This is a genomic window from Curtobacterium luteum, assembly GCF_014646995.1.
Classification (GTDB): domain Bacteria; phylum Actinomycetota; class Actinomycetes; order Actinomycetales; family Microbacteriaceae; genus Curtobacterium; species Curtobacterium luteum.
In genome coordinates this window covers 19105-75418 of the sequence record NZ_BMOI01000015.1, presented here as the reverse complement: position 1 = coordinate 75418, position 56314 = coordinate 19105, and the positions used below count along the sequence as shown (strand labels likewise).

General features: G+C 71.1%; 54 protein-coding genes and 2 tRNA genes. 21 read left to right on the top strand and 35 right to left on the bottom strand.

Annotation, left to right across the window (positions count from 1 at the left end; translation table 11 throughout):
- Nucleotides 1-9 precede the first annotated feature (9 nt).
- Together valS and IEY20_RS14935 are read left to right on the top strand one after the other, a co-directional pair.
- Nucleotides 10-2634, top strand: coding sequence for a valine--tRNA ligase (gene valS, locus IEY20_RS14940; protein WP_188889277.1), 2625 nt, complete (start codon nt 10-12; stop codon nt 2632-2634).
- An 87-nt stretch (nt 2635-2721) separates the two neighbouring features.
- Nucleotides 2722-2949 carry a hypothetical protein gene (locus tag IEY20_RS14935; protein WP_229728086.1) on the top strand — a complete coding sequence of 76 codons (228 nt, stop codon included), beginning with the start codon at nt 2722-2724 and terminating at the stop codon, nt 2947-2949.
- A gap of 108 nt (nt 2950-3057) precedes the next feature.
- Here IEY20_RS14935 and IEY20_RS14930 read toward each other — a convergent pair whose 3' ends face one another.
- Nucleotides 3058-3894 carry an alpha/beta fold hydrolase gene (locus IEY20_RS14930; protein WP_175327858.1) on the bottom strand — a complete coding sequence of 279 codons (837 nt, stop codon included), beginning with the start codon at nt 3892-3894 and terminating at the stop codon, nt 3058-3060.
- A gap of 123 nt (nt 3895-4017) precedes the next feature.
- Between IEY20_RS14930 and IEY20_RS14925 the strand changes: the two genes are divergently transcribed.
- Together IEY20_RS14925 and IEY20_RS14920 are read left to right on the top strand one after the other, a co-directional pair.
- Nucleotides 4018-4602 (top strand): TetR/AcrR family transcriptional regulator, encoded by a 585-nt coding sequence (locus IEY20_RS14925; RefSeq protein ID WP_175327857.1) that lies wholly within the window; start codon nt 4018-4020, stop codon nt 4600-4602.
- A 71-nt stretch (nt 4603-4673) separates the two neighbouring features.
- A complete protein-coding gene (locus tag IEY20_RS14920) occupies nt 4674-6701 on the top strand; it encodes a M3 family metallopeptidase (RefSeq protein ID WP_188889275.1) in 2028 nt (675 codons plus the stop codon).
- A 242-nt stretch (nt 6702-6943) separates the two neighbouring features.
- Here the strand turns inward: IEY20_RS14920 and clpX are convergent, their stop codons facing one another.
- A complete protein-coding gene (gene clpX / locus IEY20_RS14915) occupies nt 6944-8224 on the bottom strand; it encodes an ATP-dependent Clp protease ATP-binding subunit ClpX (RefSeq protein ID WP_175327426.1) in 1281 nt (426 codons plus the stop codon).
- A gap of 218 nt (nt 8225-8442) precedes the next feature.
- On the opposite strand from clpX, the gene IEY20_RS14910 reads away from it, so the two are divergent.
- On the top strand, nt 8443-9162 hold the full coding sequence (locus IEY20_RS14910) for a YcnI family copper-binding membrane protein (RefSeq protein WP_175327427.1): 720 nt from the start codon (nt 8443-8445) through the stop codon (nt 9160-9162).
- Nucleotides 9159-9857, top strand: a complete 699-nt coding sequence (locus tag IEY20_RS14905) for a copper resistance CopC family protein (protein ID WP_175327428.1) — start codon at nt 9159-9161, stop codon at nt 9855-9857. The genes IEY20_RS14910 and IEY20_RS14905 overlap by 4 nt, the downstream gene beginning before the upstream one ends.
- 107 nt (nt 9858-9964) lie before the next feature.
- On the opposite strand, the gene IEY20_RS14900 is transcribed toward IEY20_RS14905, so the two are convergent.
- From IEY20_RS14900 to IEY20_RS14880, 5 genes are all read right to left on the bottom strand, one after another.
- Nucleotides 9965-10624: an ATP-dependent Clp protease proteolytic subunit gene (locus tag IEY20_RS14900; protein WP_175327429.1), complete on the bottom strand. Its 660-nt coding sequence runs from the start codon at nt 10622-10624 to the stop codon at nt 9965-9967.
- A 26-nt stretch (nt 10625-10650) separates the two neighbouring features.
- Nucleotides 10651-11277, bottom strand: a complete 627-nt coding sequence (locus IEY20_RS14895; protein ID WP_022902372.1) for an ATP-dependent Clp protease proteolytic subunit — start codon at nt 11275-11277, stop codon at nt 10651-10653.
- Between the two features lie 157 nt (nt 11278-11434).
- Nucleotides 11435-12742, bottom strand: a complete 1308-nt coding sequence (gene tig / locus IEY20_RS14890; RefSeq protein ID WP_175327430.1) for a trigger factor — start codon at nt 12740-12742, stop codon at nt 11435-11437.
- 36 nt (nt 12743-12778) lie between these two features.
- Nucleotides 12779-12855: transfer RNA gene (locus IEY20_RS14885), tRNA-Pro, on the bottom strand.
- 139 nt (nt 12856-12994) lie between these two features.
- Nucleotides 12995-13270, bottom strand: a complete 276-nt coding sequence (locus tag IEY20_RS14880; RefSeq protein WP_175327431.1) for a hypothetical protein — start codon at nt 13268-13270, stop codon at nt 12995-12997.
- A 54-nt stretch (nt 13271-13324) separates the two neighbouring features.
- On the opposite strand from IEY20_RS14880, the gene IEY20_RS14875 reads away from it, so the two are divergent.
- Nucleotides 13325-13398, top strand: a tRNA-Gly gene (locus IEY20_RS14875).
- Nucleotides 13399-13447: 49 nt separating this feature from the next.
- On the opposite strand, the gene IEY20_RS14870 is transcribed toward IEY20_RS14875, so the two are convergent.
- From IEY20_RS14870 to IEY20_RS14840, 7 genes are all read right to left on the bottom strand, one after another.
- On the bottom strand, nt 13448-13738 hold the full coding sequence (locus IEY20_RS14870) for a DUF1905 domain-containing protein (RefSeq protein ID WP_175327432.1): 291 nt from the start codon (nt 13736-13738) through the stop codon (nt 13448-13450).
- A 208-nt stretch (nt 13739-13946) separates the two neighbouring features.
- Nucleotides 13947-14906 carry an endo-beta-N-acetylglucosaminidase H gene (locus IEY20_RS14865; protein WP_175327433.1) on the bottom strand — a complete coding sequence of 320 codons (960 nt, stop codon included), beginning with the start codon at nt 14904-14906 and terminating at the stop codon, nt 13947-13949.
- A gap of 85 nt (nt 14907-14991) precedes the next feature.
- Nucleotides 14992-18021 carry an alpha-mannosidase gene (locus IEY20_RS14860; protein WP_175327434.1) on the bottom strand — a complete coding sequence of 1010 codons (3030 nt, stop codon included), beginning with the start codon at nt 18019-18021 and terminating at the stop codon, nt 14992-14994.
- A 91-nt stretch (nt 18022-18112) separates the two neighbouring features.
- Complete coding sequence (locus IEY20_RS14855) at nt 18113-19447, bottom strand: glycoside hydrolase 5 family protein (protein WP_175327435.1); 1335 nt, start codon at nt 19445-19447, stop codon at nt 18113-18115.
- On the bottom strand, nt 19447-20439 hold the full coding sequence (locus tag IEY20_RS14850; protein ID WP_204620488.1) for a carbohydrate ABC transporter permease: 993 nt from the start codon (nt 20437-20439) through the stop codon (nt 19447-19449). Before IEY20_RS14850 ends, IEY20_RS14855 begins: the two co-directional genes overlap by 1 nt.
- A complete protein-coding gene (locus tag IEY20_RS14845; RefSeq protein WP_175327436.1) occupies nt 20436-21308 on the bottom strand; it encodes a carbohydrate ABC transporter permease in 873 nt (290 codons plus the stop codon). Before IEY20_RS14845 ends, IEY20_RS14850 begins: the two co-directional genes overlap by 4 nt.
- Nucleotides 21308-22597 carry an ABC transporter substrate-binding protein gene (locus IEY20_RS14840; RefSeq protein WP_175327437.1) on the bottom strand — a complete coding sequence of 430 codons (1290 nt, stop codon included), beginning with the start codon at nt 22595-22597 and terminating at the stop codon, nt 21308-21310. Before IEY20_RS14840 ends, IEY20_RS14845 begins: the two co-directional genes overlap by 1 nt.
- A gap of 101 nt (nt 22598-22698) precedes the next feature.
- Here IEY20_RS14840 and IEY20_RS14835 point away from each other — a divergent pair, with 101 nt between their 5' ends.
- Both IEY20_RS14835 and IEY20_RS14830 read left to right on the top strand, forming a co-directional pair.
- Nucleotides 22699-23736: a LacI family DNA-binding transcriptional regulator gene (locus tag IEY20_RS14835; RefSeq protein ID WP_175327438.1), complete on the top strand. Its 1038-nt coding sequence runs from the start codon at nt 22699-22701 to the stop codon at nt 23734-23736.
- A 140-nt stretch (nt 23737-23876) separates the two neighbouring features.
- A complete protein-coding gene (locus IEY20_RS14830) occupies nt 23877-24029 on the top strand; it encodes a hypothetical protein (RefSeq protein ID WP_175327439.1) in 153 nt (50 codons plus the stop codon).
- Between the two features lie 75 nt (nt 24030-24104).
- On the opposite strand, the gene IEY20_RS14825 is transcribed toward IEY20_RS14830, so the two are convergent.
- The 3 genes from IEY20_RS14825 to IEY20_RS14815 are packed head-to-tail and all read right to left on the bottom strand — an operon-like array spanning nt 24105 to nt 27115.
- On the bottom strand, nt 24105-24950 hold the full coding sequence (locus IEY20_RS14825) for an EamA family transporter (RefSeq protein ID WP_175327440.1): 846 nt from the start codon (nt 24948-24950) through the stop codon (nt 24105-24107).
- An 11-nt stretch (nt 24951-24961) separates the two neighbouring features.
- The gene (locus tag IEY20_RS14820) at nt 24962-25624 is read right to left on the bottom strand and encodes a response regulator transcription factor (RefSeq protein WP_022902747.1); all 663 of its coding nucleotides are present in this window, start codon (nt 25622-25624) and stop codon (nt 24962-24964) included.
- Between the two features lie 18 nt (nt 25625-25642).
- Nucleotides 25643-27115 (bottom strand): sensor histidine kinase, encoded by a 1473-nt coding sequence (locus IEY20_RS14815; RefSeq protein ID WP_175327441.1) that lies wholly within the window; start codon nt 27113-27115, stop codon nt 25643-25645.
- A 95-nt stretch (nt 27116-27210) separates the two neighbouring features.
- Here IEY20_RS14815 and IEY20_RS14810 point away from each other — a divergent pair, with 95 nt between their 5' ends.
- Both IEY20_RS14810 and IEY20_RS14805 read left to right on the top strand, forming a co-directional pair.
- Entirely contained in the window at nt 27211-27786 is a 576-nt protein-coding gene (locus IEY20_RS14810) for a hypothetical protein (protein ID WP_031272739.1), read from the top strand.
- Between the two features lie 83 nt (nt 27787-27869).
- The gene (locus IEY20_RS14805; protein WP_175327442.1) at nt 27870-28688 is read left to right on the top strand and encodes an AraC family transcriptional regulator; all 819 of its coding nucleotides are present in this window, start codon (nt 27870-27872) and stop codon (nt 28686-28688) included.
- A gap of 117 nt (nt 28689-28805) precedes the next feature.
- On the opposite strand, the gene IEY20_RS14800 is transcribed toward IEY20_RS14805, so the two are convergent.
- From IEY20_RS14800 to IEY20_RS14770, 7 genes are all read right to left on the bottom strand, one after another.
- Complete coding sequence (locus IEY20_RS14800; protein ID WP_175327443.1) at nt 28806-30464, bottom strand: dipeptide ABC transporter ATP-binding protein; 1659 nt, start codon at nt 30462-30464, stop codon at nt 28806-28808.
- Nucleotides 30461-31030, bottom strand: a complete 570-nt coding sequence (locus IEY20_RS14795; RefSeq protein ID WP_175327444.1) for a GbsR/MarR family transcriptional regulator — start codon at nt 31028-31030, stop codon at nt 30461-30463. Before IEY20_RS14795 ends, IEY20_RS14800 begins: the two co-directional genes overlap by 4 nt.
- Nucleotides 31027-32436 (bottom strand): serine hydrolase domain-containing protein, encoded by a 1410-nt coding sequence (locus IEY20_RS17320; RefSeq protein WP_268239168.1) that lies wholly within the window; start codon nt 32434-32436, stop codon nt 31027-31029. Before IEY20_RS17320 ends, IEY20_RS14795 begins: the two co-directional genes overlap by 4 nt.
- A 73-nt stretch (nt 32437-32509) precedes the next feature.
- A complete protein-coding gene (locus IEY20_RS14785; protein ID WP_022903244.1) occupies nt 32510-33400 on the bottom strand; it encodes an ABC transporter permease in 891 nt (296 codons plus the stop codon).
- A complete protein-coding gene (locus tag IEY20_RS14780) occupies nt 33397-34338 on the bottom strand; it encodes an ABC transporter permease (protein WP_022903243.1) in 942 nt (313 codons plus the stop codon). Before IEY20_RS14780 ends, IEY20_RS14785 begins: the two co-directional genes overlap by 4 nt.
- Nucleotides 34338-35825 carry a M14 family zinc carboxypeptidase gene (locus IEY20_RS14775; protein WP_188889273.1) on the bottom strand — a complete coding sequence of 496 codons (1488 nt, stop codon included), beginning with the start codon at nt 35823-35825 and terminating at the stop codon, nt 34338-34340. Before IEY20_RS14775 ends, IEY20_RS14780 begins: the two co-directional genes overlap by 1 nt.
- 16 nt (nt 35826-35841) lie before the next feature.
- Nucleotides 35842-37434 carry a peptide ABC transporter substrate-binding protein gene (locus IEY20_RS14770; protein ID WP_217504134.1) on the bottom strand — a complete coding sequence of 531 codons (1593 nt, stop codon included), beginning with the start codon at nt 37432-37434 and terminating at the stop codon, nt 35842-35844.
- Nucleotides 37435-37616: 182 nt separating this feature from the next.
- Between IEY20_RS14770 and IEY20_RS14765 the strand changes: the two genes are divergently transcribed.
- Together IEY20_RS14765 and IEY20_RS14760 are read left to right on the top strand one after the other, a co-directional pair.
- Complete coding sequence (locus IEY20_RS14765; RefSeq protein WP_022903241.1) at nt 37617-38297, top strand: FMN-binding negative transcriptional regulator; 681 nt, start codon at nt 37617-37619, stop codon at nt 38295-38297.
- An 8-nt stretch (nt 38298-38305) separates the two neighbouring features.
- A complete protein-coding gene (locus tag IEY20_RS14760) occupies nt 38306-39781 on the top strand; it encodes an amidohydrolase (protein ID WP_031273212.1) in 1476 nt (491 codons plus the stop codon).
- A gap of 15 nt (nt 39782-39796) precedes the next feature.
- Here the strand turns inward: IEY20_RS14760 and IEY20_RS14755 are convergent, their stop codons facing one another.
- Genes IEY20_RS14755 through IEY20_RS14745 form a run of 3 tightly spaced genes read right to left on the bottom strand, consistent with a single transcriptional unit; the run spans nt 39797 to nt 41900 of the window.
- The gene (locus IEY20_RS14755) at nt 39797-40726 is read right to left on the bottom strand and encodes an Fpg/Nei family DNA glycosylase (protein WP_175327446.1); all 930 of its coding nucleotides are present in this window, start codon (nt 40724-40726) and stop codon (nt 39797-39799) included.
- 18 nt (nt 40727-40744) lie between these two features.
- On the bottom strand, nt 40745-41233 hold the full coding sequence (locus IEY20_RS14750; RefSeq protein ID WP_175327447.1) for a ribose-5-phosphate isomerase: 489 nt from the start codon (nt 41231-41233) through the stop codon (nt 40745-40747).
- Between the two features lie 22 nt (nt 41234-41255).
- Nucleotides 41256-41900 (bottom strand): helix-turn-helix domain-containing protein, encoded by a 645-nt coding sequence (locus tag IEY20_RS14745; RefSeq protein ID WP_022904896.1) that lies wholly within the window; start codon nt 41898-41900, stop codon nt 41256-41258.
- On the opposite strand from IEY20_RS14745, the gene IEY20_RS14740 reads away from it, so the two are divergent.
- Nucleotides 41899-42426: a GNAT family N-acetyltransferase gene (locus IEY20_RS14740; protein ID WP_031274329.1), complete on the top strand. Its 528-nt coding sequence runs from the start codon at nt 41899-41901 to the stop codon at nt 42424-42426. The two genes, IEY20_RS14745 and IEY20_RS14740, sit on opposite strands and share 2 nt — an antisense overlap.
- A 177-nt stretch (nt 42427-42603) precedes the next feature.
- Here IEY20_RS14740 and IEY20_RS14735 read toward each other — a convergent pair whose 3' ends face one another.
- Complete coding sequence (locus IEY20_RS14735; RefSeq protein WP_372378654.1) at nt 42604-43245, bottom strand: mycothiol-dependent nitroreductase Rv2466c family protein; 642 nt, start codon at nt 43243-43245, stop codon at nt 42604-42606.
- Between the two features lie 125 nt (nt 43246-43370).
- Between IEY20_RS14735 and pepN the strand changes: the two genes are divergently transcribed.
- From pepN to IEY20_RS14720, 3 genes are all read left to right on the top strand, one after another.
- On the top strand, nt 43371-45911 hold the full coding sequence (gene pepN, locus IEY20_RS14730; protein ID WP_175327448.1) for an aminopeptidase N: 2541 nt from the start codon (nt 43371-43373) through the stop codon (nt 45909-45911).
- A gap of 89 nt (nt 45912-46000) precedes the next feature.
- Nucleotides 46001-47047, top strand: coding sequence for a mechanosensitive ion channel family protein (locus IEY20_RS14725; RefSeq protein WP_188889271.1), 1047 nt, complete (start codon nt 46001-46003; stop codon nt 47045-47047).
- A gap of 10 nt (nt 47048-47057) precedes the next feature.
- On the top strand, nt 47058-47528 hold the full coding sequence (locus IEY20_RS14720; RefSeq protein ID WP_217504135.1) for a globin: 471 nt from the start codon (nt 47058-47060) through the stop codon (nt 47526-47528).
- Nucleotides 47529-47621: 93 nt separating this feature from the next.
- Here IEY20_RS14720 and IEY20_RS14715 read toward each other — a convergent pair whose 3' ends face one another.
- Both IEY20_RS14715 and IEY20_RS14710 read right to left on the bottom strand, forming a co-directional pair.
- On the bottom strand, nt 47622-48464 hold the full coding sequence (locus tag IEY20_RS14715; protein WP_022905003.1) for an NAD-dependent epimerase/dehydratase family protein: 843 nt from the start codon (nt 48462-48464) through the stop codon (nt 47622-47624).
- 67 nt (nt 48465-48531) lie between these two features.
- Complete coding sequence (locus IEY20_RS14710) at nt 48532-49233, bottom strand: DUF8185 domain-containing protein (RefSeq protein WP_175327450.1); 702 nt, start codon at nt 49231-49233, stop codon at nt 48532-48534.
- A gap of 51 nt (nt 49234-49284) precedes the next feature.
- Between IEY20_RS14710 and IEY20_RS14705 the strand changes: the two genes are divergently transcribed.
- Nucleotides 49285-50139 (top strand): acyl-CoA thioesterase, encoded by an 855-nt coding sequence (locus IEY20_RS14705; protein WP_175327451.1) that lies wholly within the window; start codon nt 49285-49287, stop codon nt 50137-50139.
- 40 nt (nt 50140-50179) lie between these two features.
- Here the strand turns inward: IEY20_RS14705 and IEY20_RS14700 are convergent, their stop codons facing one another.
- Nucleotides 50180-50635: an acyl-CoA thioesterase gene (locus IEY20_RS14700; protein WP_175327452.1), complete on the bottom strand. Its 456-nt coding sequence runs from the start codon at nt 50633-50635 to the stop codon at nt 50180-50182.
- A gap of 30 nt (nt 50636-50665) precedes the next feature.
- Nucleotides 50666-52351, bottom strand: a complete 1686-nt coding sequence (gene ettA, locus IEY20_RS14695) for an energy-dependent translational throttle protein EttA (protein ID WP_175327453.1) — start codon at nt 52349-52351, stop codon at nt 50666-50668.
- A gap of 183 nt (nt 52352-52534) precedes the next feature.
- On the opposite strand from ettA, the gene IEY20_RS14690 reads away from it, so the two are divergent.
- On the top strand, nt 52535-53257 hold the full coding sequence (locus tag IEY20_RS14690) for a hypothetical protein (protein ID WP_175327454.1): 723 nt from the start codon (nt 52535-52537) through the stop codon (nt 53255-53257).
- A 144-nt stretch (nt 53258-53401) separates the two neighbouring features.
- On the opposite strand, the gene IEY20_RS14685 is transcribed toward IEY20_RS14690, so the two are convergent.
- The 3 genes from IEY20_RS14685 to msrA all read right to left on the bottom strand — a co-directional run bounded on the left by IEY20_RS14685 (nt 53402) and on the right by msrA (nt 55045).
- Complete coding sequence (locus tag IEY20_RS14685; protein WP_175327455.1) at nt 53402-54109, bottom strand: single-stranded DNA-binding protein; 708 nt, start codon at nt 54107-54109, stop codon at nt 53402-53404.
- A gap of 114 nt (nt 54110-54223) precedes the next feature.
- Nucleotides 54224-54481, bottom strand: a complete 258-nt coding sequence (locus IEY20_RS14680; protein ID WP_229728085.1) for a methyltransferase — start codon at nt 54479-54481, stop codon at nt 54224-54226.
- A 36-nt stretch (nt 54482-54517) separates the two neighbouring features.
- Entirely contained in the window at nt 54518-55045 is a 528-nt protein-coding gene (gene msrA / locus IEY20_RS14675) for a peptide-methionine (S)-S-oxide reductase MsrA (RefSeq protein ID WP_022903713.1), read from the bottom strand.
- Nucleotides 55046-55256: 211 nt separating this feature from the next.
- Here msrA and IEY20_RS14670 point away from each other — a divergent pair, with 211 nt between their 5' ends.
- On the top strand, nt 55257-55526 hold the full coding sequence (locus tag IEY20_RS14670) for a hypothetical protein (protein WP_022903712.1): 270 nt from the start codon (nt 55257-55259) through the stop codon (nt 55524-55526).
- A 173-nt stretch (nt 55527-55699) separates the two neighbouring features.
- Nucleotides 55700-56314 (top strand): hypothetical protein (locus tag IEY20_RS16970; protein WP_194461801.1); only part of this gene is annotated, 615 nt, incomplete at its 3' end.

The window sequence follows — 56314 nt, the reverse complement described above, 5'->3', positions numbered from 1 at the left end:
AGGCCCGCCATGTCGAAGCCCCTGCCCGAGAAGCCCACGGTCGACGGACTCGAAGACGTCTGGGGCCCGGTCTGGGAGCAGGACGGCACCTACCGCTTCGACCGTTCCGCCGCCGGTGACCGCGCCGCCGTCTACTCAATCGACACCCCGCCGCCGACCGCCTCGGGCTCGCTGCACATCGGTCACGTGTTCTCGTACACCCACACCGACCTCAAGGCCCGGTACGAGCGGATGCGCGGCAAGCACGTCTTCTACCCGATGGGCTGGGACGACAACGGGCTGCCGACCGAGCGCCGCGTGCAGAACTACTACGGCGTCCGCTGCGACCCGCAGCTCCCCTACGACCCGGCCTTCGTCCCGCCGTTCGAGGGCGGTGACACCAAGTCGAGCAAGGCCGCCGACCAGCTCCCGATCTCGCGCCGCAACTTCATCGAGCTGTGCGAGCGGCTGACCGTGCAGGACGAGCAGCAGTTCGAACACCTCTTCCGCACGCTCGGCCTCTCCGTCGACTGGACGCAGTCGTACCGCACGATCGACGACACCTCGCGGGCCAGCGCCCAGCGTGCCTTCCTCCGCAACCTGGAGCGCGGCGAGGCCTACCAGGCCGACGCTCCGACGCTCTGGGACGTCACCTTCCGCACGGCCGTCGCCCAGGCGGAGCTCGAGGACAAGGAGATGCCCGGCGCGTACCACGGGCTGGCCTTCCACCGGACGGACGGCGGGGACGACGTCGTCATCCAGACCACCCGCCCGGAGCTCCTCCCCGCCTGCGTCGCCCTCGTCGCGCACCCCGACGACGAGCGCTTCCAGGACCTCTTCGGCACCACGGTCCGCTCGCCCCTGTTCGACGTCGAGGTCCCGGTGCTCGCACACCACCTCGCGCAGCAGGACAAGGGCGCCGGCATCGCGATGGTCTGCACCTTCGGCGACACCACCGACGTCGTGTGGTGGCGCGAGCTGCAGCTGCCGAACCGCGCGATCATCGGCTTCGACGGCCGTGTCCGCTCCGACGAGCCGACGTGGATCGCGAGCGAGCAGGGCAAGGCGCTCTACGCGGAGATGGCGGGCAAGACCGTGTTCTCGGCGAAGAAGGTCGTCGTGGACGCCCTCACCGAGTCCGGCGAGCTCATCGGCGACGTGAAGACCATCAACCACCCGGTGAAGTTCTTCGAGAAGGGCGACAAGCCGCTCGAGATCGTCTCGACGCGCCAGTGGTACATCGTGAACGGCGCGCGTGACGAGGAGCTCAAGACCACGCTCCGGAAGCGCGGCGAGGAGATCGCGTTCCACCCGGACTTCATGCGCGTCCGCTACGACAACTGGGTCGGCGGCCTCTCCGGCGACTGGCTCATCTCCCGCCAGCGCTTCTTCGGCGTGCCGCTGCCGGTCTGGTACCCGCTCGACGCCGACGGCAACCCGGTGTACGACCAGCCGATCGTGCCGACCGAGGACCAGCTCCCGGTCGACCCGGCGTCCGAGCCGGCCCCCGGCTACGAGGAGTCGCAGCGCGGTGTCGCGGGCGGCTTCCAGGGCGAGCTCGACGTCATGGACACCTGGGCGACCTCGTCGCTGACCCCGCAGCTCGCGGGCAAATGGGAGTCCGACCCGGCGCTGTACGACCTGGTGTTCCCGTACGACGTCCGGCCGCAGGCGCAGGACATCATCCGCACCTGGCTCTTCACGACGGTGCTCCGCAGCCAGCTCGAAGCGGACGTCGTGCCGTGGAAGCACGCGAGCATCTCCGGCTTCATCGTCGACCCCGACCGCAAGAAGATGTCGAAGTCGAAGGGCAACGTCGTCACGCCGCTGTCGATCCTCGAGCAGCACGGCGCGGACGCGGTCCGGTACTGGGCGGCCTCCTCGAAGCTCGGCACGGACGCGGCGTTCGACCCGCAGAACCCGAAGCAGATCAAGGTCGGCCGACGCCTGGCGATCAAGGTCCTCAACGCGGCGAAGTTCGTCTACGGCTTCCCGCTGCCCGAGGGCGCGCACGCCGTGACCGAGGCGCTCGACACCGACATGCTCGCCGAGCTCGGGTCGGTCATCGAGCAGGCGACGGCCGCGTTCGACGGCTTCGACCACGCCCGGGCCCTCGAGGTCACCGAGCGCTTCTTCTGGACGTTCTGCGACGACTACCTCGAGCTCGTGAAGGAGCGCGCCTACGGCACCGCGACCGACGCAACGCACGAGACGCAGGCGAGCGCGGTCCTCGCGCTGCGCGCCGCGATCGACGCGCTGCTCCGCCTGCTGGCACCGTTCCTCCCGTTCGCGACCGAGGAGGTCTGGGCCTGGACCCACGAGACCAGCGTGCACCGCGCACAGTGGCCTACTGCGAGCGGCCTGGCGGCCGCCGCGGGGCCGGGTGCAGCCGACCGGCTGGGTGCAGGGCCGTCGGGCCTGCTCGCGGCCGTCGGCCAGGCGCTCATCGGCATCCGCGGTGCGAAGACGGCGGCCAAGGCGTCCCAGAAGACGCCGGTGACGCGGGCGGTCGTCGCCGCGCCCGCCGAGACGCGTGCGCTCATCGAGCGTGCTGCCGTCGACCTCGCGGCCGTCGGCCGCATCGCGGACCTGTCGTTCACGGACGGCGCCGAGCTGGCCGTCGTCGACATCGAGCTGGCGGAACAGCCGGCGTAGCGTCGCACGGGTCGGCCGGCTCGCGTCCGCGACCGGTCGACCCGCACCGGACTGGAGGCACGGATGCAGTTGGGCACACGATGGAGCGTGGGTGGGCAGCCGCCTGCGCGACTCCCCGAAGCGATGGTCGTCGCCGTGCAGGGGGTCGAGGAGGAGCTCGCGGCCGAGTCCGTCGACACGTCGTCGTGGGGGTGGACGCTCACGTTCCTCGAGGGGAAGCCGATCGTCGAGCTCGACGACGGCACGTCGATCCACCTCGACCCCGCCGGCCACGCGCAGGTGACGAACCCGGACGACGCACCGGAAGAGGACTGAGCGCCGCGCCACGCGGTTCGCGTCCGCACAACCAAAGTCACCCCGAACCGCGGAAAACCGCGGCGCGGGGTGACTTCGGTTGTGCGCCGGCGACCAGCGCCGGAACGGCTACTTCGTGAGCCAGCCGAGCAGGACCTCGTTCACCTCGGCGGTGTGCGTCGTGAGGAGGCCGTGCGGGGCACCCTCGATCTCGACGTACTCCGCGTGCGGGAGAGCCTTGGTGAAGCGGCGGCCGGTGGCGTCGATCGGCAGGATGTTGTCCGACGTGCCGTGCACGATGAGCGCCGGGACGGTGACCTTCGGGATGTCCTCGCGGAAGTCGGTCGGCCAGGTGAGCGGCGCCGCGGCGGATGCGATCGAGCCCGAACCGGCTGCCACGTTCCACGCGTTCCGGACCTGCTCCTCCGAGATCCGCGAGCCGAGGTTCTCGTCGAGGTTGAAGAAGTCCTGGTAGAAGTTCGTGAAGTACGCGTAGCGGTCCTTCTTCATGTCGGCGGCGATGCCCTCGAAGAAGGACATCGGGCCGGCGCCGTCCGGGTTGTCGTCGGTGATCGCGAGGTACGGCTCGAGCGAGGCGAGGAACGCGACCTTGGCGATCCGCTCCTCTCCGTGGCGGGCGATGTAGCGGGCGATCTCACCGGTGCCCATCGAGAAGCCGACGAGGATGACGTCGCGCAGGTCGAGGGTCTCGAGGACGGTGTGCAGGTCGTCCGCGAAGGTGTCGTAGTCGTAGCCGGTCGACGGCTGCGAGGACTGGCCGAACCCCCGGCGGTCGTACGTGATCACGCGGTACCCGGCGTCGAGGAGCGGCGGGACCTGCCCCTCCCAGGAGTTGCCGTCGAGCGGGAAGCCGTGGATGAGGACGATCGGCTGGCCCGACCCCTTGTCCTCGTAGTGGAGCGCGATGTCGACGCTGTTCTCGGTTCCGACGGTGATGCTGCCCATGATGGTTCCCTTCCCCTGCACCTGACGGAGAACGGTCGCTCCCCGTTGATGTCCCCTACACTAGAGAACGATCGTTCCCCTTGCAACACGGGAACGGTGAACACGCAGGGAACGGGGTACGACATGGCTACGAGCACGGTCGAGGCGGACACCAGGGCGCACATCGTCGCGGTCGCCGACGAGCTCTTCTACGCGCGCGGCATCCAGTCGGTCGGGATGGACGAGATCCGCACCGGCGCCGGGGTGTCGCTCAAGAAGCTCTACGCGGCGTTCCCGGGCAAGGAGCAGCTCGTCGCAGCCGTGCTGACGGGACGGCACGAGTACTGGGAGCACGGCATCGAGCAAGCCGTCGCCGCCGCGGCCACGCCCCGCGACCGTCTGCTGGCGATGTACGACTTCCTCGAGCAGTGGTTCAGTGACGACACGTTCCGCGGCTGCGGGTTCATCAACGCGTTCGGCGAGCTCGGCTCGACCTCGCCGACGGTGGCCCGGATCGCCCGGGAGCACAAGGAGTCGTTCCAGGAGTACGTCGCCGGGCTCGCGGCCGAGGTCGTGCCGGACCGGGTCGCGGCCGAGGAACTCGCCGCCCAGCTGGCGCTCCTCGCCGAGGGCGCCCAGACCACCGCGGCGATCGCGGGCGACAGCGCGCCGGCGACGCACGCGCGCCGCGCCGCCGCGACCCTCATCGACGCGGCCACGCGCGCCTGACGCGCGACCACGGACCGGACGGGAGGCGCGGGGCGGGCCCGCACCGCGCCTCCAGTCCGTAGGGTGGCGGCATGGCAACCCCGTTCGACGAACCGAGCACCCTCCCCTACGCCCTCCCGCCGTTCACCGACGTCCGGCTCGAGCACTTCCGCCCCGCGTTCGACGCGGGCACGGCCGAGCAACAGGCGGAGGTCGAGGCGATCGCCACGAACCCGGACGCGCCGACCTTCGAGAACACGCTCGTGGCCCTGGAGCGCTCGGGGCAGCGACTGGCCCGCGTGAGCCACGTGTTCTTCACGCTGTCGTCGGCCGACTCGACGCCCGAGCTGCACGACCTCGAGGCCGAGATCTCGCCGCTCCTCGCCGCCCACACTGACGCGATCACCCTCGACGGCCGGCTCTACGCGCGGATCGACGCGGTCCGTGCGGGCCTCGACGACCGGACGGACCTCACCGACGAGGACCGCCGGCTCGTCGAGCGCACGCACACCGAGATGACGCTCGCCGGTGCCGGGCTGGACGACACGGGCAAGGAGCGCCTGACCGCGATCAACCAGGAACTCTCGACGCTGACCACGACGTTCGAGCGGAACCTGCTCGAGGACACGAACGACCTCGCCGTGCACGTCAGCTCCGAGGACGAACTCGCCGGACTCGACGACGGCGCGAAGTCCGCGGCAGCCGGCGCCGCAGCAGACCGCGGCCTCGACGGTTGGCTCATCACGCTGCCGCTCTACACCGGGCACCCGTGGCTCGGCTCGCTCACGGACCGGAGCCTGCGGCAGCGGATCATGGAGGCGTCACTCTCCCGCGGCCGCCGCGGCAACGAGCACGACAACCGCGAGGTCCTGCTCCGCATCGTCCGGCTCCGCGCCGAGCGCGCCGAGCTGCTCGGCTTCCCGAACCACGCAGCGGTCGTGACCGCCGACGAGACCGCGGGGACCCCCGAGGCCGTCGACGGGCTGCTCTCGTCGCTGGTCGGTGCCGCCGCCCGGAACGCCGACGACGAGCGCGAGGTCCGCGCCCGGGTCCTCGGGCACGAGGTCGAGGCGTGGGACTGGGCGTACGCGACCGAGCTCCTGCGCGGCGAGCAGTTCGCGGCGGACAGCTCGGCGCTCCGCCCGTACTTCGAGGCCGACCGGGTCCTGCACGACGGCGTCTTCCACGCGGCCGGCGAGCTGTACGGCCTCACCTTCACCGAACGTCCCGACCTGCACGGGTACAACGACGAGGTCCGGGTGTTCGAGGTGCGCGGGTCCGACGGCGAGGAGGTGGGCCTCTACCTGCTCGACCTGTACACGCGGGACGGCAAGCGCGGCGGGGCGTGGATGAACCCGGTCGTCGAGCAGTCCGCGCTGCTCGGCACGCTGCCCGTCGTCGTGAACAACCTCAACGTGGCGAAGCCCGCCGCTGGCTCCCCCACGCTCCTGATCCAGGACGAGGTCGAGACGCTCTTCCACGAGTTCGGACACGCCCTGCACGGTCTCATCGCGCGGACGACCTACCCCCGTTTCTCGGGCACGAACGTCGAGCGGGACTTCGTCGAGTTCCCGTCGCAGGTCAACGAGATGTGGGTGTCGTGGCCGTCCGTCCTGGCGAACTACGCCAAGCACCACGAGACCGGGGCGCCGCTGCCCCCGGAACTCGTCCTGGGGTTGAGCGAGTCCGAGGGGTTCAACGAGGGCTTCGCCACGACCGAGTACCTCGCGGCAGCGCTGCTCGACCAGGCGTGGCACCGACTCTCGGCTGACGCGGCCGCGGCGGTCACCGACGTCGAGGCGTTCGAGCGTCAGGCCCTGACGGACGCGGGCATCGCGGTCGAGGCAGTGCCACCGCGGTACTCGTCGACGTACTTCGCGCACACGTTCTCGGGCGGGTACGACGCCGGCTACTACGGGTACATCTGGTCCGAGGTGCTCGACGCCGGCACCGTGGAGTGGTTCCGCGACAACGGGGGCCTCTCGCGTGAGGCGGGCGCGCGGTTCGCGTCGCGGTTGCTCGGCGTCGGTGGGTCGAAGGATCCGCTCGAGGCGTACCGGGACTTCCGCGGGCGCGACGCCGAGGTCGGGCCGCTGCTGCGGCGCCGCGGGCTCGAGTAGCGCGGGGCGGGCGCGGGCCGCGGGCGCGGGCGGGCCGCGGCGCGAGTCGCCAGCGCACAACCAAAGTCACCTCGCACTACGGATCGCCGTGGTGCGAGGTGACTTTGGTTGTGCGGGCGCGCCCGCGCGGGCGCGCGTGCGCGCCGCTGCGCGGGCGCGCGGCGCGCACGCGCCGCAGCCCCGCACGCCGACGCCGGACCGGACCTCGCGGGCGGTCCGGCGTCGGCGTCGGCAGCGTCCGGCTACGCGGACTTCTCGATGCGCTTCGCGCGCGGCCGCGGCACGATCGTCGGCGCGGCGTTCTCGAGCACTGACTCGCGGGTGATCACCACGCGTGCCACGTCGTCGTCCGAGGGGACGTCGAACATCACCGGGCCGAGGACCTCTTCGAGGATGGCCCGCAGACCCCGAGCACCGGTCTGTCGGAGCACCGCGAGGTCCGCGATGGCCTCGAGCGCGCCCCGCTCGAACTCGAGCTCGACGCCGTCGATCTCGAACATCCGCTGGTACTGCTTCACGAGCGCGTTCTTCGGCTCCGTGAGGATCTGCATGAGCGCCGCCTGGTCGAGCTGCGACACCGTGGTCACGACGGACAGACGACCGATGAACTCCGGGATGAGCCCGAACTTGTGGAGGTCTTCCGGGAGCACGTCGGAGAACAGGTCCTGCTGGTCGAGCGGGCTGTGCAGCGGTGCACCGAACCCGATGCCGCGCTTGCCGACCCGCGAGGACACGATGTCCTCGAGCCCCGCGAACGCCCCCGCCACGATGAACAGCACGTTCGTCGTGTCGATCTGGATGAACTCCTGGTGCGGGTGCTTGCGACCACCCTGCGGTGGGACCGAGGCCGTCGTGCCCTCGAGGATCTTGAGCAGGGCCTGCTGCACGCCTTCACCCGAGACGTCGCGCGTGATCGACGGGTTCTCCGCCTTCCGCGCGATCTTGTCGACCTCGTCGATGTAGATGATGCCGGTCTCGGCGCGCTTGACGTCGTAGTCCGCGGCCTGGATGAGCTTGAGGAGGATGTTCTCGACGTCCTCGCCGACGTAGCCGGCCTCGGTCAGGGCGGTGGCGTCCGCGACGGCGAAGGGCACGTTGAGCCGCTTCGCGAGGGTCTGCGCGAGGTAGGTCTTGCCGCAGCCGGTCGGGCCGATCAGGAGGATGTTCGACTTCGCGATCTCGATGTCGTCGCGGTCCTCGGCAGCGGTGATCTGCCCCTGGGCGCGGATGCGCTTGTAGTGGTTGTAGACCGCCACCGCCAGCGCCCGCTTCGCCGGGTCCTGCCCGATCACGTACTCCTGCAGGAAGTCGAAGATCTCGCGGGGCTTCGGGAGCTCGAAGTCACCGCTCGCGGTGTCCTCGCCCGCCTCCGCCAGGCGCTCCTCGATGATCTCGTTGCAGAGCTCGACGCACTCGTCGCAGATGTAGACGCCGGGGCCCGCGATGAGCTGCTGGACCTGCTTCTGGCTCTTGCCGCAGAAGGAGCACTTGAGCAGGTCAGCGCTCTCTCCGATGCGTGCCATGTGCGTGCCCTCCCTCGGCCGTGCGACGACTCCGTCGGAACCGACGCCTGACGATCCACCCGGCGCTGATCCACCGGCTGTGTCCGAGCCTAACCGCAACCGGCGACAGCCACCGCGACGCCCGGCCGGTTTCGCCGTCCGCGTTCGCCCAGGGCGTTCGGTCCTGCTACCGTGTCCGAGTCTGCTCTACAACTTGTAGAAGTCCCGGAAGGATCCCCATGCCCAAGCGCGTCGCCGTCCTCGGTGCGGCCACCCTCGGCGTCACCGCCGCGATCGTCCTCGGCACGGCGGCCGCCGCCAGCGCCCACGTCGAGGCCACGGCGACCTCGACGGCCGCGAACTCGTACACGACCGCGACGTTCTCGGTGCCCCACGGCTGCGACGGCTCCCCCACGACGAAGCTCACCTTCCACGTCCCGGAGAGCATCATCGAGGTGACCCCGACCGTGAACCCGAACTGGACCATCACGAAGACCACCGAGCCCTACACGAGCGCCTCGGCCTCCGCCGACGACGAGTCCGCGGAGGACGCCGGCCAGCGTGTGTCGGCCATCACCTACACCGCGAAGACCCCGCTCCCCGCCGACGAGCGCGACACGTTCTCCCTGTCGTTCTCGCTGCCGGACGGCAAGGCGGGCGACCGCGTCGAGTTCCCCGTGACCCAGACCTGCGAGAAGGGCTCGGTCGAGTGGGACCAGCAGCAGCAGGACGGCAAGGCCGAGCCCGAGCACCCGGCACCGTCGGTCGTCCTGACCGCCGCGGTCGCCACGGAGCCGGACGGCGACCCGATCGAGACCACCCCGACGGCGTCGGCAGCGTCCGGCACGAGCAGTGACCCCGACCTCGTCGGGCGGTTCCTCGGGCTCGGCGGCCTCGTCCTCGGCGCCGCCGCCCTCGTCGTCGCGGTCGCCTCGACCCGTCGGCGGACGAGCAAGTGACCCCTCGGCTCCGGCACCCGGCCGCGCGTGCTCCGCGCGGCCGCTCGCGTGCTGCCGGGAGGCTCGTGGCCGCGGCCGCCACGGCCCTCACGATCGTGGGCGGTGCGGTCCTCGGCCTCGCCGCTCCGGCCAGCGCGCACAACTACATGATCGCCTCGACGCCGAAGGCGGACGGCACGCTCACGTCGCTGCCGAAGGCGTTCGAGATCACGACGAACGACAAGCTGCTCGACATCGGCGGGTCGAACGCGGGGTTCGCGTACCGGATCGTCGGCCCCGACGGCAAGTACTACGAGGACGGCTGCCTCGCGGTCGACGGCCCCTCGATGACCACGAAGGCCGCCCTCGGCGACTCCGGGAAGTACACCGTCGAGTGGCAGATCGTCTCCGCCGACGGCCACACGGTCTCGGACGAGTACACCTTCACCTGGAAGGCGCCCGCCGGGTTCACCGCAGCGACGGGGGCCGCGGAGCCCCCGACGTGTTCGACGGCCTCCGGCGGCTCCACCGAGGCGGCGACGAACGGCACGGCCTCGGGCGCGACCGACTCGGCCGGCACCGATGCCCTCTTCATCGCCGCGGGCGGCGTCGTCGTGGTCGGAGCCGTCGTCGCGGTGCTGCTCCTCCTCCGTCGGCGTCCGGCAGCGCCGTCGTCGTCGGACGAGGACGACCCCGACGCTCCCCGCGAGGACTGACACCCGCCTGCCGGAGCCGCACCGCGCCTCCAGTCCGCTCCTGCCCGAACCGCGCCGGACGCACGAAGGCCCCGCACCGGACGGTGCGGGGCCTTCGTGCTGCAGCGCTACTTGACGAGCGCCGGCAGGTTCTTGCGGCTCGTGAGGACCTGGTCGATCAGGCCGTACTCGAGCGCCTCTTCGGCGGACATGATCTTGTCGCGCTCGATGTCGTTGTTGACCTCGGCCGCCGTCTTGTTCGAGTGCTTCGACAGCGTCTCCTCGAGCCAGGTGCGCATGCGGAGGATCTCCGCCGCCTGGATCTCGATGTCGGACGCCTGGCCGCCACCCTGCTGGACCGCGGGCTGGTGGATGAGCACGCGGGCGTTCGGGAGCGCCAGACGCTTGCCGGGGGTACCGGCAGCGAGGAGCACCGACGCGGCCGAAGCGGCCTGCCCGAGGCAGACCGTCTGGATCTGCGGACGGATGTACTGCATCGTGTCGTAGATCGCCGTCATCGCGGTGAACGAGCCACCGGGCGAGTTGATGTACATGACGATGTCGCGGTCCGGGTCCATCGACTCGAGCACCAGCAGCTGCGCCATCACGTCGTCAGCCGACGCGTCGTCGACCTGGACGCCGAGGAACACGATGCGGTCCTCGAAGAGCTTCGCGTACGGGTCCTGCCGCTTGTAGCCGTAGGCCGTGCGCTCCTCGAAGCTCGGGAGGATGTAGCGGTCGGACGGAGCCGGGACGTTCTGTGCGCCACCGAGCATGGGGAGATGCATTCTCGTTTCCTTTTCTTCGGTGGTGGTCAGTTGGACTCGGGCTCGGCGGCCGGGGTCGGCGTCTCGCCGTCCGCGACGGTGCCACCGCCGCCGACGACCTCGCTCGAGGACGCACGGAGGTGGTCCACGAAGCCGTACTCGAGGGCCTCCTGCGCCGTGAACCAGTTGTCGCGGTCGTTGTCCTTGAGGATCTGCTCGATCGACTTGCCGGTCTGCTCCGCCGTGAGCTCGGCCATCCGCTGTTTCATGTCGAGGATGACCTTCGCCTGCGTCTGGATGTCGGCAGCGGTGCCGCCGAAGCCACCGGACGGCTGGTGCAGCAGCACGCGCGCGTTCGGGGTGATGTAGCGCTTGCCCGGGGTGCCCGACGAGAGCAGGAACTGCCCCATCGAGGCCGCGAGGCCGATGCCCACCGTGACGATGTCGTTCGGCACGAACTGCATCGTGTCGTAGATCGCCATGCCGGCGGTGATCGAGCCACCGGGCGAGTTGATGTAGAGGTAGATGTCCTTCTCAGGGTCCTCGGCCGCGAGCATCAGCAGCTTCGCTGCGATCTCGTTCGAGTTGTCGTCGCGGACCTCGGAGCCGAGCCACACGATCCGGTCTCTCAGAAGGCGGTCAAAAACACTGGGGTTCAGTGTCGCTTCGGCCATGGAAAAGCTCCCGTTCAGTTGTCGCTTGATGTCGAACTTATCGGGTGCAACGCACCACTTCGCGTGTGTTCGCTCTGGGCGGTCGGATCGTGCCCACAACGGACGGGAGGCGCGGTGCCAGCTGGCACCGCGCCTCCCGTTCGGAGGGTGGAGACGCTTACTCAGCGTCCTCCGCCGGGGTCTGCGCGACACCCGCCGTGAAGGCGGAGAGGTCGACGTCGCCGCCGTTGGAGTCCTTGACGGTCACCTTGGAGAGGACGGTCGCGACGGCCTTCGAGCGGGCCACCTCGCCGACCATGCCCGGGATCTGCCCGTTCTGGTCGATGACGCGGATGAACTCGGCCGGCTCCATGCCGTACTGCGCAGCGGCCTGGATGAGGTACTGCGTGAGCTCCTCCTGCGAGACCTGGATCTCTTCCTTCTCGGCGATCGCGTCGAGGAGGATCTGCGAGCGGAAGGCCTTCTCGCTGGACTCGGCAACCTCCTTGCGGTGCTCGTCGTCCTCGAGGCGGTTCTCCTGCTCGAGGTGACGGTGCACCTCGTCCTCGATGAGCTTCTCCGAGATCGGGATGTTGACGTCCTCGATGAGCTTCTCGACGAGCTTGTCGCGGGCCGCGGCGCCCTGGCCGAAGCTCTTCGACTTCGCGATCTGCTCCTTGAGGTCCGCCTTGAGCTCGTCGATCGTGTCGAACTGGCTCGCGATCTGGGCGAACTCGTCGTCGGCGTCGGGGAGCTCGCGCTCCTTGACGGCGGTGACGGTGACGGCGATCTGCGCGGTCTCGCCCTCGCGGTCGCCACCGACGAGCGTCGACTCGAAGGTCGTCGACTCACCGGCGGTGAGGGACTCGAGCGCCTCGTCGATGCCCTCGAGCAGGTCGCCCGAGCCGATCTCGTAGGAGACGCCGGTGGCCGAGTCGACCTCGTCGTCGCCGATCGTGGCGGTGAGGTCGATCTGGGCGAAGTCGCCCTTGGTCGCCGGACGGTCGACCGTGACGAGCGTGCCGAAGCGGGTGCGCAGGTTCTGCAGCTCCTCCTCGATCTCCTCGTCGGTGACGTCCACGGCGTCGACCGTGAGCTCGTAGCTCGAGTAGTCCGGGAGGTCGAACTCGGGGCGCACGTCCACCTCGAAGGTGAGGACGAGGTCGCCCGTGAAGTCCTTCACGTTCGGGAGCTCGGCGACGTCGGCCTCGGCACGGCCGAGGATGCGCAGCTCCTGCTCCTCCACCGCCTGGCGGTAGAAGTTGTCGATCGCGTCGCCGACGGCGTGGTTCAGGACCTCGCCACGGCCGACACGCTGGTCGACGATCGCCGGCGGGACCTTGCCCTTGCGGAAGCCCGGGATGTTGATCTGCTCGGCGATGTGCTTGTACGCGTGGTCGATGCTCGGCTTGAGGTCTTCCGGCGTCACGTTCACGGTGAGCTTGACGCGGGTGTCGCTCAGCTTGTCGACGGTGCTGGTGGCCAAGGGATGTACTCCTGTTGGTTGACGTTCTTGTGGACCTGGTCGGGGCGACAGGATTTGAACCTGCGACCTCCCGCTCCCAAAGCGGGCGCTCTACCAAGCTGAGCTACGCCCCGTTTGACTGGGCCAGGGGTGGCCACGCACGCCGGGAGGGCGCATGCGACCCCGATGAGTGTAGCGGTCTGCGGGCGCGCGGTTCCCGGGAGCTGTGGAGCGTCGTGGATCCGTGTTGCCCGGCGCGCCCCTGTGGAGGGATCAGTCCTCGTCGGCACGACGCCGGAGGTCCCGCCGCCACCGGACGCCGACGGCGATCTGCACCGCTGCCGCCGCGAGCACGAGGACGATGCCGAGCACGATCCGCCAGACGTGCAGGAGCGCGTGTGCGGGTTGGGTCTGCGGGTCGCCGAACAGTGCCGGGCGGAGCGAGAACACGACCGCGGCGAGGACGACCAGCACGTACGAGACGACGCGGGACCACCGGATGCGGCGGGCGTCCCGGTCGCTCGGCGGGAGCGTCACGAGGGGTGGCATGTCGGTCGCTGTTCGTCCGCTACGATGATGGGGCTGCGACACGTGCGCGGCCGCGGGGATGTAGCTCAATGGTAGAGCCCCAGTCTTCCAAACTGGCTACGCGGGTTCGATTCCCGTCATCCCCTCCACGTCCAACAGACGCTCCCTCGCCGATCACGGCGGCGCCGATGCCGCGCCTCAGGCGTCGCCGAAGGTGAGCGTCACGTGCGGCACGTCCCCGAGCTCCACGCCCGCACGCCGCCGCTCCGCCGCACGCAACGGCACGAGGTACCCGGCGTCCTTCGGGAAGAGCGACGTCGTCCAGGTCACGGTCCCGATCCGCACCCGCGCGGGGACCACACCCCACCCGTACGTCAGCATCGGCGCGAGTTCGTGGACGCTCTCGGCCGCGTCGGGCGGCACGACGGCGTAGAAGAACGGCGCCGGACCGCGCCACTCGATGACCTCGCCGTCGAACTCGACCTCCACGCGGCGATCGTACGACGTCGGGCGAGCCGATCCACGGATCCGGAGGTGACGGTTTCGGTGCGCGTACCCCGAGGATCGTGCACCGGATCTGCCACGGACGGAACCGATGTCACGGTCCGACGCGAGTGGCGGGACGGACGCACCCCGCGCCTCCAGGCCGGAGCCGGAGCCGCGGGGCGCACGAGGCGAGCCGCCAGAGCGACGCGCGTCAGTGGTACGACGCGGCCTGCCCGTAGAGGACCTGCGTGAGCGACGACACGTACGGCGAGACGTCCCCGTCCGGCAGGTTGTACGTCATGAAGACGCCGTAGCCGTCGGCCTTGGTGCGCTGCGCCAGCGACACCGCCGTCGACTGGGACGTGTTCTGGATGTCGACCGCGGCCGCCGACAGCCGGTCCTTGCCGAGTCCCGGGATCGACGGCGCCGAGTACGTGCCGTAGTACGGGTTCCAGGCGTAGTCGAGCTGCGAGCCGATCGCCGAGCTCGACGACGCCAGGGCCGAGGACGCCGGGCCGATGTCGTAGAACGAGATGGTCTTGCCGGGCATGTCGGCACGGAGGGCGCTGATGAGCCATCCGATCGACTGCTGGTTCGGCTGCGGGGTGCCGTTCGTGCCGTAGTCGGAGTACTCGTCGTCGAGGTCGACGCCGTCGAGCCCGTACTCCGCCACGGTGGCGGAGACCTGGGCGGCGAAGTCCTCCGCGGCGGCCTGCGTCGGGAAGTTCGCGATGCCGGCGCCCTGGTGGTTGCCGAGGATCGACAGCGACACCTTGATGCCCTTCGCCTGCAGCGGCCGGATCTGGGTCGCGGCGTCGTCGAGGGTGCGCTGCACGTTCTCGTTGTTGTACAGGACGGCCTTCGTCCCGTCCCAGTTGATGTTCGCGGCGAAGATGATCGCCACGTCGAACGCGTTGGCGCCGTTCGCGAGCGTGTAGCGGCCGACGTTCGACAGCTGGTCGTTGTTGACCTCGACGTAGGCGATGCTCGTCGGCCCGGACTTCGTCGGGGTGGCGTGCGGCTGCGCGCCGTGGCCGACGCCGTGGTGCGCGCCGACCCCGTGGGCGAGCCCGGTGGGCGACGGCGCCGCCGAGGCGGCGGACGGCACGAGTGGTGCCGCGACCATCGCGGCGATGGCCGCGACGATCCCGAACTTCGTGGACTTCTTCATGGCACTCCTCTTCGAGTGATGAACCGGCCGACGGACGCCGACCGGGGACCGCCGCCGGGGCACTCGAAGCCCCGGCGGCGGGGTCTCAGACGGCCGTCCGCGCGAAGCGGAAGGTCCGGACCTCGTAGGCGTCGACCGGGAACGCCGCGACGCCGTCGGTGACCGAGGCCGCGCCGGGGAGCCCCGCGTCGGGCTCCTCGAGCAACGTGACCTCGACCGGCCCCGACCACCCGCCGTCGACCGCGATGCCGCCGGTCCCCCGACGTCCGGACGGCTCGTACACGCGGACGACCAGGTCGCCCGAGCGGTCGTCCGCGAGCTTCACGCTCGACAGCACGACGTCGCCGGACACCTGCACGAGCGGCTCGAACCCGTGCGCTCCCGTGATCCGCCGCACCGACGCGTTCATGACCACGCCGGCCTCGGTGGCCCCGAGCTGGTCCGTCCCGATGACGAGGCCGTACCGGTGCGTCTGGGTGCCCTGGTCGGTCTCCGGGTCCGGGAACCGCGGCGCGCGCAGCAACGACAGCCGGACGGTGGTGGTCACGTGCCCGTCGACGGCGTCGCGGGTGGTGTCGAACCCGTGGATCGAGTCGTTCACGAGCGCCACCCCGAACCCGGGCTCCTCGACGAGGACGAACCGGTGCATCGAGGTCTCGAACTTCGCGGCCTCCCACGAGGTGTTCGTGTGCGTCACCCGCTTCTGCGCGCCGAACTGCGTCTCGGCGACGGTGTGCTCGGCGCGGACGTCGAGCGGGAACGCCACCTTGAGGAACTTCTCGGTCTCGTGCCAGTCCGTCACCTGGTCGAACTCGAGGGTGCGGGACCCGGGTGCGAGGACGATCTCCTGCGTCACGGTCGAGTCACCGAACGCACGCACGACCACCACGCGTGCGACTCCCCTGTCGTCGACCGATGCGTCGAGCGAGGACACCTGGACGAGGTCCTCGACGCGGTTGCGGTAGTACCGGTCGACGTCCCACGCGTCCCACATGTTCGGGAAGTCCTGGTGCAGCTGCAGCAGGTTCGCGACCTGCTCGGGGGCGACCGCCTCGCGGCCGGACGTGAGGTCGACCGCGCTCGTCACGAGTCCGCGGCCGTCGACGACCACGCGGACGAGGTCGTTGGTCAGGACGTACCCACCGTCCCGCTCCGCCAGGGACACGGCGGTCGCCGCCGGCACGTCCGTCGCCACGACCGCGCCCTGCGCGGGTGCTCCGGCCTGGAGGAACGGGGCCGGGTTCACGACGACCGTCGTGTCGCCGGCTCCGGCCAGCGCCGACAGGGCGTCCGCGATGACCGCCTCGAGCCGTGCCGCCGTCTCGGCGTACTTCGCGACCGCTTCGCGGTGCACCCACGCGATCGAGGTCCCCGGCAGGATGTCGTGGAACTGCTGCAGGAGCACCTGCTGCCACAGCGCGTCGAGCTCGTCGTACGGGTAGGCGAACCCCGTGCGTGCGGCGGCGGTCGTGGCCCACAGCTCGGCCTCGATCAGCAGCTGTTCGCACCGGCGGTTGCCCTGCTTGGTCTGGTGCTGGCTCGTGAGCGTGGCCCGGTGCAGCTCGAGGTACAGCTCCCCCACCCACACCGGCGGGTTCGGCAGCTCGGACTTCGCGCGGTCGAAGAACGTGTCCGGGTGCTCCCAGCGGACCTTGGCGCTGCCTTCGAGGTCGGCGAGCCGGGCGGCCGTGCCGGTCATCTCCCGGGTCGTGCCACCGCCGCCGTCGCCCCAGCCGACGGGCGCGATCGACCCCGTGGCGATCCGGTTCTCCCGGAACTGGCTCGCGGCCTTCGCGACCTCCTCGCCGCTGAGCCGCGAGTTGTAGGTGTCCATCGACGGGAAGTGCGAGAACACCCGCGAGCCGTCGATGCCCTCCCAGAGGAACGTGTGGTGTGGGAACTTGTTGACCTGGTTCCACGAGATCTTCTGCGTGAAGAACCACTCGAAGCCCGCACGCCGCATGAGCTGCGGCAGCGCCGGCGAGTACCCGAAGCTGTCCGGCAGCCAGACCCCCTTCGGCCGGATGCCGAACTCGCGCTCGAAGAACCGCTGGCCCTGTGAGAACTGCCGCACGATGCTCTCACCCGTGGGCATCACCGTGTCGGACTCGACCCACATGCCGCCGAGCGGCAGGAACCGACCGGCCTCGACGGCGGCCTGCACCCGGGCGTAGACCTCGGGCCGGTGCTCCTTGATCCACGCGTACTGCTGCGCGCTGGACATGCCGTAGAGGAAGTCGTCGGTCTGGTCGATGAGCTCGGTCATCGTCGAGGTGGTGCGGGCGACCTTGCGGATCGTCTCGCGGACCGGCCAGAGCCAGGCGGAGTCGATGTGGGCGTGCCCGATCGCCGAGATGGTGTGCGCCGACGCGTCCGCGGGTGCGGCGAGGACAGCAGCGAGCGCCGCGCGGGCGTCCGGGGCCGTGGCGGCGACGTGCTGCAGGTCGAGTCGGTCGAGCGCATCGTCGAGCGCCTGCAGGATCCGCATGCGGCGGGGCCCCTCCGGCAGCTGCGCCTGGAGTTCGAGGAGGACCTCGAGGTCGAGTGCGAGCTCGTGCACCTCGGACTCGAAGACGGCGAGGTCCATCCGGCGCGAGGTGTAGAGGCGCTTCGGCGAGGACGTCTCGATGTCGCCCTCGTGCGTGACGAGGAAGGGGTGGTAGTCGAGCAGCACCGGGTTCGACGCGGCCTCGACGAAGAGCTCGACGGTCTCGCCGCCGACCGCTTCCTCGGTGACGAGCACCCACTGGTTCCGGGGGTTGATCGACTTCACCGGGGTGCCGTCGGACAGGTACACGAGTCCCTCGCACTGGAAGCCCGGCATGTTCTTGTCGAACCCGAGGTCGATCACGGCCTCGACGCGGCGTCCGGCCCACTCGGTCGGCACGGTCCCGGTCAGCCGGAACCAGGTCGTGCCCCATGCGGCACCCCAGGTCGTGCCGACCTCGTACGGCTCGAACTCGAGCGCGAGCCCGGACGCCGGCGGGATCGGCTCCCCGGGGAGCTCGTGCCAGGCGGTGTCGAGCGGCGTGGCCGTGGCGTGCACCGCGGGCAGGATCCGCTCGTCGAGGACCCGTCGGGCGCGTCCGGTGGTGAGGGGGATGTCGTCGTGCATGGGGTCCTTCCGGGAGGGAGGGTCGGCGTCGCTGCCGGCAGCGGGGCTGGTGGGTGGTTCGGTCAGGGCATGGTGGCGGGGTGCGCGACGGTCAGGGCATGGTGGCAGGGTGCGCGACGGTCAGGCTGGTGCCGTCCAGGTCGCCCGGCACCTCCACGATCCTCGCGATGCCCCGGGCGCCGCGCAGTGCCCCGTCGGCGAGTCGTGATCGGAGCACGACCTGCGGGCCCCGCCCGTCCGCCGCGGACTCGGCGAGCGCGAGCCAGGCGGCAGCGAAGCGACCACCGGGTGCGCAGTCCGCGCGGGTGCCGTGACGCGGGGTCCCGTCGGGCAGCACGTCGTCGAGCACGAGCGCGGTCGACGGGGGCGCCGTCGGCGTCGGGGCCCCGGCGCGGGCGAGCGCCGCGAAGGCCTCACCCGCGGGCTTGAGCGCGCCGTCGTTGGTGAACAGGCCGAGGTCGTACTCGAGCTCCGGGAAGTCCGCGAGGGACCGGGAGACGTCGTGGGAGCACCACCAGGTGACGCCGAGGACGTCCTGGGCGCCGGCGACGTGCCGGATGGTCTGCTCCGTGAACGACGCGGCGTCCGACCGCGGCACGACGTTCGTCGGGGCGCCGACCTCCTGCAGCCAGTTCGGCCGCCCGGGCTCGCGGTTCCAGGCCGCCGCGAGCTGGACGAGGTACTCGCCGTGCCGCACCGACCCCGCGCCGAGCGGCCCGTGGAGCGCCGCGGTGCCGTTGAACACCCACGAGTGCGTGATGGTGGCGTCACCGTGGTCCGCCGCGTGCTCGGGTCCGAAGGGCTGCGCGTCGTCGTACCAGGCCGCGTCGTACTGCGCGACGGTGACCAGCGGGGCGGAGCCGCGCCGCGCCTCCAGGCCGGATGCGCCGGGCCCGCCGGACAGGCCCCGCCGGGCGGCCGCGACCATCGCCGCCGCCCACGCGTGCCCCTGCTCCGCGGTGATGTCGTGCGGGGCGGGGTGCGGCGCGTGCGCGAACTGGTTGACCTCGTTGCCGATCGAGATGCCGAGCAGGTTCGGCCGGTCCGCGACGGCGGCGGCGAGTGCCTCCACGTAGGCGGCGGTGGACGCGACGACCTCGGGGTCGGTGAACATGTTGCGACGGTGCCAGCTGTCGAGCCACGACGGGACGAAGTCGAAGCTGGACAGGTGCCCCTGCAGCGCGTCGACGTTCACGTCGAGGCCGAACGACCCGGCGATGTCGACCACCGTCGCGACGTCCCGCAGCGCCTGCGGCCGGATGAGCGTCCGGTTCGGCTGCACGACCGGCCACAGCGGGAAGATCCGCACGTGGTCGGCGCCGAGCGAGGCGATCGCCTCGAGGTCGCGGGCGGTGTCGGACGCCGAGAAGTCGAGCCAGGAGTGGAACCAGCCGACGGCCGGCGTGTAGTTGACCCCGAAGCGCATCAGCCCTTCACTCCGCCCTCTTCGACGCCCTTGAAGAAGAAGCGCTGCAGGACGGCGAAGATCACGGCGATCGGGATGAACGCGATCATGGTCCCGGCGGCGATCATCCGCTGGTCGGTGGCGAACGTGCCCTGCAGGTACTGCAGCCCGACGGTGAGGGTGAGGTTCTCGGGCGACTGCAGCACGATGAGCGGCCACAGGAAGTCGTCCCACGCCCCGATGAACGAGAAGATCGCGATGACCGCGATGGTGCCCTGCACCGCGGGGAGCGAGATGTACCGGAGGCGCTGCATCGCGTTCGCGCCGTCCATGACCGCGGCCTGGTCGATCTCCTCGGGGATCTGCCGGAACGCGTTGAACATGAGCAGGACGTTGAGCGCCGCGATCATGCCGGGCAGCGCGACGCCGACGAGGTTGTCGGCGAGCCCGAGGTCCTTCACGGTGACGAACTGGCTGATGATCGTGGCCTCCCCCGGCAGCACCAGGGTGGCGAGGAACAGCCCGAGCACGACCTTGCGGAAGCGCCACTGCAGGCGGGCCAGGGCGAACCCGGCGAGCGTCGCGAACACGATGTTCCCGAACACGTCGATCGCGGCGACGAGCAGCGAGTTGCCGATGTACCGCCAGACCGGGATCGCCGCTGCCACCTTGAGGTAGTTCTCGATGGTCGGCTCGGAGGGGATGAACGACGGGTTCGCGGTGTAGATGTCCTCGCCGGCGCCCTTGAGCGACGTCGAGAACTGCCACAGGAACGGGCCGATCGTGATGAAGAGGACCACGACGAGCAGGACGTAGCGGACCACCTTCTCCCGGGTCGACATCACGCCCCAGACGACGCGGCGCCGTCGACGGCCGTCGCCGTCACGTCCGTCGCGTGCGTTCGGCCTGGAGGCGCGGTGCGCGTCCGTCGCGCCGGTCACGTCCGGCGCGGGGGCGGCCGCGCCGGCGGCGCCCCCGATCACCGGCTCGGTGGTGTTGGTCGTGTTGGTCACTTGTCGGCCTTGCTGTTCATGCGGGCGAGGGCGAGCATCGGGACGAGCGTCACGACGAAGAGCAGGAGGCTCAGGGCGGACGCGTAGCCGAGGTTGCCGGTGAAGCCGCGGGCGTACTGCTGGATGAGCATGACGAGCGAGTTGTCCTGCCCGCCCGGCCCGCCGGTGCCGTTGGTGAGGATGTAGAGCTCGCTGAACACCCGGAGCGCGCTGACGCACACGAGGATGCCGACGAGGGTCATCGTCCCGCGGACGCCCGGGATCGTGACCGACCAGAACCGCCGCACGGCACCGGCGCCGTCGAGCGCGGCGGCTTCGTGGAGGTCCTTGCCGACGTTCCCGAGGGCGGCGAGGAAGATGATCATGTAGTACCCGAGGCCCTTCCAGACCGTCAGGCTGATCGCGCTGACGAGCAGCAGCCACCGATCGGTGAGGAACGGGATGCCCGCACCGCCGAGCGCCTTCACGATCTCGTTGACCACCCCGCGGTCGTCGAGGATCCAGTTCCAGATGAGGCCGACGACCACCGCGGAGGCGATGACCGGCGTGTAGTACGCGGTCCGGAAGAACGCGATGCCGGGGAGCTTCTGCTGCACGAGGACCGCGATGAGCAGGGGCAGCACGGTCAGCAGCGGCAGGCAGATCGCCATGTAGATGACGCTGTTGAGCAGCGCTTCCCACACCTGCGGATCAGCGAGGAGGGTCTGGAAGTTCCTGACGCCCACCCACTGGCTCACGCCCCCGAGGGGGCTGGCGTTCGTGAACGACAGCCGGACGGTGTTGATCGACGGCCAGAGGCTGAACGCGAGCAGCCAGACGAGGGCCGGCAGGACGAGCAGCCAGGGCGTGAACCAGCGGTTGGCGCGCATCAGCCGTTGGCCAGGAGCGAGTTCATCTTCGTCTGCGCCGTCTGGAGCGCCTGCTCCGGCGAGACCTGGCCCTTCATGGCGAGGGCGATCTGCTGGTCGAGGAAGTCCGTCATCGCGGAGTTCGCCTCGACCGGGTTGAGGACCTTCGCCTGCTTGAGTGCCTCGTTCGCGAGCACGCGGGCCTTGCCGTTCACGGTGCCGTCGTCCTTCGAGAAGTACGGGTCGGACTGCGACGACGTGGTCGACGGGAAGATGTTGACCAGGTGCGCGAAGGCCTCCTGGTTCTTGGCGTTCGTCATGTACTGGGCGAAGGCCTCGGCCGTGGCGAGGTGCTTCGACTTGCTCGACACGGACAGGCCCTGCACGTAGAGCGGCGGCGTGTCGAGCGCCGGGCTCACGATGACGTTGCCCTTGAGAGACGGGTTGTTCTTCACCATGTCGGACAGTGCCGTGGCGCCACCGGTGGTCCAGGCGACCTTCTGCTGCGTGAAGAGTGTCGAGTTGCCAAGGTAGTCGCTGTTCAGCACGTTCGAGGGCATGTAGCCGTCCTGGTACGCCTCCTTGTAGCGGCCGATGAGGTCGGCGGCCTTCGAGGAGCCGGCGAAGGTGAACTTCGTGCCGTCGCTGCCCAGCACCTTGACGCCGGCGAGGGTGAAGTCACCGAGGCCGGGCTTGCGGCTCATCAGGTAGTCGTCGGGGCACTTGTCGTGCATCGTCTTCGCCTGCGTGAAGAGGTCGTCCGTGGTCTTCGGCGGGTTGTCCGCGTCGAGGCCGCACTTGTCGAACATGGACTTGTTCCAGTAGTCGACGTCGGTGTTGAGGTACCAGGGGTACCCGTACGTGCCGTCGAGGCCCTTGTACTCGTACGAGTCGAGCGCACCGGAGACGTAGGTGCTCGCGAGCTTCGGGTCGTCCTTCGACACGTCCTGGAGGAACCCGCGCTTCGCGAGCGGCAGGGCGATGTCCGGCGGGAGGTTGATGACGTCCGGCAGCGTGTTCGACGACGCCTGGCTCAGCACCTTGTCCGCGTAGCCGTCGCCGGGCTGGTCCTGGAGCTTGACCTTCGCGTCGGGGTGCTCCTGCTCGAAGCCCTTGATCACGCCGTCGAGGTAGTCCGTGTAGGTCGGCGTGAGCGCCCAGGTCTGGAGCGTGATGGTGCCGTCGATCTTCCCGCTGCCCGCGCTCGCCGCACCGCTGCCGCTCGAGCAGCCGGTCAGGACGAGTGCTGCGGCGGCCGCGGTCGCGAGCAGGCCGAGGCCGGTGCTCCGCGTTCGTGTCGTGGTCCTCATGGGGTGTGACTCCTTCGTCATCGTGCTCAAACGGTTCAGTTCCTGTCGCCGAACCACCGCGTGGCAGCGACGATACACGACTAAAACGCTATAGTCAAGGCGTGCCCCCGAAACGCCGGACGACGATCGCCGACATCGCAGCGCGTGCCGGGGTGTCCATCAGTGCCGTGTCGTTCGCGCTGAACGACCGCCCCGGGGTGTCCGCCGAGACCCGGCTCCGGGTGCAGGAGATCGCCCGGCAGCTCGACTGGCAGCCGCACACCGCTGCCCGGGCCCTCGGCGGTGCGAAGGCCGGGTCGATCGGCTTCGTGCTGAACCGCCCCGCCCGCACGCTCGGGACCGAGTCGTTCTTCGGCGACCTCATCTCCGGGATCCAGCTCGGGCTCGCCGGGACCCACGTCGGCATGAACCTGCTCGTGGCCCGCGACGCGGAGGAGGAGCTGGCGACCTACCGCGACTGGTGGCGCGGACACCGGGTGGACGGCGTGATCGTCATCGACCCGCGGCGCGACGACCCCCGGCTCGCACTGCTGACCGAACTCGGGATGCCGACGGTGGTCGTCGGCTCACACCCCTCGCCCGCGGGCTCCGCGCCCACCGTGTGGATCGACGACTCGGACGCCACGGACACTGTGCTGCGCTACCTGCTCGCCCTCGGCCACCGGCGCATCGCCCACGTCGCCGGTCGGCCCGAGTTCGAGCACACCGCGATGCGGATCGAGCGGGTGCGGTCCTTCGCGGCCGCCGGCGACCTCGACGACGCCCTGTCCGTCCCGACCGACTACTCCGCCGAGGCCGGGGCCCGGGCGACGCGCGAGCTGCTCTCCCGGCGGGAGCGCCCGACGGCGATCGTGTACGACAACGACGTGCTCGCGGTCGCGGGGCTCGGCGTCGCGAGCGAGATGGGGGTTGCCGTCCCGGCGGACGTCTCGATCGTGTCGTTCGACGACTCCGCGATGGTGCGGCTCGTCCGACCCGCGATCACCTCGCTGACGCGCGACACGGTCGAGCTCGGGCAGCGGGCGGCCACCCTGCTGCGCGCCCAGATCGACGCGCCTGCGCCGCTGCCGTCACTGCCCGGACCGGCGTTGACGCTCAGCGTGCGCGAGTCCACGGGGCGCGTCCGAGCCGCGTCCTGACGGGAACCGGAGTCCACACAGCGCACTGCGTTGACTTGTGCGGACATCACGAGGATCGTTTACGCCACACCGGTACTGCAAGTAACTCGATGATCGAGACTTTCGATCACGCGACCAACGTACTGGGAGGAGGCACCACCATGAAGAAGAATGAGGTGCCGTCCTGGGTTGCTCACGTGCTCACCCCGCCCGAGGTCATCTCGGCCTACGTCGAACGCCGGGTCAACGATCCGTCGCTCCTCTCGGGTGAGTCGTCGGAACCCACGTACGCGGACTTCCTCCGCGACGAGTAGGCGGGTCTTCCCCGGACTGGAGGCACGACCCGCGTTCCGTCCGCACGGAACGCGGTGCGGGCTTCCAGTCCGAGTTCAGGCGCGCCTGCGGCGCGCCGACAGCGTCACGCCCACGCTCGCGGCCGTGACGCACGCGAGTGCCCCGACCTCGAGCACCGAGAGCCCCTCCGCGAGCACGACCAACCCGGCCAGCGCCGCGATCGCCGGTCCGAGGCTCTGCAGCACGCCGAACACCCGCGTCGGCATCCGCCGCAGCGCGAGCATCTCCAACGCGTACGGCAGGACGCTCGACAGCACCGCCACCGCGGTGAACACGAGCAGGAGCGACGGGTGGTCGCCCACGCCGCGCACCGCCTCGCCGAGACCGAACGGCAGCGCGACGACCATCGCCACGAGCATGGACACCGCCAGGCCGTCCACCCCGGGGATCGCCCGGCCGACGTGCCGGTTCATCACGATGTAGCCCGCCCAGCACCCCGCGGCGAGGACCGCGAACACGACGCCGGAGACCGAGGTCACTGCCGACGGCCCGACGCCGAGGAGCACCACCCCGACGAGCGCGAGCGCTGCCCAGAGCGCGTCTCGCCAGCGCCGCGTGTGCACGAGGGACAGGGCCAGCGGACCGAGGAACTCGATCGTCACCGCCACGCCGATCGGGATGCTCGCGAAGGCGACGTAGATGCAGAGGTTCATCCCGGCGAGCGCCACCCCGAGCGTGACCGCCCCGGTCCACTGCGCACGGGTCCAGTGCCGCACCCGCGGGCGGACGACGAGCGCGAGCACGACCGCGCCGATGACGAGCCGGAGCGTCGCGGCCCCGACCGACCCGACCTCGTCGAAGCGGGTCTTCGCGATCGCGGCGCCGAGCTGCACGGAGACCATCGCGGCGAGGGCGAGGAACGGGGCGGGAACGCGAGTCACGAGGGCGTGGCTCAGCCGAGGTAGGCGAGCACGGCGAGGACGCGGCGGTGGTCCTCCCCCGTGTCCTCGAGCGCGAGCTTGCCGAAGATGTTGGAGACGTGCTTCTCGACGGCCCCGGTGCCGATCACGAGGGCCCGCGCGATCGCCGCGTTCGTCCGCCCCTCGGCCATGAGCCCGAGGACCTCGCGCTCCCGCGGCGTGAGCGCCGCGAGCGGGTCGCGGCGTCGGCTCATGAGCTGCGTGACGACCTCCGGGTCGAGGACCGTGCCGCCCGCCGCGATCCGCCGGACGGCGTCGTCGATCTCCTCGAGGCGGGTCACCCGGTCCTTGAGCAGGTAGCCGATGCCGGTGGCGCCGGCGGCGAGGACGTCCTCGGCGTAGGTCGCCTCGACGTACTGGGAGAGCAGGAGGACGCCGGTGCGCGGACTGACCCGACGGGTCTCGACTGCGGCCCGGACTCCCTCGTCGGTGAAGGTCGGCGGCATCCGCACGTCCATGACGACCACGTCGGGTGCGCCGTCGGGGAGGGTCCGGAGGAACGACTCCGCGTCGGCGTACTGCGCGACGACCTCGATCCCGGCCTCGTCGAGCACACGGGCCAGCCCCTCTCGGAGGAGCACGGCGTCGTCGACCACGACGGCCCGGATGCGTGCTGCACCCGGGCCGTCGCTCATGCCGACGATCCTACTGGCCTACCGGTGCACGGTCGGGACCCCGTTCAGCGCTCCGAGCGGGATGCGCGCGGTGGCCTCGGTCGGGCCGCCGTCCGGGCTCGACACCGTCAGTTCGCCGTCGAGGGCGCGCATCCGGCCCATCAGCCCCGCGATGCCGTGGCCTTCCTCGGCGCGGGCCCCGCCCCGGCCGTCGTCGGTGACGCTGACCGTCAGGTACCAGATCCCGGAGGCGTCGACGACGAGCCCGAGGTACACCCCGGCGGTCGAGGCCCCGGCGTGCTTCGTCGTGTTGGTGAGGAGTTCGCTCACCGTGAAGTAGACGTTGCGCTGGATCTCCGTCGCGAGTTCGAGCCCGTCCGGCAGGCGGACCTCGAGGCCGACCGGGATCGGGGTCCGTGCGACGAGAGCCTCGAGCGCTGCGACGAGGCCGCGGTCGAGGAGGATCGGCGGCGCGAAGCCGCGGGACAGTGCGCGGAGCTCGTCGAGGGCGTCCTGCGCGTGGGTCGAGGCCTCGCTGATGAGCTGGCGAGCCTTCGCCGGGTCCGTGTCGATCGCGCGCTCCGCCGCGGAGAGGTCCATCCGGAGTCGGACGAGCCGTTGCTGGGGCCCGTCGTGGAGGTCGCGCTCGATCTGCCGGAGCGCCTGCCCCTCGGCGGTGACGGCGCCGGCACGGGAGGCCTGGAGGCCCGCCACGCGCTGCTCGAGGACCTCGGCGCGGAACCCGCCGAGGAGGCCGTGGTCGATCCACCAGTGCGCGATGACCGAGCCGCGCGCCCAGAGCGGGAAGAGTGCGACCGAGGCCGCCATCGACAGCAGCCCGAGGAGCCCGAGGGCGACGATCGAGCCGCTCGTGATGCCGCCGTAGTAGCCGGCGGAAACGCTGTTCAGCAGCCCGATCCCGCCGACAGCGATCGGCCAGGTGAAGCCGAGCACGAGGAGCGCGCCGGCACTGACCGTGACGAGCGCGGCGATCGGGTACACGACGGCGGCGTGCAGCAGGTAGAGCCAGTAGTGCGGGTTCGCGACCGCCGAACCGGTGCGGGTCCACCAGTTCTGCCGCCAGCGCGGCGTCCAGTCGACCGGGCGGATGGGCCGCCGGTCCGCCCACCCGATGCGGAGCTTCTCGAACTGCCCGAGCCACCGCGCGACGAACAACGCGATGAAGAACATGAGCAGGACGAACGGGTTGAAGAGGTCGCGGAAGCCGCCGCCGAGGACCGCCGCGGGGAACGCCGCGTAGAGGGTGCAGAGCAGCACCGCCGTGAGGGCCATGTAGCCGACGTCGCGTGGCAGGCGGCGCCAGGCCTCGCGGTAGAAGGCGCCGGCGGTCATCCCGGAGCCGGAACCGTTGCCGGTCGCGGCGACCCGCGGGGTCCCCTGCCAGCCGGGTGGCGGGGTCGGCTGCTCGGGCATGGGTCGTGTGGCTCCTGTCGGCAGCGGTTCGTCGAGCGGGACGGTCTCGGCCTGGTCGAGGCGGGCGGTGTCGGTCATGACACCAGCCTCGTACCGGGGCCGTCGTCGACCCATCCTGCCGTCTCCCGGACTCGGGGTGGGGTTGTCCCCCCGTCCGGGCGTACGCTGCGGTCATGCGCAGGAGCACGGGGGAACGCTGGATCGCACTCGCTGCCGTGGTCGCGGCCCTCGCTCCCGCGCTGTCCGGCGTCCTGCAGTCGACGATCGTGTTCGTCCCGCAGACCTGGCTGGTCGCGGGCTCGGTCCTCGGTGCGCTCGGGGCCGTGGTGGTCCTCGTGGCGGCCTGGCTGACCCGTGCTCGGGCGACGGTGACCTTCGCGCTCGCCACGCTCCTGTCCGCGGTGTCGTGGCCCGTCCCCGGGATCGTGGGGTCCTTCGTGGCGCTCGTCGCGATCGTGCTGCTGTTGGCGTTCGGCGTCCAGGTGGTCCGCGGTTCGTCGGGCTTCCGACGGGTCCTCGGGTGGGTCGTGGCCGTCGGCGGCGTGCTGCTCGTCGTGTCGCACTTCGCCCTGAGCTGGTTCGCTCCGCTCGCGGCGGTGTCGCAAGCCGCCCTGGACCTCGTCGTGCTGGCACCCGGCGTCGTGCAGGCCGTCACGTACGCGGCGGCAGCGGTCCTGTTCCTGCCGCCGCTGCTGCGTCCGGTGCGGGACGCGGTCCGGACACTCTGGTCGACCGCCGACGTCCGCTGACGGCGGTCCGCGCCCGCTGACGCCTGTCCACAGGTCGCCCGTCGAGGGCATCGGGGCCGTCCGTGCGCTGACAAGCTGACGGGGTGTCCGACGCGCTCCAGGCCCTCATCGAGATCGCGGGGCTCCGGTGCTCCTTCGGCCGTTCGCTGCTGTCCGCAGCCCCGGACTGGACCCTGCACCTCGACCCGGACGTCACGGCGTGGGTCGTGACCCTGCACACGCCCGTCGTCCTGCACCGCGCAGGTCGGTACTGGGTGCTGCACCCCGGGGGCGCCGCGATCCTCCGCCACGGCGCCGCGATGAGCGTCGGGGCGTCGGCGGAGGTGCACGGCCCTCCGGTGGACGACGATCCGCTCTGGCCGCGCCCGACCGGGGTGACGGTCGGCTCGGTGGCCCTCGGACCACTCGCCGACGAAGCGCTCGCCCTCCCCGTGTTCCTGGAGACGCAGCCGTCCGGGTCGCCGGAACCCTCGGTGGTCGCGGCCGCCCGCGAGGTGGACAGCCTCTCGGTCCGCTGGGCGCACGCGCAGGCGGATGCGCTCGCACTCCTCGTGGTGACCACCGTCCTCCGGCACGGTCCCCCGCCGGTGCTCGCGGCCGACAACAGCCTCGGCGCTGTCCTCGACGTGCTCTTCGACGCCACCCGGGCGGTCCCGGTCGCGGAGCTGCTCGCCGTCACCGGGATGTCGGAACGCACGCTGCACCGCCGGTTCCGGGAGGCGACCGGGTGTTCTCCGGCGCAGCTCGGCCGCTGGTACCGGGCGCTCGCCGTCCGCGCGGCGCTGCTGGCCGGTGACGCTCCGGACGCGGTGTCGGAGCGGCACGGGTACGCCTCGGTGTCCGCTATGCGGCGATCACTCGGACGGGTCCGGGCCCCGGACGGACATCCACCGCCCACCTGACGCAGATCGTCCTCGTCCGTGGCAGTTCCGGTGCGCCGACCTCGGGATCCGCGAACCGGAACTGCCAACGGCAGGATCGATCGTCGCCTCGCGATCCGCCGGGCGTGGACGAGGAGCTCAGGAGGCCAGGGACGCGAGCCGTTCGGCGCGACGGGCGGCCTGTTCCACGGGGTCCGGCACGGGTGCGGCCTGGACGAGCCGGCGCGTGTACGCGTCCTCGGGACTCCGGAGGATCGCGTCGCGGGTCCCCTGCTCGGCGACCCGCCCGTCGTGCAGCACCACGACCCGGTCGCAGAGGGTGTCGACGACGGCGAGGTCGTGCGTGATGAAGAGGCACGCGAAGCCGAGGCGTTCCTGGAGCTCGCGGAACACGTCGAGCACCCGGGCCTGCACGGACACGTCGAGGGCACTCGTCGGCTCGTCGGCGACGAGGAGCGCCGGGTCGAGCGCCACGGCGCGGGCGATCGCGACGCGCTGGCGCTGTCCGCCGGAGAGCTCGTGGGGGTACCGCTCCGCGAAGCCGCCGTCGAGCCCGACGTCGGCGAGGAGCCGCTCGGTCCGCTCGGTGACCTCGGCAGCCGGCAGGCGCAGGATCTGCCGCAGCGGCTCGGCGACCGTCTGTCCGACCGTGTAGCGCGGGTTCAGCGACCGCAGCGGGTTCTGGAACACCACGCCGACGCGCCGACGCATGGCCCGGCGCTCGGAGCGGCCCGCGGTGGCGACGTCGGTGCCCTCGACGACGACGCTGCCCGCCGTGACGGGGGCGAGGCCGACGGCGGCGCGGCCGATCGTCGTCTTGCCGCTGCCGGACTCGCCGACCAGCCCGACGATCTCCCCACGCCCCACCGTGAACGACACGTCGTCCACCGCGCGGAAGCGTCCCCGGAGCGCACCGCCGTACTCCACCACGAGGTGCCGGACGTCGAGGACTGGGGCCGGGGTGAGGCGCGCCTCCAGGCCGGCACCCGTGTCCGCGCCCGGGACGGAGGCTCCCAGGCGGGGGACGGCGGCGAGCAGCTCGCGCGTGTACTCGGCGGTGGGCGTCGTCAGGACGGCGACGGCGTCGCCGGACTCGACGACCCGGCCGCGGCGCATCACCACCACGCGGTCGGCGAGGTCGGCGACGACGCCCATGTCGTGCGTGATGAGGAGGATCGCGGTGCCGGTGCGGCCGCGGAGCGCACGCAGGACGTCGAGCACCTCGGCCTGGACCGTGACGTCGAGGGCGGTGGTGGGTTCGTCCGCGATGAGCAGGTCGGGGTCGGAGGCGAGCGCCATCGCGATCATCACCCGTTGGCACTGGCCGCCGGAGAGCTCGTGCGGGTACTGGCCGAGCCGACGCTCGGGTTCCGGCACCTCGACGGAGCGCAGGAGCTCGACCGAGCGGGCGCGGACGGTGGCGCGGTCGAGTCCGGCCTCGGCGCGGCGCACCGCCTCGGCGAGCTGGAAGCCGACGGTGAAGACGGGGTTGAGCGCGGCCGACGGGTCCTGGAACACCATCGAGACGCGGCGTCCACGGACCTCGCGGAGGGTGCGCTCGTCGGCGCCGAGGACCTCGAGGTCACCGATGCGGATGCTGCCCGTCGCGCGGGCACCGTCGGGTGCGATGCCCATCGCCGTCATCGCGGTCATGCTCTTGCCGGAGCCGGACTCCCCCACGACCGCGACGACCTCGCCGCGCCCGACCCGGAACGACGCGTCGTCGACGGCGCGGACGGTCTCGCCCTCGACGTCGAACGTGACGGTGAGGTGCTCCACGGACAGGACGTCGCTCATCGGGTCTCCGATCGGTCGGTGCGGTCGCGGTCGGCCTTGAACGCCTCCCACTCCTCGAGCATCGTGAAGTGGTGCCCGCGGAGCCACTGCATGTAGTCGCGGCCGTTGCGGAGGCGCTCGCGGACCTCGGCGTCGACGTCGCCGTCGGCGGTGTGCCCGCCGGACTCGACGATCGCGAGGCCGCGGCCGATGATGTCGCGCTGGCGGTCGAGGTAGCGGCGCTCCCCGGCGAGCCACGAGCCCCAGACGTCGGCCTCGGCGCGGAAGTAGTGGCTGCGCTCACCGGGGACGGTGTGGCGCTTCACGAAGCCGCTGTCGACGAGCCGCCGCGTCGCCATCGAGATCGAGCCCGAGCTGGCGCCGAGGGCGGTCTGCAGGTCGGACGAGGACGAGTGCGGGGCACGGGTCATCATGAGGTAGCCGAGCACGCGGGCGTCCGTGAGCGGCATGCCCGCCATGTCGCTGAACATGAGTGCGAACTCCTCGACGAACGCCTGCCGTGCGGGTTCGAGGACGACGTCGCTGCGTGCCTCCGCCCGGAGCGCCTGGCGGTCCCCCTCGCTCACGCCTCGACCCCGGCGGCGACGGCGGGCGGCTCGACCGGGACGGACCAGGCGGTGAGGCTCATCCCGCCGCCGGCGCGGATGCCCGTCGTGGTGCCGTCCGCGTCGCGTGAGTAGGTGACGTCCTCGTCGATCGAGCCGAAGCGGTTGCCGTGCGTCATCCGCAGGGTGTCGGCGTCGACCACCTCGAGCCGGGTGGGAGACTCGAGCGGGGCGGGCGCTGCGGGGTCGATCTCGAGGAGCCGGTCGCCGACCAGCGCGATGTCGGTGACGCCCCAGGGGTTCGCGAAGCGTCCGGTGAAGGTGGCGGGGTCGACGCCGTCGGGTACGGGGGCGCCGGGTGCGTCGTCGGCCGCGGCGCGGTCGAGGAGTTCGATGATCGCGGTGGCGATGAGCGTCGCAGGTCCGGCGGCGGCGCTGGTGAGCACCGACACGACGAGCCCGGACGCCGGGTCGAACAGCGACTGGGTGATGTGACCCGGGAAGCCGCCGGAGTGGCCGCGGACCTCGCGTCCGCCGATCCGGTCGACGACGAAGCCCGCGCCGTAGCCGCGGTCGGCCGGGTCGTCGGTGGCGCTCCAGGCCTTGCGCTGTGCGAGCCGCTTCGAGTGGTCGCTGAGGAGGGCGCCCTGCCCGATGACGTGCTGCGAGAAGTACCGCACGAGGTCGCCCGCGGTGCCGTGGAAGCCGGTGGCGGCGGCCATCGCCCGGGTGTCGACGTGGTCGATGCGGTGTCGGCGGCGGTCGGTGTGGAAGCCGGTGTAGCCGACCACGAAGTCGTCCGCCCGCGTGGGGTCCCAGTCCGGGCCGGTGTTCCGTAGGCCCAGCGGCTCGGTGATCGCCTCGCGGACGAAGTCGTTGTACGTCGTACCGGAGACCGCGGCGATGACGAGGCCGAGCAGCGAGTACCCGAGGTTCGAGTAGTTGAACGAGGACCCCGCCGGGACCTTCTGGCCGCGGTCGAGGACGAGCGCGAGCAGCTCCTCCTCGTCGGGGAACGGGCGCGCGAGGGACCAGTAGTCGCCGTCGTGCCCGTCGCGGATCACGCCGGCGCCCATCTCCATGAGCTCGCGGAGGGTGGCGTCGGCGAGCGGGGAGCCGCCGTCGGCGAGCGCCGGGACGTACGTGCCGACGGTGTCGTCGAGCCGGAGGGCGCCGCGCTCGGCGAGCAGCAGGAGCGCGGTCGCGGTGAACGTCTTCGAGTGCGAGGCGATCCGGAAGAGGTCGGTGGTGGTGAGTCGCCGGCCGGCCTCGACGTCGGCGTGTCCCCAGGCCTCCTCGAAGAGGACCTCGCCCGCGTACCCGATGGCGACCTGCACGCCCGGGACGCGGAGTTGCCAGACCTTGTAGGACACCCAGTCGTGGATGTAGGGCAGGGTCTTCCGGTACGCGGCGAGGGTGTCGGTCACTGGGGGTGTCCTTTCGAGGGGCGGTGGTGACGAGTCTGACGGCTGCCGGCCGCAGGGTGCGGCGCGACGCGCGTCAGCGGCGGCGTGGGTCGAGTGCGGCGCGCAGCGTGTCGCCGAGCGCGATGACGGACAGCACGGTGACGGCGAGGAACGCCGCGGGCGCGACGAGCATGTGGGGCGCGCGGAGGAACTGGCTCGTGGCGGCGGACAGTTGCAGCCCCCACGAGATCGCCGGGCTCTCGAGGCCGATGCCGAGGTACGTCAGCGACGACTCCGACACGATGACGCCGCCGACGGTGATGGTGGCGAGTACGAGCAGCGGCGAGATCGACGACGGCAGCACGTACCGCGTGGTGATGCGCCACGTGGAGAGGCCCATCGTCCGGGCTGCCAGGACGAACTCGGCGTTCCGGACGCTCCGCACGCTCGACCGGACGAGCCGCGCCATGGTCGGCCAGCCGAACAACGCCAGCACGAGCGACACGGTCAGCACCGAGCGCTCCCCGACGCTGTTGAGCACGACGACCGCGCCGAGGAGGAACGGGAAGCCGAGGAAGACGTCGGTCAGGCGGGCGAGCACCGCGTCCACCCAGCCGCCGAGCATGCCGGCGACCGTCCCGACGACGACCGCGACCACCCCGGCGAGGACCGTGGTGAGCAGCGCCACCGCGACCGAGGACCGGGTGCCGTAGACCACGTTCGCGTAGACGTCGCACCCCTGCAGGTCGAAGCCGAACGGGTGCCCGTCGGCCGCGGGAGCACCGCTCCGGCCGAGGTCGCACGCGCGCGGGTCGCCGTGGCCGAAGAAGCCGGCGAAGAACGCGGGGAACACGGCGATGAGCAGGACGACGACCAGCACGGATGCCGGCACCCAGAACCCGGGCTTGCGGACGGCGGCGCGCAGGGGTCGTCGACGGGTGACGACGGCGGGTTCGAGGGTCGCGCCGATGGCGGAGGTGGTCATGCTGCGGCTCCTGTCCGGACACGCGGGTCGAGGGCGGCGTGCAGCAGGTCGACGAGCACGCTCGTGACGAGGAACACCAGGATGAGCGCGGTCGAGATCCCGACGACGACCGCGCCCTCGTGCGAGCGGATGCCCTGGAAGAGCAGGTTCCCGACGCCGGGGAGGTTGAAGATGCCCTCGACGATCACCGTGCCGCCCATGAGGTAGCCGAGGTCGGTCGCCAGGTAGGTCGCCGTGGGGATGAGCGAGTTGCGCATGACATGGACCCCGACGATCCGGCCGGGCGCGAGGCCCTTCGCCCGCGCGGTCCGCACGAAGTCGGCGTCGAGCGTCTCGATCATCGAGGTCCGGGTGAGTCGGGACACGGCCGCGAGGCCGAACAGCGCGACCACGAACGCGGGCAGCACGTAGGCGCTGGGCCAGCCCGCGGTCGCGCCGGCCACCGGGAACCAGTGCAGCCGTACCGAGAACACGAGCTGGAGTGCGACGCCGAGCACGAACACCGGCACGGCCCCCACGACGATGGTCCCGACGAGCACGGACTTGTCGAGGACGGTGCCGCGCCGGAGTGCCGACAGCGCTCCGAGTCCGATGCCGAGCACGATCTCCATCGCCCAGGCCGTCAGCGCGAGGGTGATCGTGACCGGCCACCGCGAGGCCATCTGCTCCCCGACGGACTGCCCGCTGAAGTCGGTGCCGAAGTCGCCCCGGAAGAGCCCGCCGAGGTACTGCAGGTACTGCAGCCACAGCGGCTGGTCGAGGTGGTACTCGGCTCGGAGCGCCCGGACGACGGCGTCGGAGAGCGGCCGGTCCCCGCCGAGCGCCTTGATCGGGTCGCCCGGCAGCGCGAACGTCATCGCGTAGATGAGGAAGGTCACCCCGAGGAACACGACGACCAGGCCGCCGAGTCGGCGGCCGACGGCGAGCGCCGGGCGCATCACGCGCCTCCCGTCAGCGACGTGGCGAGCAACGGACTGGCCCCACGCCGCCGGTTCCCGGCCGACGCGCCAGCGGCGGACGGGCCGTGCCGGTGGGGAGAGGCGCGGTCCGGCTCCGCGCTGTGCCTGCTGTCGTCGCCTCCGGCGACGTGGCTCGCGCAGGCGAGGATCGCCCCGAACTGCACGCCCACGAGCGTGCGGATCGGGATCGGAGCGGCATCGGGCAGCTCGTCGGCTTGCCACTCGGCGTACCGCTCGGCGAGCTGGTCGCGCAACCGCCGGAGCGACGCCGGGGCGGTGCCCGCGGTCGTCTCCACCTCGAGCGCCCGGAGCAGCATGCCCGCGTAGCGCAGGCGGAAGCAGCGGACCAGGTCCTCGCAGCCGAAGCGCTCGGCGACCGTCGCCGTCCGGTCGGCGGGCTCGCGGTCGGCCCGTGCCCGGTCGGTGTCCGCGATGCCCGCGAGCAGCGGGACGAACGCTCGGGAGGCCTCGAGGAACGGCGACGCGATCGTGAGCATCGGGGACGCCTCGTCGAGGACCGCCCGCAGTTCCGCGCCCGAGGCAGCGAGGGCGTCGGCCGACCGGCGGAGGAGGTCCGCGTACGACTCGTCGGTCGGGGTCTGGTCGTCCGCGTCCGGGTGGCTCCAGTACGGCAGCTCGGCGACCATGCACAGCGTCCCGTGCCGTGCTGCCCAGGCGGCGCTCGAACCGCCGTGGATGTGCTCGGCGGGGTCGATCCCGAGGCTCACGAGGTAGTCGTACGCGGCCTCGACGCCGTCCATCGCGAACACCGCGGGGGCGAGTGCTCGGAGGTGCGGCGACTCGGGCTCCCCCGTGTCGAGCGGTAGCCCCAGCGCGGTCGGCACCGCGCGCAGGGTGTCGATGACGTCGGGCAGGTCCTCGGACAGGTAGTAGTAGACGCCTCCCATCTCGCCGTTGTGCAGCGACACGAGGAGGTCCGGCCGGGTGTCGTCGATGAGCCGCATGAACGCGAGCGTCTCCGGGAGCACCCGGTCGAAGTACACCGACCCGTGGCTGTTGGGGAAGGTCCACTCCACCTGGCTGTCCGGCGCCGGGCGGTAGAAGTGCCGGGCGTAGTGCACCCGGTCGTGCGGGTCCCGGAACCACGCCTCGTTGAGCCGCATGCCGTCCGGGTCGATCGTCGGGACGATGTGCCAGATGGTGTCGAGCGTCGCCGCGGCCTCCGGGTCCTCGAGCAGCCACGTCGCGAGGTGCAGGGCCGTCCACGAGCCGATCGGCTCGTTCGGGTGCACGCCGCCGACGATGACGGCGGCGTGCGACCCGGACCCGATGCGGTGGCTGTGGAGGGGTTCCCCGAGCCGGCTGGTGCCGATCCGGGTGACCGTGACCTGGTCGGGGTGCGCCGCGGCGAGCGCGGCGAACCGGGCGTGCAGGTCGTCGACGAGCGGGAACCCGTCGCGTTCGGGGACCTCGGCCGCGAGGCGGAGGACGGTGCGCTGGTCCATCGGGTGGTGCCGGTCCCTACTTGACGGTGATGCCGGGGACGACGGGGCTGCCGTCGACCGCGGGGAGCGAGGCGATCTTGTCGCTGACCACGTAGGCGTACTTGTCGAAGAACGTGGGCACGACCGGGAAGTCCTCGAGCACGGCCTTCTGCGCCTGGGCGTAGTACTCGTTCGCCTCGGCCTGCGACCCCGCGGAGTCGGCCTTCGCGAGCAGCTGATCGACCTCGTCCGACTGGTAGTACCCGGTGCAGGGGGCACAGCCGCCGGCCTTGGTGAACAGTGCACGGAGGGTGTTCTGCTGGCTGGCGTAGAGCGCACCCCAGTGACCGAAGTGCGGGCCCGCGATCTTCTTGTCGGTCAGCTCCGAGTAGTACGACGCCCAGTCCGTGGTGGCCTTCGCGACCGTGTCGACGCCGAGGTTCTGACGGATCTGGTTGGCGTACGCCTGGTACAGCGAGTCGAGGCCGTTGCCACCCGGGTAGACGAGCGTGATCGTGCCGTCGAACCCGCCGGCCTCCTGCAGGAGCGCCTTGGCCTTCGACGGGGAGAACTCGCACGCCTCGCCGCAGATGCCCTCCTGCGTGCCGGACATGTTCGGCGGGGTGAGGGCGGTCGCCGGCTCGTACAGGCCGCCGTAGATCGCTTTGTTCACCTGCTCCCGGTCGATCGACATGGAGATCGCTCGACGGACGTCGGGGTTGGAGTAGCGGTCGTCCCAGAGCGGGAAGCCGAGGTAGTCGATGCCGGGGGCGTCGAACGAGTGCAGCCGGTCGCCGAAGTCGGAACCGGCGCTCGTCATCTTGTCGGCCGGCAGGAAGAGCACGTCCGCGTTGCCGGCGAGCACGTCGGTGTAGGCGGTGTTCATGTCCGAGTAGCTCTTGAAGGTGACGTCCTCCGTCTTCGCCTTCGTCCCCTCGAACCCCTTCCAGGCGGTGACCGTGAACGGCTGGTTCGCCTTCCACTTCTCGGTCATCTCGTACGGACCGTTGCCGATCGGCTTCGCGTCGTACGCCTTGAGGTCCGCGTAGGCGGCCTCCGGCATCGGGTAGAAGGCGGTCTGCGCCTGGCTGAGCTGGAGGGGGAACTGGCTGTCGGCGTGGTCGAGCGTCACCGTGAAGGTGTCCTTGCCCGTGACCTTCAGCCCGGACATCTCCTTCGTCTTCGGCTTGCCCGACGCCGGGTTGAGGTCCGCGTACCCGACGATCGACGCGAGTTCGCCGCTGTTCTCCCAGGCGTTCGGCCCGTACGCGGTGTGGTTCCACGCCTTGACGTAGCTCTCGGGCGTGACCTCCTCGCCGTTCTGGAACTTCCAGCCGTCGCGCAGCGTGATCGTCCACGTGGTGTTGTCACTCGACGTGACGCTCTTCGCCGCGACGTCGTGGAGCTTGCCGTCCGAGTCGGTCTCGGTGAGGGGTGCGAACAGGCTGAGCACCTGGGTGAAGGCCACGGTCTGGCGTCCGGGGGTGAGGTGGTCGGGCTCGCCCGTGGCGTACACCAGGCTCCCGCCCGATCCCGCTTGGTCGTTCGCGGTCCCGGTTGCGGAACAGCCCGCGGCCACCAGCGCCACCGTGGCCGCCGCGGCCAGCGCGGCGAGAGTCCTGCGTCGCATCGTTTGCTCCTCGAGTCGAGCGCGTCCGGTTCGGGACCGGTCGTCGTTGACGGTGAAGCTAGGGCCGGACGAAACCCCACCACAAGACTTGTTTCAGTGATCTCTGAAACCTTTACTTCTCGGAAACAGGCCCGAAACGACGACCCTCGCGCCCGCGGAGCGACCTGTGCCACGCTCGACCCATGCGGCACACACCCCACTTCCTCATGACCGACGTCGCCGAGGTCCGTCGGCTGATCGCCGAGAACCCGTGGGCCACGATCGTGTCGCCCACCGCCACGGGGCTCGTCGCGTCGCACTACCCCGTCCTCCTCGACACGGCCACGAGCACCGACGACGAGATCGTCCTCGTCTCCCACGTCGGCCGCCCCGACGAGGTCGCCCACGAACTCGGGCAGCACGAGGTCCTCGTCGTGTTCCAGGGACCGCACGGGTACGTCTCCCCCGCCTGGTACCCGCCCGAGCAGTTCGTCCCGACCTGGAACCACGTCACCGCGCACTGCTGGGGCACGCCGGAGGTCCTGTCCGACGAGGAGAACTTCCGCGTCCTCGGCGAACTCGTCGACCACTTCGAGCAGGTGATGCCGGAGCCGGTGTCCCTCGAGGTCGATGAGCAGACGGCCCGCGCGATGGCGAAGGGGACCGTGGGCATCCGCATCCGGGTCACCCGGTTCGACGCCCGCGCCAAGCTCTCCCAGAACAAGGCCCCCGAGGTCGTCGAGCGGATCGTCGCGGGTCTCCGTGGCGACGGGCCGTACGCCTCGCCGGCGCTCGCCGACGAGATGGTCCGGGTACACGGGCTGGAGGCGCTGGGCCCACGCCGCCGGTTCCGGGCCGACGCGCCAGCGGCGGACCGGCCGTGACGGTGGGGATGACCGAGACACTGCTCCGCACCGTCCGGCGCGTGGGGACGTCCGGCGCCCCGTCCGACGTGCTGCTCGTCGACGGGCGGGTCGCCGCGATCGCACCCGCGGGGACCCTCGACCCGACCTCCGCCGAGACCGAGGTCGTCGACGCTGCCGGCGCGTGGCTCGGACCCGGACTCGTCGACCACCACGTGCACTTCGACCAGTGGGCGCTCGTGCGACGACGGGTCGACGTGTCCGGCTGCGACTCCGCGGAGTCGACCGCGTCCCTCCTGGCCGACGTCGCCCGCACGGGCGTGCCGGACCGGGTGCTCGTCGGGCACGGCTACCGAGACGGGATGTGGCCACGCCCCGCGCGCCGTGAGCTGCTCGACCAGGCCGCACCGGGCCTCCCGGTCGTCGTCATCAGTGCGGACCTGCACGCCGTGTGGTGCAACGCCCTCGCGCTGCAGCACTTCGCCGCCCTGGTCGGGCGGCCCCTGCCGGCCGGCGAGGACGGCGTCCTGCGCGAGCAGGACGCCTTCGACGTGACCGGCGCACTCTCCCGTGTGCCGGACGACGTGCTCGACGGGTTCGTGGCGGACGCCGTCGAGGCGGCCGCCGCCCGCGGGGTGACGCGGGTGCGCGACCTCGAGATGGTGTTCGGGATCGACCGGTGGACCCGGCGCGTGCAAGCGGGGACGGACGGCCTGCGGGTCGGGTCCGGGGTGTACCCGGGCGAGCTCGACGCCGCGATCGCGCGCGGGCTCCGCACCGGCGACGTCGTGCCCGGGACCCGGGGACTCGTGACGATGGGGCCGTTCAAGGTGATCACCGACGGGTCGCTCGGCACCCGGACGGCGGCGATGACCGACGGCTCGGGCGTGCTCGCGTACGCGTTCGAGGACCTCGTCGCGATGGTCCGACGTGCCGTGGCGGCCGGGCTCGTCCCCGCCGTGCACGCGATCGGCGACCGGGCGAACACCCTCGCGCTCGACGTCTTCGAGGCCGTCGGCGCCCGCGGCACGATCGAGCACGCGCAGCTGCTCGTGCCGGAGGACGTGGAGCGCTTCGCGCGGCTCGGCGTCGCGGCGTCCGTGCAGCCGGAGCACGCGATGGACGACCGGGACATCGCGGACCGTCACTGGGCGGGCGTGACCGACCGGGCGTTCGCGTTCGCGTCGCTCGACCGCGCGGGTGCGTCCCTGCTGCTCGGCTCCGACGCGCCGGTGGCACCGCTCGACCCGTGGGTGTCGATGGCGGCGGCGGTCGGGCGGGACCGGGACGGACGGGAGCCGTGGCACCCGGCCGAGCGGCTCGCCGCGCTGACCGCGTGGCGCGGATCGACCGAGGGTGGCCGGGTCGGGGTGTCCGTCGGGGACGTCGCCGACCTGGTGCTCCTGGCGGAGGACCCGCTCGCAGCGCCGTCGTCGGGAGCGTTGCGCTCGGCCCGGGTGCTCGGCACCGCGATCGAGGGACGGTTCACGTACCTCGACGTGTGACCGCTGCCGCCGACGCTACTTCTGGTCCTTCGGGCACCAGTAGAGCTTCCGGCCGGCCATGTCCGCCATCCGGATCTCCGTCCCGCACACCCGGCAGGGCTCGCCCTCGCGGTGGTACACCCAGTGCCGGTCCTTCCGGGAACGCACGGCCTTCGCGTGGTCGGCCTCCAACAGGTCGTCCATGGTCAGCATGAGACCGTCGCGGACACCGTCGTGCAGCAGCTTCGACCAGTCCTGCCACAGCGCCTTCGCCTGCTTCACGGTGATCTTCTTGCCGGGCTTGTACGGGTCGATGCGCTGCCGGAACAGCAGCTCGGCACGGTAGATGTTGCCGATGCCCGCGACCACGGACTGGTCCATGAGCAGTTGCCCGATCGCGACGTTCCGCTTCCGGACGTTCTCGACGAAGGTCTTCTCTGCCTCGGGTCCGTCGTCGTTGATCGGGTCCGGTCCGAGCTTGTCGAGGGCGCGCTGCACGCCGGCCGGGTCCTCGACCACGCAGGCGGTCGGGCCGCGGAGGTCGGCGACGGTGTCCTCGGTGAGGATCCGGACGCGCACCTGTCCGACCGGGTCCGGCGGGAAGGACTCGATCGGGTCCTCGGCCTTCTCCTGCTCGGCCATCCGGTACCGGGCGAGCCGCGGCGCGCCGATCGACGACAGCGACTCCTCACCGTCGCCGTCCTCGGACAGCGCCTCGGCCGACGAGATCACGCCGGCGAAGTCCCACGCGCCGTAGAGGCCGAGGTGGACGCGGAGGAACAGGTCGTCCTCGAACTCCAGGAACAGCTGCTTCGCGACCGCGCGCGCGGCGACCATGCGCTTGCCGTCGAGCTGCGCCGCCCCGGCGGCGAAGCGTCCCTGCGGGCTGGACACCTCGCAGCGCTTGCCGACGAAGTGCCGGGCGAACTGGTTGGCGATGCGGTGGACGGAGTGACCCTCGGGCATGGAGCCTGTCTACCCGGCCTACTCGTCGATCTGCTCACCGGCGATGTGCCCCGTGGTCTCGTACTCGGCGAGCTGCGCGATGCGACGGGCGTGGCGCTCCTCGCCCGAGAACGGCTCCGCGATGAAGAGGTCGACGAAGCGGATCGCCTCGTCCTCGGTGTGCTGGCGCGCGCCGATCGAGATGACGTTGGCGTCGTTGTGCTGGCGGGCGAGCACCGCGGTGGACTCGTTCCAGACGAGCGCGGCCCGGATGCCCTCGACCTTGTTCGCGGCGATCTGCTCGCCGTTGCCGGAACCGCCGAACACGACACCGAGGGACTCGACACCGGCGCGCTGGTCCTGCACGACCGCGTGCGCGGCGTTGATGCAGAACGAGGGGTAGTCGTCGAGTGCGTCGTACTCGGTCGGACCGTGGTCCACCACCTCGTGCCCGGCCTCCGTCAGGTGGGTGGCGAGGGTCTTGTTGAACTCGAGGCCGGCGTGGTCCGTTCCGAGGTGGATGCGCATGGCACCGATCCTATTCCTGCGCCTACCGGCCCCGGACCACGACGACGACGTACCGGACGAGGTCGTCACCGGTGTTCCGGTAGACCACGTCGGCCGGCTCGCCGAGCTCGATCCGGTCCCCCGCGCCGAGGCGCGTCACGTCGTCGCCGACGACGAGTTCGAGCGTGCCGTCGAGCACCCAGATGCAGTGCCGGAGGAAGGCGTACGCGGACGCCGGGTAGGCCACTCCGCGGCCGGCCGGGAGGCGCACCTCGGTCACGTCCGCGGGGAAGTCCGCACTCGAGACGGGACGACGGCGGTACCCGGTGTCGGGGTCGGTCCAGGAGTCGGCGGTCGCGCCGCGCTGGACGCCGCGCGCCTGGTCGGGGTCGCTCGACCTGGGCACCTCGTGCTCGAGGCTCTCGTCGAGGAGCTGTGAGACGGTGAGTCCGAACGCCCCGGACAGCCGCCCGAGGATGGTGGCCGTCGGGCTGGACACCCCGCGTTCGACGCGGTTGATCATGGCGCGGGAGACGCCCGACTCCTCGGCGAGTTCGGTGAGGCTCCACTTGCGCTCGGTGCGGAGACGCCGGAGCCGTTCACCGAGTCGACGCTGCTCGGCGTCGTCAGCGGACGCCGTGTCCGCCGTTTCCGCTTCCGGCGCCGTTTCGTCTACGATCTGAGACATGCCGACAGCATATGCGACGGGTTCCCCTTCCGCGGTCACGGTGCGCGACTGCGAGCCGCGCGACCTCGACGTCGTGCACGGGCTGCACGTCGACGCGGTGCTGCACTCCACGGCGATCTGGCAGGAGGAACCCCACCCGCGCCCCTGGTTCGACGGTTGGCTGGCCGAGCGGCGGTCGGCCGGACTGCCGGTGCTCGTCGCCGAGGTGGAGGGCGTCGTCGCGGGCTACGCCACGTACAGCGGCTTCCGGCCGCACCAGGGCTACCGGCACACGGTCGAGCACAGCGTCTACGTGGTCGAGCGGTTCCGCGGGCGGGGCGTGGCGACCGTGCTCATGGACGCACTCGTGGCTCGGGCGCGAGCCGACGGGCACCACGTGTTGATGGCCGGGATCTGCTCGTCGAACACCGGGTCGATCGCGTTGCACGAACGGCTCGGGTTCGTGACCGTCGGCGTCCTGCCGGAGGTCGGGCGGAAGTTCGACCGCTGGCTCGACCTGACACTCATGCGACTGCCGCTCGACTGAGCCGTCCCCGCGGGCCGCGCCCGCCTGCCGGGCGCGACCCGTGCCTCCCGGCCCTGCGCTCCTGCGCTCCTGCGCTCCTGCGCTCCTGCACTCCTGCGCTCCTGCGCAACCAAAGTCAGACCGAACCAGACGATCTCGTGGTTCCGCGCGTCTTTGGTTGTGCGGCGACCGTTCGCGTCAGACGGTGGTGTCGAAGACCGGGCCGACGGTGCGCGAGCGCTTCAGCTCGAAGAAGCCCGGGTACTTCGCGACCGCGACGACGCCGTCCCAGAGGTCGAGCGCCTCCTGGCCCTTCGGTGCCGGCGAGATGACCGGGCCGAAGAACGCGGTGCCCTCGACTGCGATGACGGGCGTCCCGACGTCCTGGCCGACGCGGTCGATGCCGTCCTGGTGGCTGGCACGGACGGCCTGGTCGACCTCGTCCGTCCACGCGTACTCGACCAGGTCAGCGTCGAGCCCGAGCTCCGCGAGCACCGTCGGGACGACCTGCTCGGGGTCGCTCTCCTGCCGGTGGTGGACGTGCTCGCCGAGCGCGTCGTAGAGGGGCTTCACGACCTGGTCGCCGTGGCGGAGCCGTGCGGCCGTCACGATCCGCGGGTAGACCTGGCCTGCGGTGAGCCGCTCCCGGTACGGCTCCGGGACGTCCTGGTGCTCGTTGAGGACGAAGAGGCTCATGACGTGCCACGTGACGTCGATCGGACGCTGGCGCTCGACCTCACCCACCCAGCGGCTCGTCATCCAGGCCCACGGGCAGTTCGGGTCGAACCAGAAGTCCACAGCGGTGCGTTCGGTCGTGTTGTCCACAGTCGTCTCGGTCACGGATGCGAGCGTACGCGCGCTCGCTAGGCTGGAGTCGACCGTCCCGCCGGTGCACGACGCCGCGCCGGGACCCCTCGTACGCGGACAACGACCCGTCCGCGTCCCCAGTGGAAGTTGGAGCGTCCGTGCCCGGAGAGAACCTCACCCGAATCGAAGCCCAGGAGCGCGCCGCCGTCGTCGACGTGCAGTCGTACGAGGTCGAGCTCGACCTCACCCGCGGTGCCGAGACGTTCGGCAGCACCACCCGCGTGCGTTTCAGCGCGACCCCCGGCGCCTCGACGTTCATCGACGCGATCACGAAGACCGTGCACACCGTCACGCTGAACGGTGCCGCGCTCGACGTGGCCGCCGTGAACGACGGCGTCCGGATCCAGCTGGACGACCTGCAGGAGCAGAATGAGCTCGTGGTCGTGTCCGACGCGCTCTACACGAACACGGGCGAGGGCCTGCACCGCTTCGTCGACCCCGTCGACGACGAGGTCTACCTCTACTCGCAGTTCGAGGTCCCGGACTCCCGGCGGATGTTCGCCGTGTTCGAGCAGCCCGACCTCAAGGCCGAGTTCTCCTTCACCGTCACCGCGCCGGCCCGCTGGCAGGTCGTCTCGAACTCCCCGACCCCCCAGCCGCACGTCGACGGCGAGATCGCGACGTGGTCCTTCCCCCCGACCGCGAAGATCTCCAGCTACATCACCGCGCTCGTCGCCGGGCCGTACGAGGTCGTCCGCGACGAGCTGACGAGCCGCGACGGCCGCACGATCCCGCTCGGCGTCTTCGCGCGGAAGTCGCTCGCCGAGTACCTCGACCCCGAGTACGTGTTCGACATCACGAAGAAGGGCTTCGCCTACTACGAGGAGAAGTTCGACGTCGCGTACCCGTTCGAGAAGTACGACCAGCTCTTCGTGCCGGAGTTCAACGCCGGCGCCATGGAGAACGCGGGCGCGGTGACCTTCACCGAGACCTACGTGTTCCGCTCGAAGGTGACCGACGCCATCAAGGAGCGCCGGGTCGTCACGATCCTGCACGAGCTCGCGCACATGTGGTTCGGCGACCTCGTCACCATGAAGTGGTGGAACGACCTCTGGCTCAACGAGTCCTTCGCCGAGTGGGCGTCGACGATCGCCACGGCCGAGGCCACCGAGTGGGCCGAGGCGTGGACGACGTTCCAGGCGATGGAGAAGTCCTGGGCGTACCGGCAGGACCAGCTGCCCTCGACGCACCCGATCGTCGCGACGATCAACGACCTCGAGGACGTCCAGGTCAACTTCGACGGCATCACCTACGCCAAGGGCGGCTCGGTCCTCAAGCAGCTCGTGGCGTGGGTCGGGATCGACGCGTTCTTCGCCGGCGTCTCGGCGTACTTCAAGAAGCACCACCACTCGAACACCGAGCTCCGTGACCTCCTCGTCGAGCTCGAGGCCACGAGCGGCCGCGACCTCTCCGACTGGTCCGCGCTCTGGCTCGAGACCGCCGGGGTGAACACCCTCCGTCCGGAGTTCGAGGTCGACGCCGACGGCGCGATCACGTCCTTCGCCGTCCTGCAGGAAGCGCCGACGGACCACCCGACGCTCCGCCCGCACCGTCTCGCGATCGGCGTCTACGCGGCGTCCGAAGGCGGCAAGCTCGAGCGGACCCACCGCGTCGAGATCGACGTCGACGGTGCCCGCACCGACGTGCCGGAGCTCGTCGGCGTCCACCGCGGCGACCTCGTGCTGCTCAACGACGACGACCTCGCGTACGCCAAGATCCGCCTCGACGAGCAGTCCCGCCAGACCGCGATCGCGCACCTCGCCGACATCGCGAACCCGCTCGCCCGCTCGATCGTGTGGGGCGCCATCTGGGACGCCACGCGCGACGCCGAGGCCCCGGCGAGCGACTACGTCCGGCTCGTGCTCGGCAACATCGCGACCGAGACCGAGTCGACCACGATCCGCACGACGCTGTCGCAGCTGCTGCTGACCGCACGCAACTACGTCGCTCCGGCGACGTCCGAGGCGACCATCCGCCAGGTCGGCGACACCCTGTGGACCCTCGCGACCGAGGCCGAGGCCGGCTCCGACGCGCAGTTCCAGTTCGTCAAGTTCTTCGCGCAGATCCCGTCCACGCCCGAACACGTCGCGACGCTCCAGGGGCTGCGCGACGGCTCGGTGACGCTCGACGGGCTCGAGATCGACACCGACCTGCGCTGGGAGCTGCTGGAGGGCCTCGTGCTCGCCGGTGCCGCGGACGGGTCGGACGTCGACGCCGAGCTCGCCGCCGACAAGACCGCGTCGGGTGAGCAGGCAGCCGCTCGCGCCCGGGCGTCGATCCCGACCGCGGAGGGCAAGCTCGCGGCGTTCTCCTCGCTGGTCGACTCGGACGCGCTCCCGAACGCGATCGTGCGCCAGACCACGGTCGGGTTCCAGCACGTCAACAGCCCGGTCGTGCTCGAGGGCCTGGTGTCGAGGTACTTCGACGTCCTGACCCGCATCTGGGCCGAGCGCAGCTACCACATCGCCGACACGGTCGTCACCGGGCTCTACCCGGCACCGCTCGCCTCGGTGGAGCTGCGGGATGCCGCCCGCGCCTGGCTCGACGCCCACCCCGAGACCCCGGCACTGCGCCGCATCGTGACCGAGAACCTCGCGGGCACCGAGCGGGCACTCCGGGTCCAGGCGGCGGACGCCTGACCCGCGGGCTCCTGACCTGCTGACGACGGGCGGGGTCTCGGGGTTCCTCACGGGATGCCAAGGCCCCGCCCTCTAGCATCGATCGGATCATGCTCCTCGCCGCATCAACCAACGCAGCCGTGAACTCCGCCCTCGACGACTTCTGGAGCGTCTGGGGCAAGCCGATCACGATCGTCATCGTGATCCTCGCCGCGATCATCGTGCGCCTGATCCTCCGCCGGATGATCACCACGGTCGTGAACCGCGTGGTCCTCGGCGTCAAGAAGCGCCAGGGCACGACCGACACGCAGGCGCTCATCGCCTCACCGGCGCAGACCGCCCGCGTCGTGCAGCGCACCCGGACGCTCGGCAGCGTCCTCGAGAACCTCGCCACCGTGATCGTCGTGGCCGTGGCACTCGCGATCATCATCCCGGTCGCGATCCCGAACGCCGCGGTCGGCATCGTCGGGGGCGCCTCGCTCGTCGCGGCCGGCCTCGCCGTCGGTGCGCAGAGCATCGTGCGCGACCTGCTGTCCGGCATCTTCATGATCCTCGAGGACCAGGCAGGCGTCGGCGACGTCGTCGACACCGGGCAGGCCACCGGCGTGGTCGAGAACGTGGGCCTCCGGGTCATGCAGATCCGCGACGTGAACGGCATCCTCTGGTTCGTGCCGAACGGGCAGATCCTCCGCGTCGGCAACCTGTCCCAGGGCTGGTCGCGGGTCCTCGTCGACATCACCGTCCCGTACGACACCGACATCGACGCCGTGCAGGACGCCCTGCTCAAGGCCGCCGTCACCATGTCGCAGGAGCCCCGCTGGCGGCAGCGCATCGTCGAGAAGCCGGAGATCTGGGGGCTGCAGTCGATCACGGACGCCGGCATGGTGTTCCGGCTCGTGGTGAAGACGCGGTCCTCGGAGCTCGACGTCGTCGGACGCGAGCTGCGCATCCGGCTGAAGCGCAGCGTCGACGAGCTCGGCGTCACCCTGCCGGCGATGGCGATGATCATGCCCGCGGGATGGGAGAACGCAACGTCCATCAACGGGCTGCGCACCGTGCGGACCCAGCCGACCCCGGCCCCGACGAAGTCGCGGAAGCCGAAGCGGAACCTGCTCGGCCAGGCCATCCGGACCGACGACACCGACGATGAGAAGTGAGCAGCGAGGCATGACCGACGACACCACCGCGGCGGGCGCCGCCGGGCCCGGCCGCGTGCCCGCGCAACCGATCACGCTCCGCGTCGGCGAGCACGGCGTCTCCGCCACCGGATCGCTCTACGACCGCATCGGCGGAGCCCCGACGTTCGACCGTCTGGTCCGCCGCTTCTACGAGGGTGTGCAGCAGGACGACGTCATCTGGCCGATGTACCCGGCCGACGACCTCGAGGGAGCCGTCTGGCGACTGTCCGCCTTCCTCCAGCAGTACTGGGGCGGCCCCGGCACGTACAGCGAGGAACGCGGCCATCCGCGGCTCCGCATGCGCCACCAGCCGTTCCGGATCACGTCCGAGGCGCGCGAGCGCTGGCTGCACCACATGCACGAGGCCGTCGAGTCGCTCGGTCTCGCGCCCCTCGACGAGGCCGAGCTCTGGGCCTACCTCGACCGCGCCGCACACGCGATGACGAACACGTTCGACTGACGGTCCGACGCGACCCACCGACGGACTGGAGGCACGGTGCGGGCCCGCACCGTGCCTCCAGTCCGTCCGTGGCGCGACCGCGCCGGTGGCGGCTCAGCGCACGTACGAGCCGTCGGTGAGGTCCTCGACCAGGGACAGGCGGGTCGGGTTCCACCCGAACGCGGCGCGCGCATGCGCGCCCGTGGCCTCCTGGTGCAGCAGCAGCGCGTCCGCGAAGTCCGCACCGAGGCGGTCGCGCGACTCGGTGACGCTCTCCGCGACCACCGGCGAACCGTGCGCACCCGCCTCCGCGATCTCCCGGAGCGTCGGGTTGTCCCCGGTGGCGGCGACGACGTAGCCGTCCTGCTCCGCACGGTGCAGCGCGAGGACGTAGAGCTCGCCGAGGTCGTCGATGTGCACCGTCGTCCAGCGCTGCGAGCCGTCGCCGATGAGCCGGACCTCGTGTTCGCCGTCACCGACGAACATCGCGGGGATGCCGGCGCCGCGGCCGTACACGATGCCCGGGGCCACGATCGTCGTGCGTGCGGTGCTCGCCCGGACCGCGGCCTCGTTCGCGACCCGCCAGGCGGTCAGCGCGGGCGGGTCGATCGGCGACTGCTCCGAGACGGCGGTCGAGTCACCGAAGGTGAAGATGCCACCGGTGTGGACGAACGGCTTCGGGGTGCCCTCGAGCGCCCGGAGGACGGTCGCGGTGAACGCCGGGTCGACCGACTCGGCCGATGCGGTGTGGACCACCCCGTCGGCCTCGTGCGCGAGCCGTTCGACGATCTCCTCGTCGGTGACGTCACCGACGATCGCGTGTCCGCCGGCGTCACGCACCCGCTGGGCCTTCTCGTCGGAGCGGACGATCGCGGTGACCTCGTGCCCGTGGGCGACGAGGGCGCGGAGGACCGAGGAGCCGATGTAGCCGGACGCGCCGGTGAGGAAGACGTGCATGCGCCAAGCCAACCACCCAGGCTTCGGAGCCCGCTGGCCTCCGCGCTCGTGGGCGCCCGCCGGACCGTCAGGAGCTGAGCGACCAGGCCCGTCGCTTCACCAGCACGTGTCCGCGCGATGTGGTCAGGCGACTCCACGGACCGGTCTCGAACACGCGCACCGGGTCGTGGCCGAGGAAGCCGAGACTCTCCCCCGCGAAGCCGGCGCCCGCGGGCAGGTGCTCGATCATCGGGATCGGTCGGCCCCAGACCTCGGAGCGGACCCGGCGCACGATCGCTTCGCCCGCGTTCGTCGGGACCGCCTCGGCGACCTCGGCGATGCCGGCCTTCGCCGCACGGCGGAGCAACTCGGCCGACACGTCGGGCAGCGGCACCCAGCCACCGCGCGGCGGCGAGATGGCTGCCCACGTCACGGTGTGGACCTCGAGCGGGAGCTCCACCTCGATCGGGGTCGCCCGCGTCGGGTCGGCTCCCTCGGCGTGCTCGGCGTCCTGGGCCTCGGCGAGCAGCCGGAGCCGCTCCTGCAGCGAAGCGAGCGGGACGACCGCGTCGATCGTCGCGGGCTCGGCGAGCGAGAACGTCCGGAGGCCGAGGACCGTGGGCAGTTCGTCGAGCAGCCCGACGGGGTAGAGGATCGCCGTGTAGACCGCGAGGACCCCGGAGTCGGCGATGAGCCGCACCGAGCCGTCCTCGATCCGGGCGGCGCGTCCGAGGTAGGTGCGGAGGTCACCGAGCGAAGCGGCGTCGGGGAGCGTGAAGGTGGTGCCCATGTCCCTCGGATCCTACCGGGGCCGGCCGGGAGCGCTTCGTAGGATGGGCGGGTGACGGAACCGGACTTCCTACGGACCCTGCGGCTCGACGACACGGGCGCGAGCACCGGCGAGACCATCCTGACCGGGGCGAGCCACTGGTCGCCGAACGGCCGGGTGTTCGGCGGGCAGGTGCTCGCGCAGTGCATCGTCGCCGCACAGTCCACCATCGAGGACCGCGACATCCACTCGATGCACGGGTACTTCCTGCGACCGGGTGACACCGACCTGCCCATCACCTTCGGCGTCGAGCGGATCCACGACGGCCGGTCCTTCGCGACCCGGCGGGTGCAGGCGTACCAGCGCGGGGAACCGATCTTCTCGATGATCGCGTCGTTCCAGCGTCCCGACGAGGGCGTCGAGCACCAGGAGCCGTACCCGGTCGACACCCCGGCGCCCGAGGACCTCCCGTCGGCGGCCTCGATCCTCTCCGCGATCGACCACCCGGTCGCGCGGGCCTGGGCGGAACGCTCGATCGACCTCCGGCACGTCGAGGGTCCGGTGTTCGTGGACGTGCAGGGGGAACGGCTCCCCCACCAGGCCGTGTGGTTCCGGGTGGACGGCGACCTGCCGGCCGACCCGGCCCTGCACCGGGCCGTGCTCGGGTACGCGAGCGACCTGTCGATCCTCGAGCCGGTGATGCGCCGACACGGGGTCGCGTGGGGCACGCCCGGGGTGAAGAGCGCGAGCCTCGACCACGCGATGTGGTGGCACCGCGACGGCCGGGCGGACGACTGGGTGCTCTACACGCAGGAGTCCCCGAGCGCGCAGGGCGGCCGGGGACTCGCGTTCGGTCGGATGTTCTCGCGGGACGGTCGGCTGCTCGCGAGCGTCGCGCAGGAGGGGATGATGCGCGTCCCGCGGTAGCGGGTAGCGCTCCGCGCGTCGGTCCGACGGCGCGCGCCGGTCAGGGGCGTGAGAAGCGCACCGGGTCCTGGATGTACGGCTCGCAGGCCGCCCGCTCGGCCTCGGTGAGCCGCCGCGGCCGGTTCGTGGCGGCGTCGACCATCACGAGGGCCGTCGTCGCCCGTGTGTAGAGCTCCGCGGGCTGCTGCCCGACCGGCGACCACACCTCGTACGAGACGTCGATGCTCGCGCCGCCGATCCGGCCGATCCACAGCCGGATGTCGAGCGGCTGCCGGAAGTACGGGATCGACGCCAGGTACTCGAGGCGCTGGGCCGCGATGACCGTCATCGTGCCCGAACCCGGACGACCGTCGATGATCGGCTCGGGGACGGACCCGTCGGCGTCGACCTCGTCCGGGTCGGCACCCCAGAACGCCACGATGCGCGCCTCCTCGAGGAGGCGCAGCATCGCAGAGTTGTTGACGTGCCCGTACGCGTCGATGTCGCTCCACCGCATGCGGACCGGAGCGTGCAGGACCGCCACGGATCAGTCGCGGGTGAGCTTGCGGTACGTCGCGCGGCCGGGCTTCGCGGCGTCGGCGCCGAGGCGAGCGATCTTGTTCTCCTCGTACGCCTCGAAGTTGCCCTCGAACCAGTACCAGTTCGGCGTGCCGTCCTCGTTGAGCCCCTCCCACGCCAGGATGTGCGTGGCGATGCGGTCGAGGAACCACCGGTCGTGCGTGATCACCACGGCGCAGCCGGGGTACTCGAGCAGCGCGTTCTCGAGGCTGCCGAGGGTCTCGACGTCGAGGTCGTTGGTCGGCTCGTCGAGGAGCAGGAGGTTGCCGCCCTGCTTGAGGGTGAGCGCGAGGTTGAGACGGTTGCGCTCACCACCGGAGAGCACGCCGGCCTTCTTCTGCTGGTCCGGACCCTTGAACCCGAACTGCGACACGTAGGCGCGGGACGGGATCTCGGTCTTGCCGACCTGGATGTAGTCGAGCCCGTCGGACACGACCTCCCACAGGTTCTTGTTCGGGTCGATGCCGCCGCGGCTCTGGTCGACGTAGGAGATGTCGACCGTCTCGCCGATCTTGAGCGTGCCGCCGTCGAGGGGCTCGAGACCGACGATCGTCTTGAAGAGCGTGGTCTTGCCGACGCCGTTCGGGCCGATGACCCCGACGATGCCGTTGCGCGGCAGGGTGAAGGAGAGGTCGTCGATGATGACCCGCTCGCCGAACTGCTTGTGCAGCTTCTCGGCGTCGATCACCTGGGACCCGAGGCGCGGGCCGACGGGGATCACGATCTCCTCGAAGTCGAGCTTCCGCGTGCGCTCGGCCTCGGTGACCATCTCCTCGTAGCGGGCGAGACGGGCCTTCGACTTGGCCTGACGACCCTTCTGGTTGCTCCGGACCCAGTCGAGCTCCGAGGACAGCCGCTTCGCGAGCTTGGCGTCCTTCTTGCCCTGGACCTCGAGGCGGGCGCGCTTCTTCTCGAGGTAGGTCGAGTAGTTGCCCTCGTACGGGTAGAGACGACCGCGGTCGACCTCGGCGATCCACTGCGCGACGTGGTCGAGGAAGTACCGGTCGTGGGTGACCGCGAGGACGGCGCCGTGGTACTGCTGCAGGTGCTGCTCGAGCCAGAGCACCGACTCGGCGTCGAGGTGGTTGGTGGGCTCGTCGAGGAGCAGGAGGTCGGGCTTCTGGAGCAGGAGCTTGCAGAGGGCGACACGACGCTTCTCACCACCGGAGAGGTGCGTGACGAGTTCGTCACCCGGGGGGCACTGGAGCGCGGCCATCGCCTGCTCGAGCTGCGAGTCGAGGTCCCACGCGTCCGCCGCGTCGATCTCCTCCTGCAGCGTGCCCATCTCGGCGAGGAGCGCGTCGAAGTCCGCGTCGGGCTCGGCCATGAGCGCGGAGATCTCGTTGAAGCGGACCACCTTGCCGTGGATCTCGCCGACGCCCTGCTGGACGTTCTCGAGGACGGTCTTGTCCTCGTCGAGCTCGGGCTCCTGCATGAGGATGCCGACGGTGAAGCCCGGGGTCAGCTTCGCCTCGCCGTTGGACGGCTGGTCGAGACCCGCCATGATCTTCAGGATCGTCGACTTGCCCGCACCGTTCGGTCCGACGACGCCGATCTTCGCGCCGGGGAGGAACGACATCGTGACGTCGTCGAGGATCAGCTTGTCGCCGACCGACTTGCGGGCGCGGACCATCTGGTAGATGTACTCAGCCATATCGCGGTCAAGTGTAGTGACCCGGACGGCACATCGCGCGGCCGCGGTGCCGTCGCCGGAAGACGCACCTGCCCGATCGGGGGCTGACAAGTGTCGGTGGGGCGACGTACGGTACCTGCATCACTCGCCGGCGGGACCCGAAACCACCAGCTCGGCCTCGATCAGGACCAGGACCAGGACCACATGGCGAACAACCGACTCCGTCGTCTCATGCTGCCCCTCATCGGGGCTCTCGCACTCGGGATCGCGGTGACGATCCCCGCTGCGCCCGCATCCGCGCTCAGCGTCCCCTCCGGCACGCCCTACATGACGTACACGGCGAACATCAGCGCCAAGGGCACCGGCACCGGCTACTCGTCGTACATCAACGTCCACGACGCCCACAACAATGCGTTCTCGTTCGGCATCCAGTCCGACTCCGGGTCGCCCCAGAGCAAGGGCAAGCCCCGCTACATCTGGGAGCGCGTGCAGAACGGCAAGTTCACCTACGGCTACCTGAACGCCGCGACGAACAACCTCACGCCCGTCGGGCTGCGCTGGTGGAAGAACGACGTCGCCGCGATCAGCGTCAACCACAAGACGATCGGCACCGTCAACGTGCACCTCGAACCGCGACTGTTCTTCAACGCCGAGGCGAACGCGCGCCTGAACGGCGACACCGTGCACTCCACCGTGCAGAACGTCCGGATCGACGTCGGCACCGCCACGGGTCGGATCGGGCTCAACGGCTCGTGGAACAACAGCTTCTCGTTCCACGGGTTGAAGGCGACGCAGACCAAGGCCGGCGTGCAGGGTGCCAGCTTCTCGATCGACGGCCGGGTGTCCGGGTTGGCGAGCGGCCACAACTGGGACACCGACCAGGTGTCGGGGATCGCGATGATCGCCCAGAAGTGGAACGGTCGCTGACCACCGACCGCTGACTGCGGACGCACCGCCGACCGGAGCGCCGGCCGCCCTCGGGTGGTCGGCGCTCCGTCGTCCGGCGGTGGCGCTCCGACGTCCGGCGGCGGCGCTCCGTCGGACGTCGGCGGCGCTCCGTCGGCCGCCGGGTCAGGCGGCTTCCGCGTCCCCGTCCTCCGCTCCGAAGGGGCGATCGAGGCCGAGGGCCGCGGGCAGCCCGTGCTGATCAGCGTCACCGATTCCGGTCGCGTCACCCACGCCGAAGACACCCGACGGGTGCTCCTCGCCGAGGATCGCCGCGGTGTGCCGGTCTGCCTCGGCGGCATCGGGCAACGGCTCGTCGTCCGGGACGTCCTCGCCAGGTCCGGCGCCGGGTCCGTCGTCGGGGGCGTCGTCGGGACCGGGCAGGTGTACACCGTGCAGGTGCGCGCCGCCGACTTCCCCCGTCCGTGGATCGACCCGGGTGCTGTCCACGGGCGTGACGGCCGTCTCGTTCGCCTGCCGTGGCACGCGGATCCAGTTGCTGATGCCCCACGCGAGGTCGTGCCCGATGCCCTCGGCGTCCACCTCGACCGAGGTGCCGCCACGCCCGTCGCGCTCCCACGTGCGGATCCGCACCCGCCCGGTGACGACGATGCGGTCGCCCTTCTTGAGTGACTTGTGGACGTTGGCCGCGAGTGATCGGAAGGCCGTCACCGTGAACCAGTTGGTCGCGCCGTTGGTCCACGTCGAGGTGGCGCGGTCGAAGCGCCGTGACGGCGAGGCGAGCCGGAGGCTGGTGATGGCGATGCCCGTGTCGGTGACGAGGTGCCGGGGTTCGGTGGCGACGATGCCGCAGATCGTGATCGTGTCGTTCATGCTCCGATCGTGACGAGGCCCGGACCGCGTCAGCGGCCCGGGCCTCGATCTGTGGATCACAGCGCCGATGGCGCGACCTGTGCAGGAGAAGTGCCCCGTGCCTCCAGGCCGGAGTCAGTGCGCGCGGAACTCCGGTCGGTCCGCGTGCGGACCCATCGCCGCGTGCACCGCGCTCTTCGCGGAGCCGAGCGACGGGAAGACCCCGCCCGTGCTGCGGCGTCCGAAGAGCTCGACGTGGAACCCGTCCGGAGCGCGGTGGATGCTGCCCACCGCGCCGGCGGGACCGACCGCGACCCAGGTCCCCGCGGCACTCGTCGTCGAGTCTCCGGTCCTGTTCGTCGTCGTGCTGTTCGTCATCGTGTCGTTCGTCATCGTTCGACCACCTCCTCGTGGCCCCGACGCCCGTGGCTAGGACGCCAGGATGTACTGACTGTAGGCCTTGCGGACCTTGTTCACCTTCGGCAGCGCGACCGCGAGGCAGTAGCCCTGACCGGGGTTCTTCGCGAAGAAGTCCTGGTGGTACTCCTCCGCCCGGTGGAACGTCGTGAGCGGCTCGATCGTGGTCACGATCCCACCGTCCCAGATGTCCGCCGCACGCTCGATCGCCCGCTCGAACAGCGCACGTTGCTCGTCGTCGGCCGGGAACATCGCGGACCGGTACTGCGTGCCGACGTCGGCGCCCTGCCGGTTCAGCTGGCGCGGGTCGTGCAGCGTGAAGAACACGTCGAGGACGACGTCCGCCGGGATCACCGACTCGTCGAAGGTCACCGCGACCGCCTCGGCATGCCCGGTCGTCCCCGTGCACACGAGTTCGTAGGTCGGGTCCTGGGTGGTGCCGCCGATGTAGCCGGACACCACGTCCTGCACGCCCTGCAGGGTGCGGTACACCGCGTCGAGGCACCAGAAGCAACCACCTGCGAGCACGAACGTCGTCATGCGCCCACGCTACCGCGCCGTCCTCCACGTGCGCGGAGGGCGTCCGACGCCGAGGCGCGGGGCGCGGATCTCGGGGTACGCGTCGTCCACACCGCCGCAGTGTGCGGACGTCGTCCCCAGGAGGCATCCGTCGCCCTCGGCGTGTCGGTGGTCGCCCGTAGCGTCGGAGGCACGAACCACGGACCCATCGAGCACACACCAGGAGGACACCATGCACACCACGACGACCGAACCGGCGTTCCGGCTCCGCACGTCCTCCGTCGCCCGCAGCCGGGGCGACCTCCGCATCCTCGACGTCCGCGACGACCTCAGCCGGGTCACCCGCGCCAACGGCGAGATCGTCGGATACGTGGACCGCGTCGACGTCGCGGGCGGCACCGCGTACCGCGCTCGGCGCTACATCCCGACCGAGCGGCGGTTCGTCGAGTTCCCGGACGTCTGGTCCGCTGACGACGCGGTCGACTGCCTGCGCTGGGGCTGACGCCCGAGGTGTCAGGAAGGCGTCGGCGCGCCGCAGGTCGTCCCTCGCGACGACCCTCGCGTCACTTCTCCCAGCACCCCCCGGCGTCGCCCGGCGTCGCCCAGCGTGGGCGGATGCACGGATCGCCGGACAGCCTCCCCGCCGTCCGCGCGCACCCTGGGTACGGTTCGCGCATGGACTGGTGGAACGAGCTGACGGACTGGACCGCGTCGGACACGGGGTGGCGGCTGCTCTCGGGCGCGATCATCCCCTTCGTCGCCATCGTGGTGGCCGGCATCGTCGCCGCGCTCATCGGCCGCGGCGCGACCAAGCGCGTGGTCGCCCTGCAGGAGCGTGAGGCGAAGAACGCCGCCGTCGCCGCGATCATCTCCGCGGCGCGGAAGGCCGCGACGTGGGGCTCGCTCGGACACGAGGAGCGCGCCTACGCCGACCACCTCGCCGAGGACGCCGACGTGCGGCTCCGCCTCCTGCCGGTGTCGGGCGCCCCGCTCGCGGCGAACTGGGCCCAGCACGAGATCGCCGACATCAAGAAGAACTCGTCGACGTTCTCCTTCCAGGCCGACCAGTCCCTCGCCGAGTTCCGCGACCGTCTGCTCGAGTGGCAGGCACGCCCGAACCGCGCCCGCAAGCTGTTCAAGAGCGACCTCGAGCGCTGGAAGTTCGAGTCGCCCGATCCCGACGCTGACCTGGTCAAGCGCCAGCAGGACTGGAACGCCGACCAGGTGTCGAACCGCCAGGCCGAGACGCCGCAGCCCGCGCCCACGCCGACGACGACCTCGCTGCGCGCA

Coding starts and splice junctions, on each gene's coding strand:
- valS (WP_188889277.1), top strand. CDS start 10: ATGTCGAAGCCCCTGCCCGAGAAGCCCACGGTCGACGGACTCGAAGAC.
- IEY20_RS14930 (WP_175327858.1), bottom strand. CDS start 3,894: ATGGGCAGCATCACCGTCGGAACCGAGAACAGCGTCGACATCGCGCTC.
- IEY20_RS14925 (WP_175327857.1), top strand. CDS start 4,018: ATGGCTACGAGCACGGTCGAGGCGGACACCAGGGCGCACATCGTCGCG.
- IEY20_RS14920 (WP_188889275.1), top strand. CDS start 4,674: ATGGCAACCCCGTTCGACGAACCGAGCACCCTCCCCTACGCCCTCCCG.
- clpX (WP_175327426.1), bottom strand. CDS start 8,224: ATGGCACGCATCGGAGAGAGCGCTGACCTGCTCAAGTGCTCCTTCTGC.
- IEY20_RS14910 (WP_175327427.1), top strand. CDS start 8,443: ATGCCCAAGCGCGTCGCCGTCCTCGGTGCGGCCACCCTCGGCGTCACC.
- IEY20_RS14900 (WP_175327429.1), bottom strand. CDS start 10,624: ATGCATCTCCCCATGCTCGGTGGCGCACAGAACGTCCCGGCTCCGTCC.
- IEY20_RS14895 (WP_022902372.1), bottom strand. CDS start 11,277: ATGGCCGAAGCGACACTGAACCCCAGTGTTTTTGACCGCCTTCTGAGA.
- IEY20_RS14880 (WP_175327431.1), bottom strand. CDS start 13,270: ATGCCACCCCTCGTGACGCTCCCGCCGAGCGACCGGGACGCCCGCCGC.
- IEY20_RS14865 (WP_175327433.1), bottom strand. CDS start 14,906: ATGAAGAAGTCCACGAAGTTCGGGATCGTCGCGGCCATCGCCGCGATG.
- IEY20_RS14860 (WP_175327434.1), bottom strand. CDS start 18,021: ATGCACGACGACATCCCCCTCACCACCGGACGCGCCCGACGGGTCCTC.
- IEY20_RS14855 (WP_175327435.1), bottom strand. CDS start 19,447: ATGCGCTTCGGGGTCAACTACACGCCGGCCGTCGGCTGGTTCCACTCC.
- IEY20_RS14845 (WP_175327436.1), bottom strand. CDS start 21,308: ATGCGCGCCAACCGCTGGTTCACGCCCTGGCTGCTCGTCCTGCCGGCC.
- IEY20_RS14840 (WP_175327437.1), bottom strand. CDS start 22,597: ATGAGGACCACGACACGAACGCGGAGCACCGGCCTCGGCCTGCTCGCG.
- IEY20_RS14830 (WP_175327439.1), top strand. CDS start 23,877: ATGAAGAAGAATGAGGTGCCGTCCTGGGTTGCTCACGTGCTCACCCCG.
- IEY20_RS14820 (WP_022902747.1), bottom strand. CDS start 25,624: ATGAGCGACGGCCCGGGTGCAGCACGCATCCGGGCCGTCGTGGTCGAC.
- IEY20_RS14815 (WP_175327441.1), bottom strand. CDS start 27,115: ATGACCGACACCGCCCGCCTCGACCAGGCCGAGACCGTCCCGCTCGAC.
- IEY20_RS14810 (WP_031272739.1), top strand. CDS start 27,211: ATGCGCAGGAGCACGGGGGAACGCTGGATCGCACTCGCTGCCGTGGTC.
- IEY20_RS14800 (WP_175327443.1), bottom strand. CDS start 30,464: ATGAGCGACGTCCTGTCCGTGGAGCACCTCACCGTCACGTTCGACGTC.
- IEY20_RS14785 (WP_022903244.1), bottom strand. CDS start 33,400: ATGACCACCTCCGCCATCGGCGCGACCCTCGAACCCGCCGTCGTCACC.
- IEY20_RS14780 (WP_022903243.1), bottom strand. CDS start 34,338: ATGCGCCCGGCGCTCGCCGTCGGCCGCCGACTCGGCGGCCTGGTCGTC.
- IEY20_RS14775 (WP_188889273.1), bottom strand. CDS start 35,825: ATGGACCAGCGCACCGTCCTCCGCCTCGCGGCCGAGGTCCCCGAACGC.
- IEY20_RS14770 (WP_217504134.1), bottom strand. CDS start 37,434: ATGCGACGCAGGACTCTCGCCGCGCTGGCCGCGGCGGCCACGGTGGCG.
- IEY20_RS14765 (WP_022903241.1), top strand. CDS start 37,617: ATGCGGCACACACCCCACTTCCTCATGACCGACGTCGCCGAGGTCCGT.
- IEY20_RS14760 (WP_031273212.1), top strand. CDS start 38,306: ATGACCGAGACACTGCTCCGCACCGTCCGGCGCGTGGGGACGTCCGGC.
- IEY20_RS14755 (WP_175327446.1), bottom strand. CDS start 40,726: ATGCCCGAGGGTCACTCCGTCCACCGCATCGCCAACCAGTTCGCCCGG.
- IEY20_RS14750 (WP_175327447.1), bottom strand. CDS start 41,233: ATGCGCATCCACCTCGGAACGGACCACGCCGGCCTCGAGTTCAACAAG.
- IEY20_RS14740 (WP_031274329.1), top strand. CDS start 41,899: ATGCCGACAGCATATGCGACGGGTTCCCCTTCCGCGGTCACGGTGCGC.
- IEY20_RS14745 (WP_022904896.1), bottom strand. CDS start 41,900: ATGTCTCAGATCGTAGACGAAACGGCGCCGGAAGCGGAAACGGCGGAC.
- IEY20_RS14725 (WP_188889271.1), top strand. CDS start 46,001: ATGCTCCTCGCCGCATCAACCAACGCAGCCGTGAACTCCGCCCTCGAC.
- IEY20_RS14720 (WP_217504135.1), top strand. CDS start 47,058: ATGACCGACGACACCACCGCGGCGGGCGCCGCCGGGCCCGGCCGCGTG.
- IEY20_RS14715 (WP_022905003.1), bottom strand. CDS start 48,464: ATGCACGTCTTCCTCACCGGCGCGTCCGGCTACATCGGCTCCTCGGTC.
- IEY20_RS14710 (WP_175327450.1), bottom strand. CDS start 49,233: ATGGGCACCACCTTCACGCTCCCCGACGCCGCTTCGCTCGGTGACCTC.
- IEY20_RS14700 (WP_175327452.1), bottom strand. CDS start 50,635: ATGCGGTGGAGCGACATCGACGCGTACGGGCACGTCAACAACTCTGCG.
- ettA (WP_175327453.1), bottom strand. CDS start 52,351: ATGGCTGAGTACATCTACCAGATGGTCCGCGCCCGCAAGTCGGTCGGC.
- IEY20_RS14690 (WP_175327454.1), top strand. CDS start 52,535: ATGGCGAACAACCGACTCCGTCGTCTCATGCTGCCCCTCATCGGGGCT.
- IEY20_RS14685 (WP_175327455.1), bottom strand. CDS start 54,109: ATGAACGACACGATCACGATCTGCGGCATCGTCGCCACCGAACCCCGG.
- IEY20_RS14680 (WP_229728085.1), bottom strand. CDS start 54,481: ATGACGAACGACACGATGACGAACAGCACGACGACGAACAGGACCGGA.
- msrA (WP_022903713.1), bottom strand. CDS start 55,045: ATGACGACGTTCGTGCTCGCAGGTGGTTGCTTCTGGTGCCTCGACGCG.
- IEY20_RS14670 (WP_022903712.1), top strand. CDS start 55,257: ATGCACACCACGACGACCGAACCGGCGTTCCGGCTCCGCACGTCCTCC.